Consider the following 46,644-nt stretch of genomic DNA (forward strand, 5'->3'; position numbering starts at 1 on the left):
AGGGCGTCGGCGCGGTGCTCGAGCCCCACCGCATTGGTCGTCATCGACAGGGGAATCCCGGGCACCGCGGCGGCGCAACCCGCGACGATAGTCTCGAGGTCGCGGCGCATCAGCGGCTCTCCACCGGTGAACCGGACCTCCCGTACCCCCAGCCGGTGCACGGCGATGCCGACCAGTCGGACAATCTCGTCGGCGGTGAGCAGCTGCCGCGCCGGGACCGCCGGCAGACCCTCCGCCGGCATGCAGTACGTGCAGCGCAGCGAGCACTTCTCGGTGATGGAGACCCGCAGATCTCGCGCGATCCGCCCGAAACTGTCCACCAACTCGGGAACGTCGGGACGTCCGGTCGTCGCGGGCGCGGTCCGCACAGCAGGAATGCCGACGTCCACCACCGTTCCCGTTCGTACCGCGCTCATGCCCCCCAGTATGCCGCTGTACCGCCGCCCGAGTGCGGGGAAGATGCCTAGGATTGGCACTCATGGCACAGCGTCCTGGGCACGAGCACCGCGGCACTGCGAGATCCGTCGAAGAACACGCCGCGGAGGTGGGCCGACTCCTCGCGCCGCTGCTGACGCGACCGTCCGAGACCGTGCGCCTCGACGACGCGCTGGGCCGGGTCCTGTCGTACGACATCACCTCCCCCGTCGATCTGCCACTGTTCCGCAATTCGCAGATGGACGGATTCGCGGTCGATGCCGTCTCGGTGGCGGCGGTTCCGGTGACGCTCCCGGTGGTCGGCACCGTCGCCGCCGGCCCGGCCGAGCCTGCCCCGCACGTGCCGGGAACCGCGGTGCGGATCATGACCGGGGCGGTGATTCCCGATGGCGCGGATGCCGTTGTGCCGGTGGAGGACACCGAGGTGATCGACGGAAAGGTGACCGTCAGTCGGCCCCGGGACCGCGGCGACTACGTCCGCGAGCGGGGCAGCGACGTGCGCACCGGGATGCTGCTGCTGACGGCCGGAACGCTGCTCGAACCGCGACATCTCGGGGTGCTGGCCGCGGTCGGGCTCGGGTCGGTGGCGGTGCGGACCCGGCCCCGCGTCGCGGTGATCACGACCGGCGCGGAACTGGTGGACGCCGGCACCACACCCGCGCCGGGACAGATCTACGACTCCAACGGCGCCGCGCTGTCCGCGAGCCTGCGGGCCAACGGCGCCGAGGTCGCGGTGGTGGACCGCAGCAGCGACGAGCCCGACGCCTTCCGTGCCGCGCTGCGCCGCGCGGTTGCCCGCACCGAACTGGTGATCACCTCGGGCGGGGTGTCGATGGGCGACTACGAGGTGGTCAAGGACGTCCTCACCGAACTGGGCGCACGGTTCGGTCCGGTCGCGATGCAGCCCGGCGGACCGCAGGGCCTGGCGTTGGTCGACGAGATCCCGGTCCTGACGTTCCCCGGTAACCCGGTGAGCACGATGGTCTCGTTCGAGGTGTTCCTGCGCCCGCTGCTTCGCCGCGCGGTGGGACTGCCCGCCGTGCCGACCGAGGACGCCGTGCTCGGCCACGCGGTCACGTCGATCGCGGGCAAGCGCCAGTTCCTGCGCGGCCGCCGCACCGACACCGGGGTCGAGGTGGTGTCGGGTCCCGGATCGCACCTCGTGGCGGCGTTCGCGTGGGCCGATGTACTGATAGACGTTCCCGCCGCCGTCACGTCCCTGGCGGCGGGCGATCGAGTGAAGGTGTGGCCCCTGTAGTGAGCGAACAGAACATGAGCGAGCTGAGCCATCTGGACGGCGAGGGCCGGGCCCGGATGGTGGACGTGAGCGCGAAGGCGGACACCACCCGGATCGCCGTCGCTGCCGGCGAACTGGTGACCACACCGGAGGTGGTCGCGCTGGTCCGCGCCGACGACATGCCGAAGGCCGACGTCCTCGCGACCGCGCGGATCGCGGGCATCGCCGGCGCCAAGAAGACCTCCGAGCTGATCCCGCTGTGTCACCAGCTGGCACTGTCGTCGGTCAAGGTCGAGTTCGGGTTCACCGACACCTCGATCACGATCGAGGCCACCGCGAAGACGAAGGGCCCCACCGGGGTCGAGATGGAGGCCCTCACCGCGGTCGCCGTCGCCGGCCTGACGCTGCACGACATGGTCAAGGCCGTCGACCCGGCCGCGACGCTCGACGGCGTCCGGTTGCTGACCAAGGAGGGCGGCAAGCGCGGGCAGTGGCGGCGCGACGACGCGACGCCGACCGCCGCCGCCACGGTCACCGACGTGCGGGCCGGTTCCGCGACCGTCCTCGTCGCGTCCACCGGTGGCGCGCGGGGTACCCGACCCGACACCACGGGCCCGGCGATCGTCGGCTGGCTCGAGACCCGCGGCCACACTGTCCGCGGCCCGCTGGTCTACGCCGACGCCGACATCGCGGCGGGCCTGGCCGACGCACTCTCCGACGCCCCCGCGCTGGTGATCACCACCGGCGGCACCGGGGCCTCCCCCACCGACGCGACACCCGAGGCCACGCTCGCCGTCCTCGATCGGCAACTGCCGGGCCTCGCGGAGGCCATGCGCCGGCGCGGCACCGAGGTGACCCCGCACGCGTCGCTCAGCCGCGGCGTCGCCGGGTTGGTCGGGCGCACCGTCGTGGTGAACCTGCCGGGGTCGCCGGGCGGGGTGAAGGACGGCCTGTCGGTGCTGGACCCCGTCCTCGATCACCTGTTGGCGCAGGTCGCGGGGGGCGGTGCACACGATGCGTGAGCTGCTCGCGCGGATCTGCGCCGAACCACTCGATCCCGCGGTCGTCGACGCCGCAGTCGCCGGGCCGGAGCACGGCGCTGTGGTGGTTTTCACAGGTGTCGTCCGCGACCACGACGGCGGCCGGTCGGTGTCGGCGCTCGAGTACCAGGCCCACCCGGACGCCGAACGGTTCCTCCGCCAGTGCTGCGAGCAGGTCTCCGAGCGCACCGGACTGCCCGTCGCGGCGCTACATCGGGTGGGGCAGTTGACCATCGGCGATCTGGCGTTGGTCGCTGCGGTGGCCGCACCGCACCGCGCCGAGGCCTTCGCCGCATGCGCCGAACTGGTGGAGCGGATCAAGGCCGAGGTGCCGATCTGGAAACGTCAGCGGTTCGCGACCGGCACGTCCGAATGGGTGGGTTTGTGACCCGGTCGGAGCGGCCCATCGGCCGACCCGCACAGCCCCGGATACCGGAACCCGGTATGGTGGCGAGTACTGGACGTCCGCTTGCGAGGCGTCCAGCGTCGTAGAACGCTTCACTTCGCGCCGGATCCGAGCGAGTGCTCGAATGCCCAGAGGGCATCCACGCCCGCCAACGAGTGCAGACGAGTGCACCAGCACAAGCATTTCTTGCGGCGATCGATCTTGCCTCCCGGCAATGTCGCCACCTTGTGCAGGCCGTGCACCGGGACCTCCCGGCCGTAGGCGTGCATGACGAATGCCCGAAAGGCACCGACGAACTTGTCCACCAGCGTCACCACCCCGTCCGACGAATCGGCAACTCCCTCCTTCGAGTCCCTGGGCGTCCCCGCCCCGATCGTCACCGCTCTGACCAACGGCGGCATCACCGCGCCGTTCCCCATCCAGGTCGACACCCTCCCCGACACTCTCGCCGGCCGCGACGTCCTCGGCCGCGGCAAGACCGGCAGCGGCAAGACCCTCGCGTTCTCCATCCCGCTCGCGGCCCGCCTCGCCGGCGGCAAGCGCCGCCCGGGCAAGCCCCGCGGCCTCGTCCTCGCCCCCACCCGCGAGCTTGCGACGCAGATCACCGCGACACTCGAACCCCTCGCCGACGCACACGGTCTGCGCGTCACCACCATCTTCGGCGGTGTCTCGCAGCACCGCCAGGTCAAGGCGCTCGAGGCCGGGGTCGACATCGTCGTCGCGTGCCCGGGCCGCCTCGAGGACCTGATGAAGCAGGGCTTCGTCAAGCTCGACGGCATCGAGATCACGATCCTCGACGAGGCCGACCACATGGCGGATCTCGGCTTCCTGCCCGGCGTGACCCGCATCCTCGCGGCGACGCCGGCCGGTGGCCAGCGACTGCTGTTCTCGGCGACGCTCGACAACGGCGTCGACAAGCTGGTCAAGCGGTTCCTGCAGAACGAGGTCCTGCACTCCGTCGACGAGGCGAACTCGCCGGTCGCGGCGATGACCCACCACGTCTACGACGTCTCCGGCGTCGAGGCCAAGAAGGCCCTGATCCACAAGCTGGCGTCCGGTCAGGGTCGGCGCATCCTGTTCATGCGCACCAAGCACCAGGCCCGCAAGCTCGCCCGCCAGCTCACCGAGTCGGGCATCCCGTCGGTGGACCTGCACGGCAACCTCTCCCAGGCCGCGCGCGACCGCAACCTCGCTGCCTTCTCGGAGGGCTCGGCCCGCGTGCTGGTGGCGACCGACGTCGCGGCGCGCGGCGTCCACGTCGACGAGGTCGAACTCGTGGTCCACGTCGATCCGCCGGCCGAGCACAAGGCGTACCTGCACCGCTCGGGTCGCACCGCGCGCGCCGGCAGCGCCGGTGACGTCGTCACCATCGTGCTGCCCGATCAGCGCAAGGATCTGTCCGCACTGATGCGCAAGGCATCGATCAAGGTCACCCCGGTCCAGGTGACCGCCGACTCCGAGCACGTGATCCGTCTCGTCGGCGAGCCGGCCCCGCACGTGCCGCCGGCCCCCAAGACCGACAAGCCGGCCGGTGACGCGCGCCGCCAGCAGGGACAGCGTCCGGGCCGTGGCGGTCAGGGCGGCCAGGGCCGAAACAGCCGGGGTCCGCGAGCGGAGGGCGCCGCCACCACCGGCGGTGGACGCCGCCGCTCGGGCGGACGTCCGGGCGGCGGCAGCGGAACGGGCGCCACCGGTTCCGCCGGCTCGCAGGGCGGCGGAACCCGTCAGGCGTCGCAGGGCGGCGGCTCGCGCCGCCGCCGCGGCTGACACCCCTCAGGAACGAATCAGAAGCGTTCCCAGTGGATCGCGTCGGCCAGTGCCCGACGCGTCCGCCAGCCGAAACGCTCCAGATCGGGCACCTCCTGGAACTGGTCCACCTTGCCGACGCACAGCCACGCGATGGGGCGGACCGGGGCCGGGATGTCCAACAGTTCGGTGAGGTACTCCTCCTCGTAGAACGACACCCACCCGACGCCGATGTTCTCGGCGGCCGCGGCCAGCCAGAGGTTCTGGATGGCCAGCACCGCCGAGAACAGGCCGGTGTCGTCGATGGTGTGCCGGCCGAGGATGTTCTGGCCACCGCGCGACGGATCGTAGGTGACCACGATGCCGGTCCCGCTCTCGCGGATGCCCTCGATCTTGATGGGGTCGAACGTCTTCCGGCGATCCTCGGGCAACGAGTCGGCGAAGGCACGGCGACGGTCGGCGACGTGGTCGGCGAACGTCGCGAGGGTGTCGGGGTTGCGGACGACGATGAAGTCCCACGGCTGCGTGTTGCCGACGCTCGGTGCCGCGTGTGCCGCACCGAGCACCCGCTGCAATGTCTCGTCGGGGATCAGCTCGCCGCTGAACTCGGCGCGGACGTCACGGCGTCGGCGGATGGCTTCGTACACGGAAACAAGAGATTCGGTCACCACCCCACGGTAGCCGTCCCCGGAAAGCCCTCCCTGTAGAGCCGCTCGCGGGTATCCGATCAGGCGTCGACGGTGTAGCGGTGCACGCCCATCATCGTGTCCGCGTCGAGCCCCTCGGCCTCGGATTCGGTGCAGGCGTCCAGCATCGCGTCCACCGAGTCTGGATCCAGGTCGGTGCCGATCACGACCAGTTCGGTCCGACGGTGCTCGCCCGGGTTCCACCGCTGCGGATGGAACGCGATGTGGTCACCCACCACCTGCAGCAGGTACTTCTGTTGATGACCCGGCACGCCGAAGTACACGTACCCCTTGATCCGGTACACGCCCGCGGGCTGCTTCTCCAGGAAGCGGATGAGCCGACGCGGGTGCATCGGCAATTCGGACGCGAACGTGACGCTGTCGTAGAGCGTGTGGATGTGCGTGTCGTGATCGCCGCCGCATTCCCCGCAACCGGCGGCGTCTGCTGCGTCGGCGAGCAGATCGTCGAACGACAACTGTTGGCCCGGCCGGGGTTCGGGCCGCGGGGCACGGTCGAACAGCAGGCCGGGATCCACGCGCCCCTGCACGGTGGAGACCACAGCCGCCCGCGGATTGATCCCGCACACGTCGCCGAGAAGGGTGTCGTGGTCCTCCCCGCCGATGCGGTCCGTCTTGTTCAGCACGATCAGGTCGGCGATCGCGATGTGCTGGTCCAGTTCCGGATGCCGCGCCCGGCTGTTCTGGTACTCGGCACCGTCGACGAGCATGACGAGACCGCCGTACGTGATGTACGGGTTCTCACTGCCGAGTACCAGCCGAATCATGTTGCGCGGCTCCGCGAGTCCACTCGCCTCGACGACGATGACGTCGATCTCCGACGTCCGGTGCGCCAGCCGGTCCAGCATCGCGTCCATGTCGCTGACGTCCACCGCGCAGCACATACAGCCGTTGCTGAGCGCCATCATCGAATCGACTTGCCCCGCAACCATCATCGAGTCGATGTTGACCGAGCCGAAGTCGTTGACGATCACGCCGATCCGGGTGCCGCCGTTGTTGCGGAGCAGATGGTTGAGCAGGGTCGTCTTTCCCGACCCTAGGAAACCGGCCACGACGACGACAGGGATCGACCGCGGACCACGTTTCTTCGCCACTCCTCGATCCTCCGCGCCCCGACGTCACCTACATCACCGACCGGCCATGCTACTCGGTTGGGGCCGGTGTGTTTCCACTCGCGCGAGAGCCCATACAACAATGCCCCGGTCAAATGCCATATCGTTGGCGACATCGACGCACTCTCCCACCTGATCCGCACTCGCCCGGCGACCGAGCTTCTCGTGTCGTCGCCCTCCGAGGTCTCCAAGACCCTGGCCTCGCTGGCCACCGTCAACCCCTACTTCGTCGCCACCACAGGCGATCCCGGCCTGGGCGACTGGCGTCCGGCGAGTCGGCTGTACGACGAAGCGGACGCGCTCGCCGAGGTCGTCGGACATGTCGGAGCGCGCATCAGCTCGACGGAGTATCGCGTCGCGGCGTCGACGCTGTTCCTCGGGTATGCGGCGCGGTTGTGGTCGCTGGTGCTGGGCGGGGCCGTCCGTGATCGACGACTGCTGGACCTGGATCCGGCCGAGTTGCTGTGGCTCGACGACCACGGTCAGATCCGGTTGCACGTGCGCGAGCCTCGCGGCTGGGAGGGCGCAGATCTGGTGGATCTCGTGCGGGCGATGGTCCTCGACCGTCACCTCGAACCGATGGTCGACGCGATCCGGTCCGCCGAGCCGATGTCCGAGCGCCTGCTGTGGGGCAATGCGGCGTCCGCACTGATCGGGGCGGCGCGTGTGCTCGACGGCGACACCCGCACCGACGCCATCACCGTGACCGAGACGATCCTCCGTGATCCCCGCCTGACCGACACCGTCGACCGTGAGGGCGCGGGCTACCGACGTCGGAGCTGCTGCCTGTTCTATCGCACGCCGGTCTCCGGATACTGCGGCGACTGTGCGCTCACCCGTCCGAGCGAATCCGTCCACCACCAGGGGGACGAGTCGGTGTGACCACCGCAGGACCCGGCCACGCCACGATCGAGTTCGGCCGGTCGCACGTCCACCTGCGCACGGCTGACGCCCAGTCCGACGTCTCGAGAAATGGTCATTCGACCCAGCCGACGTGCTTCAGGCCACAAATTGCACTACAGTTCAAAAAGTTGCCCGACCCCCCCTGGGCAGCAACGGGCCCGCCCAGAATTCCCCCCCTGCCTGGGCGGGCCGTCGGGTGGTGGCGCGTGAGACTACTCCGCGTCACCACCCGGCACCGTGTGCGAGGATCCGTCGATGATCCTCGAGCATGCACCACTGCAGGTGAGACCGGGACAGGCCGCCGCATTCGAAGCGGCGTTCAGCCAGGCCAGAACGATCATCTCGGCGATGAAGGGGTTCCGGCGCCTCACGCTCTCACGCTGCCTCGAACGCCCCGGCGCTTATCTCCTCCTGGTGGAGTGGGACACGCTCGAGGACCACACCGAAGGGTTCCGCGGATCGGCGGAGTACCAGGACTGGCGTCGGCTGCTGCACCACTTCTACGACCCGTTCCCCACCGTCGAGCACTACGCGCCCGTCGACGACGCCTGACACGCCCGCCACTGGCGCGGCGTGCAGGGACCGCCGGGGACGGCACCCGACCCTGCAGAATGAGCGCTCATGGAATCACTTGTCATCCTGAGTGACGTCGACGCCGGCGAGCTGCTGACCCTGCAGCGGGCCGCCTACGTCACCGAGGCACAGGCCCACCACGATCCGAACCTTCCGCCGTTGACGCAGACGTCGGAGGAGCTGCAGCGCGAGCTGCGGGACGACGCGGTGCTCGCCCTCGGACTGCGCGGCGACTCGTCGCGACTGGTGGCAGCGGTGCGCGTCGGCATCGGGCAACCCGACCGGCGGACCGCCGAACTCGGCCGGCTGGTGGTCGCACCCGACATGCAGGGGCGGGGCCTGGGCAGCAGGCTACTGTCCCTCACCGAGCAGCATCTCCCGGAGTCGGTCACCGAGATGCGGTTGTTCACCGGCGAGTTCAGCAGCGGGAACCTGCGGCTGTACGCGCGGTTCGGCTATCACGAGACGCACCGCACCCCGACACCGTCCGGCTACGATCTTGTGCACCTCGCCAAGACCGTCGGCTGACCGCCGTCCGCGCCGATCGGCGATACGAGAAACTCCGGGCCACGATCGTGATGATCGTGACCCGGAGTTTCGGAGTGGAGCTAAGGGGACTCGAACCCCTGACCCCCACACTGCCAGTGTGGTGCGCTACCAGCTGCGCCATAGCCCCGTGTTGAGTTGTTCTCTGCGCTTCGGGAGTGACTCCCTCGTGCTGAAAGAAAGTTACACCATCGCCGTCGCGGGCAACAAATCGCCTGGTCAGAGGAAAGCAGGCCGTGGTGGCCGACCCGGTCTGGGTCGGCCACCACCGGGTCCTACTGCGTCACCTGCGACACCCAGTCGGGGTTGCCGAGCGCGTCGATCACTTCACCGTTGTGGACGACGGCCGGGGTGCCGGTCGCGCCGGACGCGGCGAGGGCCTGACGGCCGGTCTCGGCGTCCGCGGCAGCTTGCTGCATCCGCTCACCGCTGGTGATGCAGTTGACGGCGGCCTCGTTGGCGCCGGCGTCCTTCGCGAGCTTCGCGAGGTCCTCGTTGGAGAGGTCCGACTTGCCGTTCTCCGCGGGCTGGTTGGCCGGCGAGAACAGCTCGCCGTGGAACGTGGAGTACGCGATGGCGTCCCCGGTCTGGGCGACGCACTGCGACGCGGCGACCGCGCGCGTGGAGAAGTCACCGCTGGCCGAGAGCCGGTTGAGGAAGTTGAGGATGTGGTAGCGGACCGCGAGCTTGCCGTCGTCGACGGCCTGCGCCACCTCCTGGCCGTGCTTCTGCTCGAGCTGCGCGCAGAACGGGCACATCGGGTCCTCGAACACGTCGATCGTGTTCGTGACGTCGGGCAGGCCGAGGCGCACGACGCCGGCGTCCTCCATCGTCACCTGGACGGCGGAGTTCTGCACCCCCCCGTATCCCTCGTTCCGCGGCTTGTCGTTGTCCTTGGTCAACAGGATGCCGCCGATCACCAGCGCCGCGATCACGACGATCGCGAGACCGCCGACGATGTACGTGGCCTTGCTGGAGGTCGGTTGAGGGTTGTACTTGGCCGACTTCGGCTTCTTCGAACTCACTTCGCGTCCTTCGTCATAGGTGTGAGATCCGTTCGGGGAACTGACTGCGGCGCCTGCTCCATCATGTGGGCAGGCACAGCTCGACGACTACTCTGCCACCGCTGCCTGAGCGGGTACTGAGAGCGGTCCGCGGGAGCGCGGGCCGAGGGACAGCGGGCTCCGCGGGAACACCACCAGCCACACCGCCAGCGCCAGGAAGCCGACGTCGCGGGCGACCTCCCGCGCGTAGTCCCACCCGTCGACGTCGGCGACACCACCGCCGCCGAAGCAGCCGCAGTCGATCGACAGACCGCGCGCCCACACCGAGACGATGACACCGATCAGAACGAGCAGCGCGGCCGCCGACACGATGGCGGTCAGTCGCACACCCAGGCCGATCACCAGGAACAGTCCGAGCGCGATCTCGAACATCGGCATCGTGTACGCGACGGGACGGACGAGATCCTCGGGCAGCAACTGGTACGCGCGCACCGCGACGACGGTCTGGGTGGGGTCGATGAATTTGATCCATCCGGAGATCAGCCACACAGCCGCCAGACCGAAGCGCGCCAACAGGCTCACAATGCGTATCCACACGCCCCACACGCTACCGAACAGGTATGCCTCGGCTTTCTAGATCATGTGCGTTTTCGCAGCTAGATTCGGCTGTGTGAACGACTCTGCCCCCGATCCCGACACGTCGAACACGGCGTCCCCGGCCGCCCGGCCGCACGACTTCGACCACACGCATTCGGACGTCTCCGGCGGCTGGCTGCGCGCGGCGGTGTTCGGCGCGATGGACGGCCTGGTGACCAACACGTCGCTGATCGCGGGCGTCGGCGGCGCGGGCGTGGAAGCACACACGGTGATCCTCAGCGGTGTCGCAGGTCTGGTGGCCGGCGCATTCTCGATGGCGCTCGGCGAGTACACGTCGGTGTCGACGTCCAACGAGCAGATCGACGCCGAGGTGCGGGTCGAACGCCGGGCATTGCACAGGCATCCCGAGGCGGAGGAGGCCGAGCTGGTCGAGACCTTCACCACAATGGGCATGAGCGAGCGGACGGCGACGGCCGCGGCCGCGGAGGTGCACGCCGACACCGAGCGTGCCGTCAACATCCACATCACCCACGAGCTGGGCGTCAACCCGCTGGAGAAGCCGTCACCGCTCGTGGCGGCCGGCTCGTCGTTCGTGATGTTCTCGATCGGCGCGATCATCCCGCTGATCCCCTACCTGCTGGGGTTCGAATCGCTGGTCGCGGGGCTCGCGGTGGGCGGCTTCGGTCTACTGCTCGCGGGCGCGCTCGCGGCGCACTTCACCGCCCAGTCCAAGATCCGTGGCGCACTCCGGCAGCTGGTGTTCGGTGCGATCGCGGTCGGTGCCACCTACGTGGTCGGCGCGCTCATCGGAATCGGTGTGCCCGGCTGACGCTGCATCCGACGCCTCCCCGTCGGTGTCGGTGTCGTCCGGCACCCGCCCCTTGGGCACCAGGAACCACAACACCATCGGCAACAGCATGATGGTCCCACTCACGGCCCAGGCCGCGCCGTAGGACCAGGCCTGCGCCACGATCCCGGCGACGAGCGGGCCGGCGAACGCGCCCACGTCGTTCATCATCTGGAACAGGGCCAGGACCGGGCCACCGCGCCGCTTGGACCCGACGACGTCGGCGACCGCGGCCTGCTGCGCCGGTCCCATCACACCCGACCCGATGCCGCACACCGCGGTCGCGATCAGGAATACGACGATGTTGTCGCTGGCCCCCATCGCGATCGTGGACACTCCGCAGATCGCCAGTCCGACGAGCATGAACGGCTTGCGGCCGATGCGGTCGGTCATCCGCCCCGCCTGCATCAGGACGGCGGCGTTGCCGAGCGCGAACACGGTGAGGGCGATCGCGGCCGTGGTGCCGTCGCCGTCGAGCATCTCGACGACGAACAACGGCACCAGCGAGATCCGGACACCGAAGATCACCCAGCCGGTGACCAGGTTCGCGCCGAGTGACGCCCGGAACATCGACGACTGGAGTCCCTCTCGGATCGTCATGATCGGCATCGCCCCGTGGACCTCCGGCGCGGCCAGGTGCGACTTGCGGAGCGCGAAGAACACGACGGTCGCGGCCACGAGCAGGGCGACCGCGTAGATGACGAACGGGACGCGCAGACCGAACCGCACGAGTGCGCCACCGAACAGCGGTCCCGTGATCGTGCCGATCAGGAACGCCGCCGAGTACACACCGGACACCCGCCCGCGGCCGCCGGGTGGCGACATGCGGATCAGCAGGCCCAGTGCCGACACGGTGAACATCGTGGACCCGATGCCGCCGAGACCCCGGAACACCAGCAGCTGCCAGTAGTCCTGTGCGAACGCGCACGCCCCCGTCGAGACCGCGGTGATGATCAACCCTGCCAGATAGGTGGGCCGCTCCCCCAGCTTCTGCACCAGGGTGCCGCTCATCGGCGCGAAGATCAGCCGCATCAGCGCGAACGCGCTGATCACGGCACTGGCGGCGGTGACGCCGACGTCGAAGCTGCGGGCGAACTGCGGCAACGCGGGCGCTACGATGCCGAACCCGACGGCGACGATGAACGCCGACACGACGAGTACCCAGATCTCCTTGGGAAGTTTCGCCTCAGCGCTCGTCGAGGTAGACGTCAATTTTCTCATTGCCGATCAATCTATCGGCGCACTCGAACGGTGGTTCAGCCCAGTCCCAGTGCCCGGGAGACCACGTCCTGCGCCGCGGCCTGCACCTGCGCGAGATGGTCGGGGCCACGGAACGATTCGGCGTAGATCTTGTAGACGTCCTCGGTGCCGGACGGCCGCGCCGCGAACCAGGCGTTCTCGGTGGTGACCTTGAGCCCGCCGATCGCCGCACCGTTCCCGGGCGCCGACGTGAGCGTGGCCGTGACCGGTTCACCGGCCAGGTCGGTCGCGGTGACCTGTTCCGGCGACAGCTTCGACAGCACCGCCTTCTGGTCGCGGGTCGCGGGCGCGTCGATCCGCGCGTACGCGGGATCGCCGAACTGCCGGGTCAGTTCCCGGTACCGCGCCGACGGGCTCTGCCCGGTGACCGCGGTGATCTCGGCCCCGAGCAGCGCCAGCAGGATGCCGTCCTTGTCGGTGGTCCACACGGTGCCGTCGTGGCGCAGGAACGACGCCCCGGCGCTCTCCTCACCGCCGAAACCGAGCGAACCGTCCAGCAGTCCCGGAACGAACCACTTGAATCCGACCGGCACCTCGACGACAGGTCGGCCCAGCCCGCCGGCCACCCGGTCGATCATCGAGGAACTGACGAGGGTCTTGCCGACCTTCGTGGTCGGCGACCATCCCGCGCGGTACGTGTAGAGGTAGTCGATGGCGACCGCGAGGTAGTGGTTGGGGTTCATCAGCCCGCCGTCGGGGGTGACAATGCCGTGCCGGTCCGCGTCGGCGTCGTTACCGGTGGCGAGGTCGAACCGGTCCCGGGCAGCGATCAGCGACGCCATCGCGTACGGCGACGAGCAGTCCATCCGGATCTTGCCGTCACCGTCGAGGGTCATGAACCGCCACGTCGCGTCCACCAGCGGATTGACCACAGTCAGGTCGAGCCGGTGCCGTTCGGCGATGGCGCCCCAGTAGTCGACCGATGCGCCGCCGAGCGGGTCGGCCCCGATCCGCAGGCCCGACGCCCGGATCGCGTCGAGGTCGAGCACGGTGGGCAGGTCGTCGACGTAGGCGGCGAGAAAGTCGTAGCGTCCGGCCGTCTCTAGCGCCCGCGCGAGCGGGACACGCGCGACAGCGGACAGTCCCGAGCGCAACAGGTCGTTGGCGCGGTCCGCGATCACGGTGGTCGCATCGCTGTCCGCGGGGCCGCCGTGCGGCGGGTTGTACTTGAAGCCGCCGTCGCGCGGCGGGTTGTGCGACGGTGTGACGACGATGCCGTCGGCCCGGGCGGCCGGACCGGACGCGTTGTGCCGCAGGATCGCGTGGCTGACCGCTGGCGTCGGGGTGTAGCCGTCGCGTGAATCGATCACCACCGCAACATCGTTGGCGACCAGAACCTCGAGCGCTGTCACCCAGGCCGGCTCCGACAGCGCGTGCGTGTCGCGACCGAGGAACAGCGGACCGGTGATGCCCTGCGCGGCGCGGTATTCGACGATGGCCTGCGTCGTCGCGAGGATGTGGGCCTCGTTGAACGCCGAGTCGAGGCTCGAGCCTCGGTGTCCGGACGTCCCGAACACCACCTGTTGCAGCGGATCCGCCGGGTCGGGGGTGCGCGTGTAATAGGCGGACACCAGATGCGCCAGATCCTCCAGATCCTCCGGCAACGCCACCTGTCCCGCTCGTTCGTGCACCATCTACCCCTCCGACTTCGACCCGATGAAACGCTGTGGAACGCTTCGGCTCCATCGTGCCAGGACCGGAGGCTACCGGCCGGTTCACGAGGTGATCCGAAACCCCGCCCACGCGAATCCGATACCGACGGCGAGACTGGCCGCGACATACACCGCAGACGTCACGGACCGCCGCACCCGGGTCAGACCGACAGCCTCGTTCGCGAACGTCGAGTATGTGGTGAGGCCCCCACAGAAACCGGTGCCGAGCACTGCGAACACCGCCGCCGGCAGCGTCGCGCCCGCGAGCAGACCGAGGATCAGACAGCCGACGGCGTTCACGACGAACGTGGGCACCGGGAAGCTGCCGTACGAGTGCAGGTGTCGTCCGGCGAGATACCGCACACCCGCTCCGACGCCCCCACCGAGCGCGACCCACAACACCGTCACGACACCGACCCCCGACGCGTGTGCCACACCTCGCCTATCCCCATGCCGAGACGCGCGGCGAACAGCGCCGGCACCAACGTCGCGAGGAGGTACAGCACCGCGACGCCCGGGTTCTGCACGACATCGACCGCGAACGTCGAGAACGTCGTGAATCCGCCCAGCACCCCGACCCCGAGGAACAGCCGCCACAACCGGTCCGGTCCGACCATCGCCGCGAGCACTCCGAGAAGCAGCGAACCGACGACGTTGACCACGACGATGGTCCAGATACCGGGGAACTGCTGGGCCAGCAGATAGCGCACACTCGCACCGATCGCCCCACCTGCCGCGACCACGGCCAGCGTCCGCGCCTCGGTCATCGCCCGCCGTCCTTCCCTTGCGGTCACCGCGCCTGTGAGTCGGTCCGGCCCGCGCGGGACCGACCGCGCGAACCCGGCGTCCGCGCCCTCATGATCATCGCCGCCACGAAGTATCGGCACGGTGATTGTCCGTCATTGACGAACCGGTGCGGGGCGTCCGCCTCGAAGTACAGCGTGTCCCCGGCGGCGAGCACCCATTCGCTGTCGCCGACGCCGACCGTGAGCCGGCCGTCGAGGACGTGCACGAACTCGTGCGAGTTGGGGGCGTACGCCGGGAAGTGCCCCGCGTCGCACCCTGGAAGACGCGGTCGGCGTACCGGTACTGCGTCGAGGAATCGATCTATCTGGCGCCGTGGGCCACCGGTCGACGGCTCGGCGGTGCGCTGCTCGACCGGACGCTCGCCGAATGCGCCCGCCTCGGCATCCGCGAGGTGATCGCGGTGCTGACGTCGGAGACCGGCGCGCCCGACTCCGGCTCGTGCCACCTGCACCGCAGGCGCGAGTTCGAGGTTGCCGGACGGCTGCTCGGCGTGGGGTTCGAACACGAGACGTCCCTCGACACGATCATCATGCAGCGCGCGCTACCCGATCATCCACGCGGCGGCAACGGCACGAAATAGCTGGTGCGCTGCTGGTAGTCACGGTACCCGGGCCGCTCGGCCATGTGCTGCTCGAGCAGGCGCGCACCGGTCGCGAAGACCAGGAAGTACGTCATCGCCAGCGGCGAGAGGATCGTGAGAACGCCGGGCCACGTCTGCGCGGCGACGAGGAAGATCCCCCACCACACGCACGCGTCGCCGAAGTAGTTCGGATGACGAGTCCAGCCCCACAGGCCGCGGTCCATGATCGTGCCGCGATTCGCCGGGTCCGCCTTGAACGCCGACATCTGTGCGTCCCCGACGGATTCGAACACGACCCCGACCGTCCACACGATCACGCCCAGTACGGTCAGCACCCCGCAGGGCCCGTGCGTGACGGCGGCGACCTGAACGGGCAGAGAGACGAACCAGAGCGCGATGCCCTGCGTGATGTAGATCTTGCGGATCGCGGTGAGCGTCCGGTTCCCGCCGGCGTCGTCGAGGAGCTTTTCATAGCGCGGGTCCTCTCCGTGCCCGCGCGAGCGCCGCTCCATGTGTATCGCGAGCCGCAGTCCCCACACCGCAACGAGGCCGGCGAGCAGCCAGCGTCGCCACTCGTCGCCGTCGCCGAATGCCGCCGCAACCAGCGCGACGAGGACGAAGCCGACACCCCAGGACACGTCGACCACATTGTGCCGGGCCCGCCGGAACCCGAAGGCGGCGGTGACCACCATGAGGATGACGATCGCGATCACACTCGTGATGGTGACGAGCGCGAAACCGCCCCAATCGAAACCGTTCATCTCGAGACCATTCATCGCGCCGCCCATTCCGTCCGCACGTTCCCCACCTCGAGGCCCGCGGCCTCGACAAGTCCGACGGTCTCCCCCGGCCCGGTCGTCGTCATCACGCATCCCTCCGGTCGAGGACGATCTGCTGCACGTCGAGGTAGCCCGAGCGGAACCCGGCCTCCGAGTAGCAGAGGTAGAAGTGCCACATCCGGCGGAAGACGTCGTCGAATCCGAGCGCGGCGACGTCGTCCGCGTGCTCGGCGAACCGCTCGTCCCACAGCCGCAGCGTCCGCGCGTAGTGGTCGCCCATCGACAACCGTTGCCGCACGCGCAGGTTCGTCTGATGTTCGGTGATCTCCTCGATCGCCCGGACGGATGGCAGGAATCCGCCGGGGAAGATGTACTTGTGCACCCAGGTGTAGGTGTTGCGGGTGGCGAGCATCCGGTCGTGCGGCATCGTGATCGCCTGGATCGCGACTCGTCCACCGGGCGCCAGCACCCGATCGAGGGTGCGGAAGTAGGTGCCCCAGAACTGGTGCCCCACGGCCTCGATCATCTCCACCGACACCACCGCGTCGTACCGGCCGTCGACCCGCCGGTAGTCCAGCAGATCCACCTGTACCCGGTCGGCGTATCCGGCCTCGGCGATCCGCTTGCACGCCAGGTCCTGCTGCTCGGTGGACAACGTCACCGATCGAACGGTCGCGCCGCGGGCGGCCGCCCGGATCGCGAGTTCGCCCCAGCCCGTGCCGATCTCGAGCACCCGGCTGCCCTCGCGCACACCCGCACCGTCGAGCAGGTGGTCGATCTTGCGGTGCTGGGCCGCGACCAGGTCGTCCCACGACGGGACGGTCTCGTCGCGTCCGAACAGCGCACTGGAATAGGTCAGCGTGTCGTCGAGGAACAACCCGAACAACTCGTTCGACAGGTCGTAGTGGCGCGAGATGTTCGAGCGGGTGTTGCGGGTGGTGTTCTTCTCGCTGCCCGGCGGCTTCGGAATCACCATGCCCCGCAGGCGCTGCAATGGGCCCGGGATCAGCGTCGCGGCGCGGGCCGCGAACACCTCGAGCACCGCGGTGAGGTCGGGTGCCGACCAGTCACCGGCCATGTACGCCTCGCCGAAGCCGATCAGTCCACTCCGACCCACCCGCGCCGTGAAGTCACGCGGCCGGTGCACGAGCATGACCGGCGCATCCGGCGCGGCGGGATCGCCCAGGACGCGGCCGTCGGGGAACTCGACCCGGACAGGCAGTCGCGAGACGGCGTGCCGGAACAACCCGTCGGCGATCCGGCCGGCGGCCTGCGCTCGCGGCCCGCTCGGCACCCGGTGCAGATCTCCCCACATGCAGCGGCCCGTGGTCGAGTCGGGCGAGATCGAACTCCGGGTCGTGGCCCCGATCGTGGTCGCGGTCATCACACTGCCTCCTGTCGCTGATGCACGGGCCGAGGGCGTATCGGCAGCCCCCTCGCCCACAAGCGGATTCCCTGCCAACGGATCTGCGCGGCCACCCGCAACGGGGCCAGCGGCACCGCGAGCGCCGCCCGGAGGACCTCGCGCGTCGTCGCGTCCCGCCGTTCGCCGATCACGGTCGCCACGAACGGCGACTGCCCCTCACGCTCGAGGGAGATGACCAGCCGTAGCGCGGCGCCCGGGACCGGCAGGGTCATCCGGTACTCACCGTCGACGTCGTTGAACGGCGAGACGTAGAACTCCTTGGTGGCACGCGCGGCCCCCGCGCTGTCCGGCCGCAGCAGGTAGCAGTGCCGCTCACCGTAGGTGTTGTGCACCTCGGCGATCACGCAGACCGGTCGGCCGTCCGCGCCGTGGCACCAGAACACGCTGAGCGGATTGAACACGTATCCGAACACTCGAGCGTTGCTGAGCAGCAGCACCTTTCCGCCGTCCAGGTCGATCCCGTGCGCGGCGAGGAAGGCATCGACGTTCTGCCGCAGGGTCCGCGACAGATCGCCGAGGTGGTCGGAGGACGCGAATCCGGCGAGCGGCGCCAGCAGCCTCGGAAGGTGCGGAAGGCGCGGCAGGTTGTCGACGTCGACCAGCCAGCTGTAGCTGCGATAGCGGAAGACGTTGTGCAGCGGGGCGGTTCGTACGTGTCTGATCACGGTCCGGTAGATCGCCGGCGTCTCGGGAATCGACTGTGTGGTCATGTCCAGCGCCCTCCGACACTCTCCGCGGCGCGCAGTCCGGACAGCGCGCCGTCCTCGTGAAAGCCCCAGCCGTGGTAGGCGCCGGCGAACGCCACGACGTGGTCGCTCAGCTCGGGCAGCCGGCGCTGCGCGGCGAGCGAGGCAGGCGTGTACTGCGGGTGCTCGTAGACCATGGTGTCGAGCACCAGGTCCGGATCGACGACGTCCTTGCCGCCCAACGTCACCAGGTAGCGCTCGCCGGTGTCGGGCAGTTGCTGCAGCCGCGTCATGTCGTAGCTCACCAGCACCTGCTCGGGCCGCGCGGCGCAGAAGGGGATCCGGTAGTTCCACGACGCGCGGGCCCGCGACCTGCGCGGCAACACCGATTGGTCGGTGTGCAACTGGGTGTGGTTGACCGAATACGGCATCGCGCCCAGCACCTCGTGCTGCAGCGGAGTGGGCGCCGCGAGCATCTTCAGCGCCTGCAGCGGGTGGGTGGCGACCACCACCGCGTCGAACCGGCGCAGCCGGTCTGCGTCGTCGCGGATCTCGACATGATCCGCGTGCCGGTGTACGGCCCGCACGGGCGTCGAGACCCGCACGTCGTCGATGTGGTCGGCGATGCGGCGCACGTATTCGGCGCTGCCACCGCGCACGGTCCGCCAGGTGGGCGAACCTCCGACACCGAGCATTCCGTGGTGGTCGAGGAACGTGAACAGGTAGCGGGCCGGATACTGCAGCGCGGTCTGCGGGTCGCACGACCACACTGCCGACACGAGCGGCGTCATGAAGTGCGCGACGAAGTAGGGAGCGAAGCCTCCGGTCGCGAGGAAGTCACCGAGCGTGATCTCGTCGGCGTCCCCGTCCTCCAGCAGGGCGGATGCCCGGCGGTGGAAGCGCTTGACCTCGAGCAGCATCCGCACGTACTCCCCGCGCAGCAGAGTCGACACGGTGGGCGCCAGCCCGCGCAGGCCCTGGCCGCCCGAGTACTCGAGCCCGCAGCCGTCGCAGCGCACCGACATGCTCATGTCCGAGTCCTGCGTCGGCACATCGAGTTCGGCGAACAGGCGAAGCAGGGTCGGGTAGGTGCGGTCGTTGTGGACGATGAAACCGGTGTCCACCGCCAGACCGTCACCCACCGGTGTACGCACCCGATGAGTGTCCGCGTGGCCACCGAGGCGTCCGTCCGCCTCGTAGAGCGTGACGTCCGCGTCCTTCGCCATCACCCAGGACGCGGTCAGCCCGGCCACACCTGCACCGACCACCGCAATCCGCCGTCTCTCGCCGCTACCTGTCACGACCACCCGTCCCTCCGCCGCTGTCCTGCTGTCACGAGGCATTCGGAGGCGACAGGCGTCGCGATTGGTCCAGAACGAAATCGACCACGATCCGGTCCACAGCCCAGCGTGTAGCGTTGAGGTATCGCGCAGCACTTCACGTCGAGCGTTCTGCTCACACGGGCCGCGATTGGAAATTAGCGGCCGATTCGCGGCCACACCAGGAGCGTCATGTGACGCACACTTCTACCCGCTCGGACCTGAAACGTACCGCGGCTTCCCCCGAGGACGGACAGCCGTTCCCGACACCGACCCGAACCCCGCGACTGCTTCTGCGGACGGGCGGACCGCGCGACGTCGACGGGGTCTGGTGGCCGCGCACTCGGAACCTCACGGCCGAACTGCACGATCTGATCACCAAACTCACCCCGAGTCTCGGCGCCGTCGCGAGCATCCGATTCGGCTGGAACTCCGTCAGCATGATGCAGCGGCGAATCGACATCGACGACGGCGTCGAGATCACCGGCCCCGAGACGGGCCAGCCGGGCAACGTTCTGCGCGTCTACGGGCGAGGCGGCCGCCACCTCGACCTCGTCGTCGTGCGTCCCGGACTCGACACCCACTACGGGTATCAGCTCATGCGCCGGGTCGTCGATCCGTCCTGGGCCCGGCCGCCGGTACACGCGTCCGCGGCAGTCCCGGAGGAACACGGACGGCCCCCCGCTTGACCCCACCGCCGAGACAGCAAAAGGGCCCGGTCGGAAGGCGATTACCTTCTGACCGGGCCCGTTTGGTGGAGCTGCCGGGAATCGAACCCGGGTCCTCCGCCGCTTTGCCAGGGCTTCTCCGTGTGCAGTTCGCTATGTCTCTACTTGGATCTCCCGGTCTCGCGAACAAGCCGTGATGACGATCCCAGTCGCTGTTGGATGTCCCGCCCCACTCCGCGACCGAGTGGAACGGTAGAGCCCTCTAGCTGATGCCAGGGTCCGGGGCGAGGGCACACCCGGTCTGACAGACACGCAGTCGCTACTTAGGCAGCGAGGGCGTAGTCGCGCTGATTGGAATCGGCGCTTATTGGTTTGCAGCGACGCTTACGGTGGTCTCTTGCCTGCACCGACACGCTTCCCCTGACTCAACGTACGCAGTCGAAACCGTTCAGCCCCGTACGTCCCCGCGTCTCTCGCGGGGCTACTTACTTTAACCCGCGCGGACGCGCGAATCATCCCAATTATCGCCGACCGGTTCGAACCACTCCCCGGCACCCCCACGACAGATCACCCCATCTGCGCATTTCCCCGTTCCGGGTCGCCTCGTTCCGTTAATGTCGTGCCCCGAGACGGCCGGTCGAGTGACGTTCGCCACTCGCTACTCGTACGGGGGAAACAGGGTATGAGTTCGTTCGCACGTCGATTGATGTCCGCTGCCACGCTCGCGATCGCGGCCGTGGTGGTGGGCACCCTCGCGTCACCAGCCTCGGCAGGCGCGGAGCCCGCCTACCCCACCCCGTACAGCGACCCCTTCTACGCCGCCCCACCCGACATTGCGTCGAAGGCGCCGGGCGACGTCCTCGAGAGCCGGCGCGCGGACACGTGGATCCTGCCCGGCACCGAGGTGTGGCAGATCAAGTACCGGTCGACCAACTCGGCCGGTCGACCCATCCCGGCGGTGACCACGGTGATCAAGCCGGTGGGCGCACCCGCCGACATGCCGGTCCTGTCGTATCAGGCGATCGTCAACTCCCTGGGGTTGCGATGCGCGCCGTCTGCGGCCCTGTTCACCGGCGAGATCAAGGACGCGTTCGGCATTCCCCTGGCGCTCGCAATGGGGTGGGCGCTCGCCATTCCCGATCACCTGGGCCCCGACAGTGCGTACGGCGCGGCCAAGCTCGGCGGCATGATCACGCTCGACGGGGTTCGCGCCGTCAAGCGCCTGCCCGAGCTGCGCCTGGGCGGCAGCCCGGTCGCCCTCGCCGGATACTCCGGCGGCGGCATGGCCACGGCCTGGGCCGCAGCCCTCAACCCCACATACGCCCCGGACGTGAAACTTGCGGGTGTCGCACAGGGCGGCGTTCCGGCGAGCATCGAGGAGATGGCCGTGGGGCTGGGCCTGGCCGACCGGCACCCCGGCTTCGGTCTCGGCTTCGCCGCGGCGGTGGGTCTCGAGCGGGAGTACCCGGATCGTCTCCCGCTCGGCTCCCAGCTCAGCCCCGCCGGGATCGCGCTGCGCGACGAACTCAAGGACGAGTGCCGCACCCTGATCATCGCGAAGGGCCTGCTGCACAGCGTCAGCGAGGTCGCGAAGTCCACAAGCCTGATCCAGGACGAGGACGTGCGCGCGGTGATGCGTGAGAACAGTCTCGTCGACTTCCCGGGCGTGCCGACCGCGCCGGTGTTCATGTGGCACGGCGCGTCCGACGAGCTCACGCCGTTCCGGTCCGTGGCCGCGACCGCCGACCGGTACTGCAAGGCCGGTGCGACGCTCGAGTTCCACGCCTACCCCATCGCCGAACACATGACGAACGCCGTCGTCGGCCTGCCCGAAGCCTTCATGTATCTGAAGGATCGCTTCGCCGGCCTGCCCGCTCCGAGCAACTGCTGACCCCGGCAGAACCGTTTACGCCAGGTCGCGAATCGTATATGTCCATCCCTCGAGATTCGTTCGCCGAAACACCTGGACGGTCGTTCAGGTTCCCCTAGCCTGCTCGCCAGATAGCTGACGCCTGCGCTCGTGAGGGGACCTCCGCCGATGAAAACTCGATTCAGATTCGTTCGACGGAGGGCATTACCGCTTCTCGCTGCTGCCGTGGCATTCACCGTCGCCGGCGCCGCGGCAGCGGTGTCGGTCCCGTTGTCGCCGAACCCGACCGAACCCGGACCGCCCACCGATCCCGTCTACGGACTCGCGGGCGGTTGCTACACGCTCACCTCCGACGTGTCCCCCGGATTCGTCACGCGGGACGGCGACGGCTTCCGCACCGGCGCCGACGTCGACTCCGCGTCCCGCTTCCGGATGCAGGCCGCGCAGCTGGGCCGGTTCCTGTTCTTCGGCGCCGACACCGCGATGCTCGCCGGCGAGTCCGGCCGGGTCTTCGCGTCGCCGCAGGCCACTCCGGCCGCCGACTGGGCACTGACGTTCACCGACGGCGCCTACACCGCCACGGCCGTCACCACCGGCAAGCAGTTGAGCGTGGGCCGGTCCGACGGTCGCCTGACCATCACCGATCCCGGCGCCGACCCCGAGGCGGGACGCTTCCGTCTCGCGGCCGCCGACGGCTGCGCCGACTTCCCCGAGGCGGAGGTGAACGCCACCGGGATGCCCGTCGGAGCGACAGCGGACGGCGAGGTACGGGGGTTCATCGACGCGCACGTCCACATGAACGCCAACGAATTCATCGGCGGCAGCATCCGCTGCGGCGAGCCGTACTCCCCGCTGGGCGTCGCCGTCGCGCTGCAGGATTGCGAGGACCACAAGCCGGACGGGCTGCCCGCGCTGCTCGAGAACGTGCTCTCCCACGGCAACCCGTTCGAGTCGCACGACACGACGATGTGGCCGAGCTTCGCCGACGTCCCGTCGTACGACTCGATGACCCACGAGCAGACGTACTACCGCTGGGTGGAGCGCGCGTGGCGCGGCGGGCTGCGGATCTTCACGAACCTGCTCGTCTCGAATCGCGTGCTGTGTGAGCTGTATCCGCTGCGCAGCAACCCGTGCGACGAAATGGAGACGGTCCGGATCGAGGCCCGGCAGGCCCACGAGATCCAGGACTACGTCGACGCGCAGTACGGCGGACCGGGCCGTGGTTGGTTCCGGATCGTCAGCTCCCCGCAGCAGGCCCGCGAGGTGGCGGCGTCGGGCAAGCTCGCCGTCACACTCGGGATGGAGATCTCCGAGCCGTTCGGCTGCGGGCTGTCGGGCGGCGTCCCGCAGTGCACCGAGCAGGACATCGACGCCGGCCTCGACGAGCTGTACGCGATGGGCGTGCGGCAGGTGATCCTGACCCACAAGTTCGACAACGCGTTCGGCGGAGTGCGCTTCGACGAGGGACTGACCGGCACCGCGGTCAACATCGGCAACTTCCTGGGCACCGGCGAGTTCTGGAAGGCCGAGCAGTGCACCGGAGTCGCGACCGACAACCCGATCGGCAACGTCGGCGACAACGTCGTGGAGTTGGCGAAGTCACTGCCGCCGGGGGTCACGCTGCCCGTGTACCCAGAGGGTGACGTCTGCAACGCGCGGGATCTGAGTCCGCTCGGCGAGCACGCGATCCGCGCGATGATGCAGCGCGGCATGATCGTCGACATCGACCACATGGGCGTCAAGACCGCCGACTCGGCGCTGCGGATCCTCGAAGAGGCGAAGTATTCCGGCGTGGTGTCGAGCCACGGGTGGACCGACGCGTCGAACTACCCGCGGATCTACAAGCTCGGCGGGTTCGTGGCGTCGTACGCGGGGCCGTCGGAGAACTTCGTCAAGGAGTGGCGAGATGCGCGGCAGGGACGCGACGACGACTACTACTTCGGCTACGGCTACGGTGCCGACACCAACGGCTTCGGTTCGCAGCCGGCGCCGCACAAGGACGGCACGCGCGGGGTCGAGTACCCCTACACTACGTTCGACGGCGGCACGGTGATGAATCAGCAGCGAGCCGGCACCCGCGTGTTCGACTTCAACACCGACGGTCTGGCGCAGTACGGCATGATCCCCGACTGGATCGAGGACATGCGCGTGTATGCCGGCGACGACGGTGCGCAGTTCATGGACGACATGTCCCGCGGCGCCGAGGCGTACCTGCAGATGTGGGAGCGCGTCGCGAAGTAGGGCAGACATAGAAGCAACGGTGGCCGCCTCCCGTTCGGGAGGCGGCCACCGTCGTCAGTTCACCGGGAACTCGGTCAGCGCATGCCCTTGACGCGGCGCCCGAGCTCGCGCGTCACCTCGCGTTCGGCGGTGCGGCGCGCCAGATCCTGACGCTTGTCGTAGTCCTGTTTGCCCTTCGCGAGCGCCAGCTCGACCTTGACCTTGCCGTCGGAGAAGTACATCGACAGCGGCACCAGCGTCTGGTTGCCCTCGCGGGTCTTGCCCACCAGATGCTCGATCTCGCGCTTGTGCAGCAGCAGCTTGCGGGTGCGCCGGGGCGAGTGGTTGGTCCACGTGCCCTGCGTGTACTCCGGGATGTGCAGTGCGCGCAGCCACACCTCGCCGTCGTCGACGGTGGCGAAGGCGTCCACCAGGGAGGCCTTGCCCTCGCGCAAGCTCTTCACCTCGGTACCCAGCAGTGCGACGCCGGCCTCGTAGGTGTCGATGATGGTGTAGTTGTGTCGCGCCTTGCGGTTGGTCGCGATGACCTTGCGGCCCTTCTCTTTCACGTGCGGGCCCTCACAGTCCTCGTTCCGCCGTCACTCTTCGTACCGCTCCAGCATAGGAGCTTGCGCAAGCCGATAACGCCGCACTACTCCCGGACGTACAGGCGCAGTGCGATGTACGCGGTGATCGCGGCCATGCCGGCACCGACGATCACCACGAACGGCGACACCAGCAGCACGTCACTGTTGGAGATCCGGGCCACGATATTGGCGTCGTAGATGTCGCCGAGGACGTCGTCGATGAACATGTTCTTCGCGGTGAACAGCCCGGCGATCGCCAGGACCGAACCGATCAGCGAGGCGACCACGGCCTCGAGCAGGAACGGCAGCTGCGTGTACCAGCGGGTGGCGCCGACCAGACGCATGATGCCGACCTCTGTGCGGCGGGTCAGCGCGGCGACCTGAACCATGTTGGCGATCAGGAAGATCGCGGCGATGGCCTGCACGACGGCGATCGCGAACGCCGCGTTGCGGACACCGCCGAGGACGCTGAACAGGCGGTCGACCAGCTCCCGCTGATTGAGGATGCTCTCGATGCCGGGACGCGCCGCGAACTCGTCGTTGATGACACCGAAGCGCTCCGCATCGCTGAGCTTGACCTTGAACGAGGCCGGGAAGCTCTCCGGGCTCACCAGGGACGCCAGTTCCGGGTTGTCCTTGAACACCCGGTCGGTGGCGTCGGCGACGGCGTCGTCGCGGTTGAGGTACTGCACCGAGACCACCGAATCGGTGTTCTCGAGATCGCTGCGGATGCCGCGGCAGATGTCCGCCGCACAATCCGGGTCGGACGCGGAGATGTCGTCGGTGAGGAACAGCTGCACCTCGACGCGGTCCAGGAAGATCTGCTGGGTCTTGTCGGCCATCTGCACGACCAGCAGACCGCCGCCGAACAGTCCGAGCGAGATCGCGGTGGTCAGGATCATCGCGACGGTCATCGTGAGGTTGCGGCGCAGGCCGGTCAGGACCTCGCTGAAAATGAAACTGGCACGCATCGGGGAATCGCAGTCCTTGAGTCGTCTGTTCGAGAGGATCGGTGGGCGGGTGCCGTCGCGGGCCTAGCGGCCGACGGCGTACACGCCTCTCGCTTCGTCGCGCACCACCTTGCCGAGATCGAGCTCGACGACGCGGCGGCGCATCGAGTCGACGATGTGGTGGTCGTGCGTGGCCATGAGCACGGTGGTGCCGGTGCGATTGATCCGCTCGAGTAGCAGCATGATGTCGGCGCTGGTGTCGGGGTCGAGGTTGCCGGTGGGCTCGTCGGCGAGCAGGACCAGTGGACGGTTCACGAACGCGCGGGCGATCGCGACGCGCTGCTGCTCACCGCCGGACAGCTCGTTCGGCAGGCGATCGGCCTTGCCGGACAGTCCGACCAGGTCGAGGACCTCGGGGACGGTGCGCTCGATCATCGAGCGCGACTTGCCGATCACCTCGAGCGCGAACGCGACGTTCTGCGACACCGTCTTGTTCTGCAGCAGCCGGAAGTCCTGGAAGACGTAGCCGACGCTCTGCCGCAGCTTCGGCACCCGTCGACCCGACAGCTTGTTGACGTGGAAGTCGGCGACGTAGATGTCCCCCGAGCTGGGGGTCTCCTCCTTGAGGAGGAGCTGCATGAACGTGCTCTTGCCCGAGCCCGACGGCCCGATCAGGAACACGAACTCGCCCTTGTCGATCTCGACGTTCACCTTGTCCAGGGCGGGCCTGGTGGAGGCCTTGTAGAACTTGGAGACATCCTTGACGCTGATCACGGGAAGTCAGTCTAGCCGTTATCGAACAGTGACCTTGGGTAACGACGCGCACCGATCCGCGCGTGTCAGCCCTGCGGCGTCGGCGCCGTAGTCGTCACCTCGTCGGACGGGCCCGACTCGGGTTCCTGCGACAGCTGCGGAGCAGGTGGAGGCGTGGTCGTCGTCTGCTGCGACGTCCCCGACGTGGTCGTGCCACTGCCGGCGCCCGGCGTCGTGGTCGGCGTGCTCGACTGCTGCCCACTGCGGCTCGTCTCCGACGCGGGCGACGACGACGGCGTGGCGCTCTCCGACGACGACGGCTGAGTGGAGCTTTGCGGCGGCGTCGACGGACTCTCGCTCTGCCGCTCATCCGCCGGCAAGGCCGGATCCCCGGTACTGACGGCCGGCTGCGTGCCGTGCGTCGAGGCGTCGGTCTCCTGATTGACCTGGGCGTTGAGCATCGCCAGACCCAGCCAGAGCACGCACATGGCCACGGTCGTGGTGCGCATGCGGCCGCCGAACAGCTTGCGCGGAATCCGCTTCCACAGCAGCGACACCTTCTCCTGCGGGCTCATTCGTCGCCACCTCCCACCGCGTCGTTCTCGAGTTCGGCCGCGACGGTGATACCGGCGCGTCGCAGCGCCGTCACGACGCGCACACGCAGCGCCCGGCCGACCTGGAACTGCTTGCCGGGCAGTGTGCGGGCCACCATCCGGATGCTCACCTGATCCACCGCGAGGCTCTCGACTCCCATCACCGACGGGGTGTCGAGCAGCAGCGGGCGCAGGCCCTTGTCCTCGTACGCGTCGACACCGACGCGGTGCAGGATGTCGTTGACGTGGTTGATGTCGGCGGTCGCGGGGATCGGCACGTCCACCACCGCGCGCGCCCAGTCCTTCGAGAGGTTGACCGCCTTGACGATCTGCCCGTTGGGAACGGTGATGACTTCGCCGTCGGCGTTGCGCATCCGGGTCACCCGCAGGGTGACGTCCTCGATCACACCCTCTGCGTCCGTGGACGACCCGGTGATGGCGATCTGCACTGTGTCACCGAAACCGTACTGACGCTCGGTGATGATGAAGAACCCGGCGAGGATGTCCTGGACCACACGCTGCGCGCCGAAGCCGAGTGCGGCACCGAGCACCGTCGCCGGAGCCACGAGGCTGCCGATGGGCAGGCCGAGCAGACCGAGCACCTTCACCGTCGCGATCACGTAGATCATCGTGATGACCACCCACGTGATGACCTGCGCCACCGAGTGCCGGTGCTTGGTGGCCTCGGAACGGACCAGGGCGTCGCCCTGCTGGTAGTTGTCGTCGATCTGCTGAGTGATCCGACCGCCGGCCCAGTTCACGAAACGGGCGACGATCAGCGCACCCAGAACCGTCAGCGCAATGGGAAGTCCGGTGACTTCGAGCCATGCACGCAGTTGGACGTATGGGGTGAAGGTCAGTGCGAGGGTTGTGGTCTGCATACGTCCTAGGCTTGGGTTTCGCTCATCCGCCAGCGGATGCCGGCCTCGATGAATCCGTCGATTTCACCGTCGAGCACTGCCGACGGGTTGTTGACCTCGTACTCGGTGCGCAGGTCCTTGACCATCTGGTACGGGTGCAGCACGTACGAGCGCATCTGGTTGCCCCACGAGCTGCCGCCGTCGCCCTTGAGCGCGTCCATCTCGGCGCGCTCCTCCTGCCGCTTGCGCTCGAGCAGCTTGGCCTGCAGCACCCGCATCGCGGACACCTTGTTCTGCAGCTGCGACTTCTCGTTCTGACACGTGACGACGATGCCGGTGGGGACGTGTGTCAGGCGCACCGCCGAGTCCGTGGTGTTGACCGACTGGCCACCCGGGCCGGACGAGCGGTACACGTCGACGCGGACGTCGTTCTCGTCGATGTCGATGTGGTCGGTGGTCTCGACGACGGGCAGCACCTCGACCTCGGCGAACGAGGTCTGGCGGCGGCCCTGGTTGTCGAACGGGCTGATACGGACGAGACGGTGCGTGCCCATCTCGATCGACAGGGTGCCGTAGCTGTAGGGCGCCTTCACCGCGAAGGTGGCGCTCTTGATGCCGGCCTCTTCGGCGTAGGAGGTGTCGTAGACCTCGACGCCGTAGCCACGCTTCTCGGCCCAGCGGATGTACATGCGCATGAGCATCTCGGCCCAGTCCGCGGCGTCGACGCCGCCGGCGCCGGCGCGGATGTTGACGAGCGCGTCACGCTGGTCGTACTCGCCCGAGAGCATGGTCTTGACTTCCATCGCCTCGATGTCGGCGCGCAGGGTCGCCCGCTCGACGTGGACGTCGGCGACCGCGTCGGGGCCCTCCTCCTCGGCGAGCTCGTAGAGCACGGCCATGTCGTCGAGGCGCGAGCGCAGTTCCTCCACGCGGCGCAGCTCCGCCTGGGCGTGCGACAGCTGGCTCGTCACCTTCTGCGCGTGTTCCTGGTCGTTCCACAGCTCCGGATCGGACGCCTGGTGTTCGAGTTCGTCGATGCGGCGGCGCAGCTCCTCGACGTCGAGAACCTTCTCGACCGTGGTCAGAGTGGTGTCGAGCTCGTTGAGGTCAGCGGAAACGTCAGGATGCACAGTTATCCAGGCTACCGGGTCCATCACGGTGACATCGCTGCGACCGCAGTCACACCGGCCGCGATGCCGACCCTCGCGCCGCGGATCCGCCGAGCAGCGGTCCCCCAAACCCGTCCCGGGTTCACCTCTAGCTCACCCCAGGGCCGCCTGTAGGCGAATTCGAGTGACAATCCTTAAGACAATTGTCTACTTCGCCCACTCTATTGCTTCAATCTGGCGAATATGCAACACTCATCCGACTCGTGGCCTGGGTCACAGCCCACGAAGAACCTCGCCGTCGGCCGCGTCGACTTGTTCGGACGCCTCAACCCACATCCAGGAAGTCAGATGAAACGTCGCCTCGCACTCACCGCAATCGCCCTCGCAGTGGGCGCCGCCGCCTCCTTGACCGCATGCACGCCCGGGACGTCATCGGCGTCCGAACTCGTCGTCACGACGTTCGGTGGCGAGTGGCAGAAGAACTTCACCGATGCCGTGGTGAAGCCGTTCGAGAAGGAGAACAACGTCACGGTCAAGCAGGTGACGCTGTACAGCTCGGACGCGCTCGCGCAACTCCAGGCCCAGAAGTCGAGCCCGCAGATGGATGTCGTCTTCTTCTCCGGGGGCCAGGAGGCGGTGGCAGCCAAGGACGGACTCCTCGCGCCGATCGACCCGTCCGCGCTCACCAACGGTCCCGACCTGATCGCCCAGGCGAGCAACGATCTCGCCGGCGGGCAGGGACCGGTGGTTCAGATCACCCCGATGGGGCTGCTGTACCGCACAGACAAGATCGACGAGCCCACGTCGTGGAACGACGCCTTCAACCCCGAGTACCGGCAGCACGTCGCCTTCACGGACCTGTCGAACAGCTACGGCACCCTCGGGATGCTGATGATCAACGGCACCCGGGGCGGGACGATCGACGACGTCACCCCCGGTATCGACGCGATCGGCCAGTCGGCCCGCGCCGGCGACTCCATCATCACCAAGACGTCGTCCGACCTCCAGCAGGCCTTCGCGGCCCGCGACATCTGGCTGGCTCCCTACTCGCAGGACTACGCGGAGACGCTGCGCAAGGCCGGCCAGCCTGTCGGCTTCACCATGCCTCGTGAGGGCACGACCGGGTCGTTCATCACCGCCAACGTCGTTGCCGGCCGCCCCAACACCGACCTCGCCACCAAGTTCATCGACTACGCACTGAGCGCGGGCGCCCAGGAGAAGTTCGTCACCGGCATGGCCTACTCGCCGGTGAACACGAAGGCAGTCGTCCCCGCTGACCTGCAGTCCAAGATCCTGTCGGGCCCGACGCTGGAGAAGCTGGTCAGGTTCGATCCGGCGCAGATCACCGGGAAGTCCGCGGCTTGGCAGAACCAGTGGCAGGAGCAGATCGCGCGATGAGGAAGCGCTCCGCCGAACCCTGGCTGTTGGTGCTGCCGCTCATTGCGCTGCTTCTGATCGCATTCGTGATCCCCGTCGCCAGAACACTTCTGGCCAGCTTCACCACAGATTCCTCCGGGTTCACCCTCAGCAACTTCACCAGGTTCTTCGGGTCGTCGGTCTCTCTCGGCGCATCGGAGCGGTCACTGCGGATGGCATTCATCCAGACGATCGTCTCGGTCGTCATTGCCGTACCGCTGGCGTACATCATGGCCGGGCTCTCCGCGAAAGCGCGGGCCTTCATGATGATCGCGACAATCCTTCCGCTGATGACCAGCGTCGTCATCCGGACGTTCGGCTGGGTCATCCTCATGGGCCCGTCCGGCCCGCTGGCGAAGATTCCGGGTTTCCTGGATCTGAGCCAGGCTCGACAGGGTCTGCTGGGGACCGAACTCGGCGTGAACATCGCCATGATCCAGGTGCTGGTGCCGTTCGCGGTCCTGTCGGTTCTCGGTGTCATCAACGGGATCGACGTGCGGCTCCGGGAAGCATCCCGAACCATGGGCGCGGGATTCGTCGGAACCTTTCGGCACGTGATACTTCCGCTGTCCCTACCGGGCATCGTCTCCGGAGCCACGCTGTGCTTCGCACTGTCGATCAGTTCGTTCATCACACCGAACCTCATTGGTGGAGCGCAGCTTCCGGTGATTGCCGGATTCATCTACCACGATGCGACGGTCAGCAACGACATCCCCTTCGCCGCGACGCAGGCGGTGCTGATCCTGGCGGTCGTCGTCATCACGATCGCGGCGACCAACCGAATTGCGAACGCGAGGATGAAATAGTGGTTCGATCAACTCCGCTTCCGTTGAGGATCGCCGGCAAGGTCTTCCTCGTTCTCATCGCACTGTTCATGCTGGCCCCGCTCGCGGTGGTGGTGGGAGCCGCGTTCAACTCGGATCAGTTCCTGGCCTTCCCACCCGAAGGTCTCAGCCTGGAGTGGTTCGCGGATGCGCTGGCCGACACCACGTACACGTATCCGTTCCTGTTCAGCCTGCAGGTCGCCCTCATCGCCGCGGTGGGTGCGGCCGCGATCGGGACGGCCTTCGCCATCGGGATCGCACGTCACAAGGTTCCCGGTTCGGGTGCACTGCAGTCGTTTGCCCTGTCGCCGCTGACCATGCCGAGCATCATCTTCGCGATCGGCATCCTCCAGACGGTGTCCCAGTTGATGGGCGGATCCTCGCCCTGGATCCTGATGCTCGCGCACGTCGTCATCACCGTCCCCTACGTCGTCCGAACGGTCCTCGGGGTGATCGCGAGGTCCGACGGGTTCACCGAAGAGGCCGTCCGGGTGATGGGTGCCAGCTGGTGGCAGCGCTACTGGCACGTGCTGCTACCGATGTGCCGCCCCGGAATCATCGCCGGCGCCTTCCTGGCCTTCATCGTCTCCTTCGACGACGCGGTCATCGCGCTCTTCCTGCGGACACCCCAGCTCCAAACACTCCCCCTCGCCATCTACGGACAGCTCGAGTTCAGCGCATCGCCGACGGTGGCGGCCGTCTCGACTCTCTCGATGGCCCTCACCGCGATTTCAATCCTGGCGATCGAGAAGATCGTCGGTCTCGGAAAGGTCTTCAGCTAATGGCCGATCTCACCATCGCCGACGTTCACAAGACATTCGGGGACGTGAAGGTACTCAAGGGCGTCGACATCCACGCGAAATCGGGCAGCTTCGTGTCGCTGCTCGGTTCCAGTGGCTGTGGCAAGTCGACGCTGCTGCGGTGCATCGCGGGCCTCGAGACCGTCGACTCCGGGACCATCTCGGTGGGCGGAGAGGACGTCACCGACCTCGCGCCGGAGAACCGGCGGCTGAGCATGATGTTCCAGAGTTATGCACTCCTACCGCACATGAGCGTGCTCGAGAACGTCCGCTTTCCCCTGCGGATGCGCGGAAAGGCGCACGGAACCCGCGCCGAACAGCGGGACCTCGCCGTGCGGGCGCTGGAACAGGTCCAGATGGATCACCTGGCGTCGCGCATGCCACGACAGCTGTCCGGCGGCCAACAGCAGCGCGTGGCATTGGCCCGCGCGATCGTCGGTGGCCCCCGGCTGATCCTGCTCGACGAACCTCTGTCGAATCTCGATGCACGCCTCCGCGAGGACATGCAGGTGGAACTGGTGTCGCTGCAACGGAGTCTGGGCGTGACCACCGTTTTCGTCACGCACGATCAGGACGAAGCACTGAGCATGTCCGACCAGGTCATTCTGATGCAGGGTGGCGTCGTCGAGCAGTCCGGTACGCCCGAGGATCTCTACGCGAACCCGGGCACGCGCTTCGCTGCCGATTTCCTGGGGGCCGCGAACCTCCTCGACGTCACGGGGGGCGCGGATCGGCGCGCGTCGGTGGGCGATGTGACCGTGCCGGCCCCGGAGACCTTCGGTGGCGAGTCGCTGCTGATGGTCCGGCAGGAGGACATCCGGGTCAACGCACCGGACGGCTGCGACGCGCACCTGACCGCGGTGGTCAAGTCCCGAGTGTTCCGGGGAAGCGAGCTGCTGATCGTGGTGGAGGCGGCGGGACAAGAGCTTCGGGCCGTCGCCCCGACCTCGACGATCGCGTACCCGGGCAGCGAGGTGACGGTTTCCTGGCGCAGCGAGCAGAGTCGGATCCTGACGAAATAGCGTCGGAGACATGGTTACACTGTGTAATTCTCTTCCCGCACATAAATTCTCATACGAAGGCTGCAGACCATGAGTCAGAAGGGCAATGACACGGGCGACACCGATCGGCTCATTGCGAGCGCACTGCAGGTAAACGGACGCGCCTCCTGGGAGGCCATCAGTCGCGTCATCGATCTTCCGTCGCGGACCGTCATGCGACGTGGACAGCATCTGCTCGACACGGGATGCGTGCGGGTGTCCACCTATGTCGATGCGAACAAGTTGCTGCACGCACGGGGTGTACTCATTCGCCTCGGCACCGAGATCGACCAGGTGGCCCAGGTGGCCAGCAGGGTGGCAGCGCTGCCGGGTGCGTCCTCGGTGTCGATCCTCGAGGGTTCGGGCGACATCGTCGCTCTCGTTCTCGTGGAGAGCGCCGAGGCGCATCAAGTGTTGCTGTTGCAGACGCTTCCGGCCATCCCCGGCCTGCGGGCGTTCGAGGTCAGTACCGTTCTGCGGTCCTACCTGATGGGCCTGGACTGGCACGCCGGGATACTGCCGGCGGAGCAGGTCGAGGCCCTTCGTAAGTCCGCACCCTGGCACGCGCCGTCGACCAGCTCCACGCCGGTGGTTCTCGATGCCGTCGACCAGAACCTGATCGACCAGCTGAGCAACGATGGGCGGGCGACGATCTCGATGCTCGCGCAGGACGCCGGCATCAACGCGCAGACCGTTCGTCGTCGGCTCGACACCCTGTTCGGTGTCGGCGTCCTGCGGGTTCGCACCGAGGTGGCGCCCACATTCTTCGGCTTCAAGGTCGAGGCCATGCTGTGGCTGCACATCCGCGGAGGAGACATCGAGAGCATCGGCGGTTCACTCGCCACTCATCCGTCCGTTCGATACTGCGCGGCTCTCACCGGGCACGCCGGACTGTTGGTCGACGGACTGTTCACGGACGAGGAGGCGCTGTTCGACTTCCAGAACAGCGTGATCGGATCCCTGACAACCGTGGAGATCGCCGAATCCCGGGTGGTACTCAAAGCCGTTCGTCGCGGCCCGTTGTTCGTCGACGACGTCGTGGCCTGACCTCGGTCTCGATACACCCAGCGCCGCACCACACGCGATGTGGTGCGGCGTTTCGGCGTGCGGTCCGTACCGAACACCTTTGAGCCGAACAGTTTCCGCCCGAACCTGCGCAGACGAATGGGGCCGTGCCCGCCGGCTACGTCGGCGGCGGGCACGGCCCCACTGGCTTCGGAGCTATTCGACGCGACCGATCGTGAGCTTCTTCAGCCCGGTGATCCGGATGTCGGCCGAGGCCTTCGCGAAGTCCGCGAGTCCTTCGGTGACGGTGGCGAACACGTTGACGGGGGTCCATCCGAGCGGACCGAACGTGCGCACGCCGGGGGCGTAGCAGACGCCGACCTCGTACCACTCGAACGGCAGGCCGCCCATCTGCATCGGACGCTGGTAGTACCAGAGCACGTCACCGACGCCCGGAATGACCTGCTGGTTCTCGAACGGGACTGCCTCCGGATCGAAATTCTGAGCCTCCTCGGGAAGGCCGGTCATCACCTCCGGTCCGGCGTACATCGCGTGCATCGCATCGACGGTCACGGGCTTCACCAGCGCACCCCATAACGCGTCGCACGTCTTCGGTGCCAGGTCGAGGTGCATGGTGGCGATGGCACGGGGGCCGTTCTCGTATTCGAAGAAGAGCTTCTGCTCGGTCACGGGGTTCCTCTTTCTGTTCGGTGCATTCTTCGGTCTCGGTGGTCAGGCGGTTTGTCGGTAGCTCTTGACGGCTGCGACGAACGGAGCGATGAACTCTTCCTGTCCGGCGAACTCGTCGGCGCCGCACATCTTCTCGGGATGCCACTGCACGCCCGCGGCGTACCAGTCGGTGGTCGACTCGATCGCTTCGATCGTCCCGTCCGCGGCCGTCGCGGTCACGGCGAAACCATCCGGGCAATGCGAGATCGCTTGCTGGTGAATCGAATTGACACGCATACCTCGAACGGCGGACGGCGCCGGGCCGGACGCGATGTCGATCTCGTGACGGTGGTCGAGTTGGGCCTCGGGCGCGAGCCCGTACGGGTGCAGGTCCCGGACGGCGGGCAGGTCGACGACCCGGCTGCCGTGGAGGGCCGCGAGCAGTTGCATTCCGCGGCAGATGCCGAAGACCGGCAGACCGAGTTCCCGTGCGGCCACGACGAGCGCATGCTCGGTCACGTCACGGGTGGTGGCGTCGGGCGGGGCACCGACGTCCTCGCCGCGGGCGATCCACTCGCCCACGTCCTCTCCCCCGGAGAGCACGAGCCCGCTCACGTGCGAGAGCAGGGTCGCGGCGTCGTCGCCGGTGCATTCCGGAACGAGGATCACGGACAGGCCCTGCGCGGCGAAGAACCGGACGTACTCGGTGCCCACGGTGAACAGGTCGGTCCGCTCGCCGAGGTAGGTGGGGAGATCGCGCCGCCACGTGGTGATCGCGATCAGGGGGCGATCAGCCATCGAGCTTCATCCAGACCGCGGTGGTGTCGGTGTACTTGTGCAGTGCATCGGCGCCCTTGTCCCGCCCGAATCCGCTCTCCTTCACACCGCCGAAGGGAAGGCGCATGTCGCCCTCCTCGTAGCAGTTCACCCAGATCACGCCGGCCTTCACGGCACGCGTGACGCGGTGGATCGCGGCGACGTCACTGCCCCACACCGAGGCCGCGAGTCCGTACCGGGTGTCGTTGGCGACGCGGATCGCCTCCGCCTCGCTGCTGACGCGGATGACCGAGAGGACCGGCCCGAAAACCTCCTCCTGCGCGATCCGGGAATCGGGATCGACGTGATCGAGGACGACAGGAGCGAAGTACGAGCCCCCTTCGAGGCCCTGCACCACAGCGCGCCGCGGGCTGCCGGCGGCCAGGACCGCCCCCTGCTCGAGCGCGTCCGCGACCTTGGCCTCGATCCCGGCCACCGCGCCGGCGCTGACGATGGCGCCGAAGGCGGTACCGGCGTCGAGCGGGTCCCGCGGCTGCAGCGCGGCAGCAATCTCGCACGCCGCGGCGACAGCCTCGTCGGCGTTGTCCTCGAACACGATCAGCCGAGACGAGGCACTGCACATCTGGCCCTGGTTGAAGAATGCGTTCTCGGCGGCGCTGGCGGCGGCGGCCCGGATGTCGGCGTCGGGCAGGACGATGGTGGCGGATTTCCCGCCGAGCTCCGGCCACACCCGCTTGCCGTTCGATTCGGCGCTGTACTTCATGAAGGCGCGCCCGGTGACCGGCGATCCCGTGAAGGTCAGGACGTCGACGTCGGGGTGCCGGCCGAGCGCCTGACCGGCGTCCCGACCCAGGCCGTTCACGACGTTCAGCACACCCGCCGGCAGTCCGGCCTCGCCGGCCAGTTCCGCCAGTCGCAGTGCCGAGAACGGCGTCTGCTCCGACGGTTTCACGACCACCGAGTTGCCGGCGAGGAGTGCGGGCGCGAGCTTCCATGCGGTCATCGTGAGCGGGAAGTTCCACGGCACCACGGCGGCCACCACGCCGGCCGGGGCCTCGACCGAGTACGCCAGCACGGACGCCTCGTGCGCGATCAGCTTGTCCGACAGCTTGTCGGCGAGTTCGCCGTACCACCGGATGCACTTCTCGACTGCTGCCAACTCCACGTTGAGCGCTTGGGACACCGGCTTGCCCATCTCGAGCGAGATGATGGTGGCCAGTTCCTGGGCGTTCTCCCCGACGAGGAGGGCCCACTTCTTCAGGACCTCGCCCCGCTCGCGCGCCGGCGCCGTGGCCCAGCCGGACGTCCGGAAGGCCGATCGGGCGACGTAGACGGCGAGGTCGACGTGCATCTCGTCGCTTGCGTGCAGTACCCCGAGCGACCGGCCGTCGCGTGGCGAGATGACCGGCACGCATTCGGCGCCGTCGAGCGACACGAGTTGCCCGCCGATATAGGCGCCTTCGAGCCGCATCACATCCTGCATCGCGTCGCGCGCAGTTGAACTGAGCGACATGTAACCGTCCCTTCGACGACCGAGGATTGTGGCTTCCGCCACGATTCGCGCTCAAGAGTGTCACATCCGCCAATGTTCAGCAATCAGTAGTCCATATTCGTCACTGATTGCCGGTTATCCATCCGAATCCGCCTGAGGCCTTAGCTGGAAGCAACCGCGGGAGGGCGCCGGTAGGCTTTGCTGTCGTGACCGCACGCGCCGCCGACCTGACTCTCGCCCGCCGCATCGCCGACGAGGCCGACGCCATCACCCGCGCTCGATTCGGCGCGCTGGATCTGAAGGTGGATTCCAAGCCCGACCTCACCCCGGTGTCGGATGCCGACCTGGCGGTGGAGCGGGCAGTGCGCGCGACGTTGGCGGTGGAACGGCCCGGCGACGACGTCCTCGGCGAGGAGTTCGGCGGCGACGCGAAGTTCGAGGGTCGGCAGTGGGTGATCGACCCGATCGACGGCACCAAGAACTTCGTGCGCGGTGTCCCGGTGTGGGCCAGCCTGATCGCACTGCTCGAGGACGGCGTCCCCGTCGTCGGCGTGGTGAGCGCCCCGGCACTGAACCGTCGCTGGTGGGCGTCGGCCGGTGAGGGCGCGTGGGCGTCGTACGACGGCGGCGACGCCCGACGGCTGTCGGTGTCGGCGGTGGGCGACCTGGCGTCGTCGAGCCTGGCGTTCTCGTCGCTGTCCGGGTGGAAGGAACGCGGCATCCGCGACCGCTTCGTCGACCTCACCGACGAGGTGTGGCGCATCCGCGGCTACGGCGACTTCTTCTCCTACTGCCTGTTGGCCGAGGGCACGCTCGAGATCGCGGCCGAGCCCGAGGTGTCGCTGTGGGACCTCGCGCCGCTGGACCTGCTGGTCCGCGAGGCGGGTGGCCGCTTCACCAGCCTCGAGGGCGCCGACGGCCCCCACGGCGGCAGCGCGGTGGCCACCAACGGCCTGCTGCACGACGAGGTCCTGGCCCGCCTTCGCTGATTCCCCCGCGATTTGCGCACTTATCGGTGTGATTCGGGCTCCGCCGACACCGATAAGTGCGCGAATCAAGGGAAGGCAGGTCCAGCACAGACACGAGTAGCGACGGGAGTGACCGGGATGGACGCGGACGAGGTCGACTTCGCCCACACTGATCAGGCGAGCCGCAAGCGTCGGGAGAAGGCGCTGGAACTGGCGCGGTTCGTGTGGGACCGCTCGATCACCGGCGCCGAACTGCTCGACCTGCCCGACGATCGGCTCCGCAAGCTGGCACGGGCGGCCGGCGCGAACCCGCCGAGTACCCGCGAGACGTGGACGGTGGCCGCGGAGTTGGTCGACGAGAAGACCCGGTGGGCCCAGGCCCATCCCGACGATCCGCGCGCCGCACCCGCGCACGCCGACGAGAAGATCATGTGGGTCAAGCCGCCCATCGTTCCCTGGCACTGACGTCCGCCCTCACCAGGACCCGTGGGTACACGCCGTCACCGGCCGGCCCCGCAGGATCTCCCGTGCCCGCGATCGGGCCGCGTTGTACTCGAACCACGCCGTACCGCCGCCGACGTCGATGCCGGACAGCGCGCACGAGCGCACAGGTTCGGCGAGCCGGTCGAGCGCGGGCACGGCGTCGACGGACAACCCGCCCAGGTACGCGACGTCGATGTCGCCGGTCGCGGCGTACCGCTGCACGTTCCGTTCGGCGATGTAGCCGTCCGGGTTCAGCGCCGCGAACCCGAGCAAGCCGATCGCGGCCGACGCCAGCACCGCCCGGGGCAGCCATCGCGCCGACATCCGGATTCCCGCCAGGAGCAGCAGCACGAACACGACTCCGAGCCACAGCTCGGTCGCCATCACGCTCAGCCGCAGCCGGGTGAATCCGAACTCGTTCTCGTACAGCGACATCCGGTGCACCGCCGACGCCACGACGACGAGCCCGAGACCACAGAGCAGGCCCAGCAGCACCCGAGCGAGCGCCCGGTCCCCCGCGCTGCGGCGGTCCACTTTGCGCACCGCGACGGCGACGAGAGCCAACGTGAGAACGGTGACCGCCGCGAGCTGCCAGAAGCCCTGCCGCGCGTAGTTCGCGTAGGTCAGTCCGACGGTGTCCCGGACGTGCCGGTCCCCGCCGAACAGCACCCGCACCTGCACCGCGACGAAGCCCGCGAACAGTGCGTCGAGCAGCGCGAGCGGCACCGCCCACTCCCACCGCGCGAGCGGGTGGCCGGGTCCGGGTGCGAGGGCATCGAATCGCGGCGTCCGCCTCCGCAGGTACGCCGACGCCAACGCCATGCCCGCGACGAAGAGACCGAGGAGCACGCGCCCGGCGGGATTGCCGACCCGGACGTCGGGCAACGCGGCGTCGAACAGTCTGCCGAACTCCGGGTCCGCGCTGACGAACAGCGATCCGAACACCGCCAACAGTGCCACGCTGATCGCGGCCACAACGAAGACCCGAACCGGCTCGACCCTGCGCCCGGGCCGCAGCCGAGCACGACCGCGGCGCACCCAACCGGTCACCCGGACCGGGGTGAGCCACAACGCGACGGACGCGAGCGCAAGCCCGGTCCACGTCCAGCCCCCCACCAGCGCAACCGATCCCACCACCCAACTCGCCACCACACACAGCGCCACCAGCCAGTCGGCGCCGCGGAGCGCCGCCACCGCGAGCAGGGCGAGCGCACCGACGACCACCACGAGCTGTAGCGGCGTCGGGCGCGGGCGCACGGTGACGAAGGCCGTCGCCGCCACCGCCGCTCCGGTGAGGAGGTACGCGATGCTCACCACCGTCACCTGCAGCGTCAGGGTCGCGATGGTGCCGGCGGTCAGCGCGGCCACCAGGGCCCCGCGGGGCGCCATCGATGTCCGGTCGCTCCGCCACACGTCGCGGCGCCAGTGCCACAGACCGTCGGTCGGGACGAACTCCGGCGGGATCGTCGTCGGTGCGGTCATGATGTCCTCCTCGTCTGTGCCCGGCCGTGGGCGGGCAGGCGTCATCGCGGGACCGGAAAGGTCCGGTCCCGAGCGGATGTCGATCGTGAGTTGGGGTCTAGCCCTGGGGCAGTGTCACCCGGATACAGCAGCCGGACGCGGTGTCGAGGACTTCGATCCGGCCCGCGTGCAGATCCACCGCCCAGCGGGCGATCGCGAGGCCCAGCCCTGTTCCGCCGTCCTGGGCACCGCCGCGCGCGAAGCGTTCGAACACCCGGGAACGGTCCGCCGCGGGGATTCCGGGGCCGTCGTCGTGGACGTCGAGGATCAGCTCGCCGGCGTGCGGGTCGGCGCGGACCCGGATCCGGATCCGCACGGGCACGTCCTGCGAACCGTGCCGGGCCGCGTTGTCGACGAGGTTCGCGATCACCTGGTGCAGCCGGGCGGTGTCGGCCACGGCCCGCAGTCCGGTCGGCGAGACGTCCACGTCCACCAGCAGCGGTCGCGCCGGGCTCGACGCCTGCCGGATCACCTCGCCCAGGAACGGCTCGACCTCGAAGGCGCTCTGCTGCAGCGGAACCGCACCTCCCTCGATCCTCGACAGATCCAGGAGGTCGGCCACCAGGCTGCCGAGCCGCTCGGTCTGCGCGAGCGCCGACCGCATCGTCGACTCGTCGGGCGACTCGACCCCGTCGACGACGTTCTCGAGCACCGCCTGCAGCGCCGCTATCGGCGTGCGCAGTTCGTGCGAGACGTTGCCGATCAGTTCACGGCGGTACCGGTCCTCGGCCTCGAGGTCCTCGGCCATCTGGTTGAACGCCGTGGCCAGTTGCCCGATCTCGTCCCGCGACGTGGACCGCACCCTGCGCGAATAGTCGCCGGTCGCCATCGCTTTCGCCGCGGCGGTCATCTCCCGCAGCGGCGAGGTCATGCCGTGCGCGAGGACCTGCGTCACCACCAGCGCCGCGACGAGCGCCGACAGGAGCGCGAACCGGAACTGCCACTGCGACGTGGCCCAGAACGTCAGCGAGGCGAGCAGCAGCGAGGCGACCACGAGCAGGCCGGTCTTGGCCTTGAACGAGCGCAGCGGGTCGAGGGGACGGGGCCAGTTCATCTCGGGACCTCGAGCGCGTAGCCCACCCCGTGCACGGTGCGGATCACGTCGCCACCGAGCTTGCGGCGCAATGCCTTCACATGACTGTCGACGGTGCGACTGCTCGCGGCGTCGCCCCAGCCCCACACCTGCTCGAGCAGGGTCTCGCGGGCGATCGCGGCGCGCGGCCGCGACGCCAGGTGCGCCAACAGGTCGAATTCGGTGCGGGTGAGGTGCACCTCGACGCCCGCCGCGCGGACCGAGCGGGCACTGAGGTCGATCGCCACGTCGCCGAGCACCAGCAGGTCCGACTCCGCCGCGCGGTCGGCCCGGCGCAGCAGCGCGGCGACCCGGGCGACCAGCACCCGCATGCTGAACGGCTTGCTCAGGTAGTCGTCGGCGCCCACCCCGAGCCCGATCACCATGTCCGTCTCGTCGGCCCGCGCGGTCAGCATCAGCACCGGAACCGCCCGAGACGCCTGGATGCGGCGGCACACCTCGAGCCCGTCGAAACCGGGCAGCATGACGTCCAGCACGACGACGTCGGGACCGAATGCCTCGCACTCCGACACAGCGGTCGGTCCGTCGTAGGCGGCCCGCACCTCGTAACCCTCGGCGCGCAGCCGCGCAGCGATCGATTCGGAGATCGTGCGTTCGTCGTCGACGACGAGCACTCTCCGCCGGTTCGCCCCATCTCGGTTCGTCACGATCTCGACTGTATTGGGCGGTTGTGGGGATGCCCGGCAGGAGTTGTGAAGGTTGTGTGCAGGTTTTCGGCCGCAGCGCGAAATGCCCGACTCATGACACTCATCACTTTCGGGATTCGCTCGACTTCATATCTTACTCCGGAGTAAGGTGGTGAATCGTCCAAGACCGAACACCGAGAAATGGTGACCATGAGCAAGCAAGACGTTGTGAAGACGAACGGCGCCAAGCGTGAGCCCCGCGACACCTCGGCGGTCGGCTTGAACCCGGTCAAGCGCGATGCCATGGGCGCCGCGATGCGCGTGCTGACCCGGATCACGGGTTCCGACCTGGCCGAGAAGTACAACCTGCGCCAGACCATCGATCGCGTCACCTACGAGGGCACCAAGACCGGCTTCAAGACCCTCGGGGCCGCGACCCGCACGTTCAACCGGGTCTCCGGCGGCGGCGCGCCCAAGCGCCTGCCCGACGGTGCCACCAAGAACGCCGGCTACTTCGACCTGACGCCCGACGACGAGCAGAAGATGATCGTCGAGACGGTGCGCGAGTTCTCGGCCGAGATCTTGCGCCCGGCCGCGCACGACGCCGACGAGGCCGCCGCCGCACCCGCGGATCTGCTCAAGCGCTCCGCCGAACTCGGCATCACCCTCATCAACATCCCCGAGGAGTTCGAGGGTGTCGCCTCCGAGCGCGGCGCGGTCACCAACTCGCTCGTCGCCGAGGCCCTCGCGCACGGCGACATGGGCCTGGCGCTGCCGATCCTCGCCCCCAGCGGCGTAGCCGTCGCCCTCACCCAGTGGGGCACCGACGAGCAGCAGAAGACGTATCTGCCCGCGTTCGCCGGCGAGAACGTGCCCGCCGCCGCGGTCGTGGTGAGCGAACCGCGCGCGCTGTTCGACCCGTTCGCGCTGCAGACCAAGGCCGTCCGCTCCCCCAGCGGCTACCGGCTCAACGGTGTCAAGTCGCTGGTGCCCGCGGCCGGGTCGGCGGAACTGTTCGTCGTGGCCGCCGAACTCGACGGCCGCCCGGCGTTCTTCCTCATCGAGTCCGACACCGAGGGCCTGGTGGTGGAGGCGGATCCGAGCATGGGCCTGCGCGCCGCGGGCCTGGGCCGGCTGATCCTCACCGATGTCGCGGTGCCCGAGTCCGCGATCCTCGGCGACGGCGACGCCGACCAGCGTGCGCGCGAGTACGCCGACGCGATCCGTCTCGCCCGCCTGGGCTGGGCGTCGCTCGCGGTGGGCACCAGCCAGGCCGTGCTCGACTACGTGATCCCCTACGCCAACGAGCGGGAGGCGTTCGGCGAGCCGATCAGCCACCGCCAGGCCGTCGCGTTCATGATCTCGAACATCGCGATCGAGCTCGACAGCATGCGCCTGGTGACCCTGCGCGGCGCGTCCCGCGCGGAGCAAGGCCTCTCGTTCGCCCGCGAGGCGGCGCTGGCCCGCAAGCTCGCATCCGACAAGGGCATGCAGATCGGCCTGGACGGCGTCCAGCTGCTCGGCGGACACGGCTACACCAAGGAACACCCGGTGGAGCGCTGGTACCGCGACCTGCGAGCCATCGGCGTTGCCGAAGGCATCGTCCTCATCTGACGCCGACCCGATCTGTCGAATCTTTCGACTAGGAGACCTTTTCGATGATCAATCTCGAACTTCCCAAGAAGCTGAAGGCCTCTGCGAACCAGGCGCATCAGGTCGCAGCGGAAATCTTCCGGCCCATCTCCCGCAAGTACGACCTGTCCGAGCACGAGTACCCCAAGGAACTCGACACCATGGCCGCCATGGTCGAGGGCCTGAACGACTCGGGCCAGGGCGCGTCCGGTGCGGCACTGGGTCGTACCAGCGACCAGAACGGTGACGAGCCCAAGGTCATCGGCAACGCCAACGGCGGCAACATGGCGTCGCTGATGAACGTGATCGAGACCTGTTGGGGCGACGTCGGTCTGACGCTGTCGATCCCCTACCAGGGCCTCGGCAACTCGGCGATCGCCGCGGTCGCGACCGACGAGCAGCTCGAGCGCTTCGGCAAGGTGTGGGCCTCGATGGCCATCACCGAGCCCAGCTTCGGCTCCGACTCCGCCGCCGTCACCGCCACCGCGGTGCTCGACGGCGACGAGTGGGTCCTCAACGGCGAGAAGATCTTCGTCACCGCCGGTGAGCGCTCCTCGCACATCGTGGTGTGGGCGAGCGTCGACAAGAGCAAGGGCCGCGCGGCGATCAAGTCGTTCGTCGTGCCGCGCGAGGCGCCGGGTCTGAGCGTGGCCCGCCTCGAGCACAAACTCGGCATCAAGGCGTCCGACACCGCGGTGCTGCTCCTGCAGGACTGCCGGATCCCGAAGGACAACCTGCTCGGCAGCCCGGAAGTGAACGTGGAGAAGGGTTTCGCGGGCGTCATGCAGACGTTCGACAACACCCGTCCCATCGTCGCCGGTATGGCCGTGGGCCTGGGCCGGGCGGTGCTCGAGGAGTTGCGCAGCGTCCTGGAGGAGGCCGGCGTCGAGATCTCGTACGACACCCCCGCCTACAACCAGCACGCCGCCGCCGCCGAGTTCCTGGCGCTCGAGGCCGACTGGGAGGCGTCGTACCTGCTGGCGCTGCGGGCGGCGTGGATGGCCGACAACAAGAAGCCCAACTCGCTCGAGGCGTCGATGTCGAAGGCGAAGGCCGGGCGCACCGGAACCGCGGTGTCGCTCAAGGCCGTCGAGCTCGCCGGCAGCTACGGGTACTCGCAGCGCCCGCTGCTCGAGAAGTGGGCCCGCGACAGCAAGATCCTCGACATCTTCGAGGGCACCCAGCAGATCCAGCAGCTCATCATCGCCCGACGACTGCTCGGCAAGAGCTCGGCCGAGCTCAAGTAGTCTGCGCGAGAACAACTCTCAACCGCAACGGTGCCCCCGCCGATCCCAGATCGGCGGGGGCACGGTTGCATTCACCGTGGACGGAAGAGGAACGCCGCCGCGCTGATGCTCAGCGCCGTCAGGATTGTCACCACGGCAGCGTCGAGAATCGTTCCGTAGACACGGAACGAGACGAGTCCGGGCAGCACCGACAGTGAGACGAAAAGCAGCGGAACCTTCAGTCGCCGTAGTCGGCGGCGCAGATTCGGACGGCGGCTGTCGCGGGCTGAGCTGTACAACGAATCAGGCATATCTCCCCTTGGCCTCCCCGCCGCAGGCTAACACGACGGTTCACCGCACAGGCTGATCCCCGCTGCCGAGTCGAGGAATCGGCGACGGCCCCCGCCGGCCCGTCAACGGCCGCGGAACACCTCGGCCAACTGCGCCACCGTCGGCACACCCGCGAGCCCGGACTCGGTCCGGTACACCCGGCACGCCAGGTCCGCGACCCGCTCCGCCGGGAACGGATCCACCCCGTCGACCAGGATCGTCGGAGAACCCGCGAACTGCGATGCCGCGGCCTCCGCGCTCGTGGCCAGCACTCGGTACTCGATCTCCACGTCCGCCCGGCCCACGCTGGCCAGCGCCGCCAGGACGCGCTCGCCCGCCTCCCGCGAGTTCGGGCACGCATCGACATACAGGATCTCGACCTTCACATACTCATTGTGACCCGTGTGCGCCGGATGTCCACGACCGAATCCGCGTACCGGCTCCGGAGCTGCACTCGGCATGTCATGATCCACCCGTTCCGATCCGGCGCTGGGGGCGCGTTACGGAATCGGTGGGGTACACGGCTGGGTAGACGCAAGACCCCGTCCGGGGTGTGGGCGTCACGAGGAGGGGGAATCCGCATGACTGAAGGACAGATCACGAACATCGGCGCACGGGTCGCGCTGGCCGACGGGCGGTACGCGTGGGAGGTACCGGTGTCGGCGTTCTCCGACTTCGACGCACTCGTCACGGATGTGGCCAGCGAACTGTTCCCGGCAGCGACTCTCGCTGCCGCACATACGCACGGCGACCTGCCGACCGCAGGGACTGTCACCGCGACCCTGTCACCACACCTGGGCGGGGCCTCGGTACAGGTGCACTGCCGGCCGGGCACGAGCGCCGAATTCCGTACCAACGCAGCAGGGTTTGCCCTGCTGTTCGAGGCCGTCATCGCGTCGGGCGAGGTGGTACCGGCACCGATCGTCACCGAACCGGCTACGCCGCAATCCAGTCCGCCGACGGAGGAGCTTCCCGAGGTTGTCGAGACGTTCGGTGACCGGTGGGATCCCAGCAGCTCGCAGTCCCTCGAGGATCGGTTGACGATCATCGTCGCGGAGTCGATGGGTTACGCGCCGGAGGATCTGCCTGCGGAGATTCCGCTGGTCGAGCTGGGTCTGGACTCGCTGATGGCGGTGCGGATCAAGAACCGGGTCGAGTACGAGTTCGACATTCCGCAGTTACAGCTCGCGGCCGTCAAGGACGCGAGCATGCAGGACGTCGCGAAGTACCTGCACTACGCGGTCGAGAACCGCGAGGAGGTCGCGGCCCTGGCCGCGCAGCAGCAGGCCGAGCGCGAGGCTGCCGCAACCGAGGGCGACACGACCGAAGCTGAAGCGCCGGAGGTTCCCGAGGCCGCGGTAATCGAGGCGCCTGCCGGGTCCGGCGATGTCGATGTGCCGCCGCGTGATGCGGCCGAGCGTCTGACGTTCGCGTCGTGGGCGGTGGTGACGGGCAAGTCGGCGAAGAGCATCT

General features: G+C 68.4%; 49 protein-coding genes, 1 tRNA gene, 1 other RNA gene and 2 pseudogenes (1 of these 53 cut by a window edge). 22 read left to right on the forward strand and 31 right to left on the reverse strand.

Features of this window, described 5'->3' with window-relative positions; genetic code table 11:
* Positions 1–416, reverse strand: partial view of a GTP 3',8-cyclase MoaA gene (gene moaA / locus DEU38_RS16925; RefSeq protein ID WP_114722563.1) — the 5' end (the start) only. 658 nt of this gene lie to the left of the window's left edge; only the first 416 of its 1,074 coding nucleotides appear in the window; it begins with the start codon at positions 414–416; its stop codon lies off the left edge, out of view.
* Between the two features lie 62 nt (positions 417–478).
* Here moaA and glp point away from each other — a divergent pair, with 62 nt between their 5' ends.
* From glp to DEU38_RS16940, 3 genes are read left to right on the forward strand one after another with little or no spacing between them, the layout of a single operon-like run.
* Complete coding sequence (gene glp, locus DEU38_RS16930; RefSeq protein WP_114722564.1) at positions 479–1,693, forward strand: gephyrin-like molybdotransferase Glp; 1,215 nt, start codon at positions 479–481, stop codon at positions 1,691–1,693.
* A 14-nt stretch (positions 1,694–1,707) separates the two neighbouring features.
* A complete protein-coding gene (moaCB, locus tag DEU38_RS16935; protein WP_114722610.1) occupies positions 1,708–2,694 on the forward strand; it encodes a bifunctional molybdenum cofactor biosynthesis protein MoaC/MoaB in 987 nt (328 codons plus the stop codon).
* Complete coding sequence (locus DEU38_RS16940; RefSeq protein WP_114722611.1) at positions 2,687–3,100, forward strand: molybdenum cofactor biosynthesis protein MoaE; 414 nt, start codon at positions 2,687–2,689, stop codon at positions 3,098–3,100. Before moaCB ends, DEU38_RS16940 begins: the two co-directional genes overlap by 8 nt.
* A gap of 110 nt (positions 3,101–3,210) precedes the next feature.
* On the opposite strand, the gene DEU38_RS28105 is transcribed toward DEU38_RS16940, so the two are convergent.
* Entirely contained in the window at positions 3,211–3,423 is a 213-nt protein-coding gene (locus DEU38_RS28105) for a hypothetical protein (protein ID WP_147283537.1), read from the reverse strand.
* Here DEU38_RS28105 and DEU38_RS16945 point away from each other — a divergent pair.
* Positions 3,386–4,885 carry a DEAD/DEAH box helicase gene (locus tag DEU38_RS16945; protein WP_258557958.1) on the forward strand — a complete coding sequence of 500 codons (1,500 nt, stop codon included), beginning with the start codon at positions 3,386–3,388 and terminating at the stop codon, positions 4,883–4,885. The genes DEU38_RS28105 and DEU38_RS16945 overlap by 38 nt on opposite strands.
* 17 nt (positions 4,886–4,902) lie before the next feature.
* Here the strand turns inward: DEU38_RS16945 and bluB are convergent, their stop codons facing one another.
* Together bluB and DEU38_RS16955 are read right to left on the reverse strand one after the other, a co-directional pair.
* On the reverse strand, positions 4,903–5,532 hold the full coding sequence (gene bluB / locus DEU38_RS16950) for a 5,6-dimethylbenzimidazole synthase (RefSeq protein WP_114722614.1): 630 nt from the start codon (positions 5,530–5,532) through the stop codon (positions 4,903–4,905).
* Between the two features lie 59 nt (positions 5,533–5,591).
* Positions 5,592–6,662, reverse strand: a complete 1,071-nt coding sequence (locus tag DEU38_RS16955) for a GTP-binding protein (RefSeq protein ID WP_114722565.1) — start codon at positions 6,660–6,662, stop codon at positions 5,592–5,594.
* A 183-nt stretch (positions 6,663–6,845) separates the two neighbouring features.
* On the opposite strand from DEU38_RS16955, the gene DEU38_RS16960 reads away from it, so the two are divergent.
* The 3 genes from DEU38_RS16960 (at position 6,846) to DEU38_RS16970 (ending at position 8,684) form a co-directional block, all read left to right on the forward strand.
* Positions 6,846–7,562: a (2Fe-2S)-binding protein gene (locus DEU38_RS16960; RefSeq protein WP_114722615.1), complete on the forward strand. Its 717-nt coding sequence runs from the start codon at positions 6,846–6,848 to the stop codon at positions 7,560–7,562.
* 276 nt (positions 7,563–7,838) lie between these two features.
* Positions 7,839–8,135 (forward strand): antibiotic biosynthesis monooxygenase, encoded by a 297-nt coding sequence (locus DEU38_RS16965; RefSeq protein ID WP_114722616.1) that lies wholly within the window; start codon positions 7,839–7,841, stop codon positions 8,133–8,135.
* A gap of 69 nt (positions 8,136–8,204) precedes the next feature.
* A complete protein-coding gene (locus tag DEU38_RS16970; protein WP_114722566.1) occupies positions 8,205–8,684 on the forward strand; it encodes a GNAT family N-acetyltransferase in 480 nt (159 codons plus the stop codon).
* Positions 8,685–8,759: 75 nt separating this feature from the next.
* Here the strand turns inward: DEU38_RS16970 and DEU38_RS16975 are convergent.
* The 3 genes from DEU38_RS16975 to DEU38_RS16985 all read right to left on the reverse strand — a co-directional run bounded on the left by DEU38_RS16975 (position 8,760) and on the right by DEU38_RS16985 (position 10,303).
* Positions 8,760–8,832, reverse strand: a tRNA-Ala gene (locus DEU38_RS16975).
* 145 nt (positions 8,833–8,977) lie between these two features.
* Complete coding sequence (locus DEU38_RS16980; protein WP_114722567.1) at positions 8,978–9,727, reverse strand: DsbA family protein; 750 nt, start codon at positions 9,725–9,727, stop codon at positions 8,978–8,980.
* A gap of 87 nt (positions 9,728–9,814) precedes the next feature.
* Positions 9,815–10,303: a MauE/DoxX family redox-associated membrane protein gene (locus DEU38_RS16985; RefSeq protein WP_114722617.1), complete on the reverse strand. Its 489-nt coding sequence runs from the start codon at positions 10,301–10,303 to the stop codon at positions 9,815–9,817.
* Positions 10,304–10,376: 73 nt separating this feature from the next.
* Here DEU38_RS16985 and DEU38_RS29265 point away from each other — a divergent pair, with 73 nt between their 5' ends.
* Positions 10,377–11,132: a VIT1/CCC1 transporter family protein gene (locus tag DEU38_RS29265; protein WP_258557959.1), complete on the forward strand. Its 756-nt coding sequence runs from the start codon at positions 10,377–10,379 to the stop codon at positions 11,130–11,132.
* Positions 11,133–11,171: 39 nt separating this feature from the next.
* On the opposite strand, the pseudogene DEU38_RS16995 reads toward DEU38_RS29265, so the two are convergent.
* The 5 genes and pseudogenes from DEU38_RS16995 to DEU38_RS29835 all read right to left on the reverse strand — a co-directional run.
* Positions 11,172–12,371 (reverse strand): annotated as a pseudogene (locus DEU38_RS16995) (MFS transporter); the annotation flags it as partial.
* A gap of 35 nt (positions 12,372–12,406) precedes the next feature.
* A complete protein-coding gene (gene pgm, locus DEU38_RS17000; protein ID WP_114722570.1) occupies positions 12,407–14,044 on the reverse strand; it encodes a phosphoglucomutase (alpha-D-glucose-1,6-bisphosphate-dependent) in 1,638 nt (545 codons plus the stop codon).
* Between the two features lie 81 nt (positions 14,045–14,125).
* Positions 14,126–14,470, reverse strand: a complete 345-nt coding sequence (gene crcB, locus DEU38_RS17005; RefSeq protein ID WP_114722618.1) for a fluoride efflux transporter CrcB — start codon at positions 14,468–14,470, stop codon at positions 14,126–14,128.
* A complete protein-coding gene (locus tag DEU38_RS17010) occupies positions 14,467–14,829 on the reverse strand; it encodes a CrcB family protein (protein ID WP_114722571.1) in 363 nt (120 codons plus the stop codon). Before DEU38_RS17010 ends, crcB begins: the two co-directional genes overlap by 4 nt.
* Before the next feature lie 23 nt (positions 14,830–14,852).
* Positions 14,853–15,074 (reverse strand): cupin domain-containing protein, encoded by a 222-nt coding sequence (locus tag DEU38_RS29835; RefSeq protein WP_220181929.1) that lies wholly within the window; start codon positions 15,072–15,074, stop codon positions 14,853–14,855.
* Positions 15,075–15,107: 33 nt separating this feature from the next.
* Between DEU38_RS29835 and DEU38_RS28860 the strand changes: the two genes are divergently transcribed.
* Positions 15,108–15,449, forward strand: coding sequence for a GNAT family N-acetyltransferase (locus tag DEU38_RS28860; protein WP_220181930.1), 342 nt, complete (start codon positions 15,108–15,110; stop codon positions 15,447–15,449).
* Here DEU38_RS28860 and DEU38_RS17020 read toward each other — a convergent pair.
* The 4 genes from DEU38_RS17020 to DEU38_RS17035 all read right to left on the reverse strand — a co-directional run bounded on the left by DEU38_RS17020 (position 15,419) and on the right by DEU38_RS17035 (position 19,683).
* A complete protein-coding gene (locus DEU38_RS17020; protein ID WP_114722619.1) occupies positions 15,419–16,210 on the reverse strand; it encodes a DUF1295 domain-containing protein in 792 nt (263 codons plus the stop codon). The two genes, DEU38_RS28860 and DEU38_RS17020, sit on opposite strands and share 31 nt — an antisense overlap.
* A 103-nt stretch (positions 16,211–16,313) precedes the next feature.
* Positions 16,314–17,543 carry a cyclopropane-fatty-acyl-phospholipid synthase family protein gene (locus DEU38_RS17025; protein ID WP_258557965.1) on the reverse strand — a complete coding sequence of 410 codons (1,230 nt, stop codon included), beginning with the start codon at positions 17,541–17,543 and terminating at the stop codon, positions 16,314–16,316.
* Between the two features lie 68 nt (positions 17,544–17,611).
* Positions 17,612–18,364: a DUF1365 domain-containing protein gene (locus DEU38_RS17030; RefSeq protein WP_114722574.1), complete on the reverse strand. Its 753-nt coding sequence runs from the start codon at positions 18,362–18,364 to the stop codon at positions 17,612–17,614.
* The gene (locus tag DEU38_RS17035; RefSeq protein WP_174911793.1) at positions 18,361–19,683 is read right to left on the reverse strand and encodes an NAD(P)/FAD-dependent oxidoreductase; all 1,323 of its coding nucleotides are present in this window, start codon (positions 19,681–19,683) and stop codon (positions 18,361–18,363) included. Before DEU38_RS17035 ends, DEU38_RS17030 begins: the two co-directional genes overlap by 4 nt.
* 170 nt (positions 19,684–19,853) lie before the next feature.
* On the opposite strand from DEU38_RS17035, the gene DEU38_RS17040 reads away from it, so the two are divergent.
* Positions 19,854–20,348, forward strand: coding sequence for a DUF5994 family protein (locus DEU38_RS17040; RefSeq protein ID WP_181818821.1), 495 nt, complete (start codon positions 19,854–19,856; stop codon positions 20,346–20,348).
* 63 nt (positions 20,349–20,411) lie between these two features.
* On the opposite strand, the gene ssrA is transcribed toward DEU38_RS17040, so the two are convergent.
* Positions 20,412–20,783: a transfer-messenger RNA gene (gene ssrA / locus DEU38_RS17045) on the reverse strand.
* Between the two features lie 226 nt (positions 20,784–21,009).
* Between ssrA and DEU38_RS17050 the strand changes: the two genes are divergently transcribed.
* Positions 21,010–22,218 carry a lipase family protein gene (locus DEU38_RS17050; protein WP_114722575.1) on the forward strand — a complete coding sequence of 403 codons (1,209 nt, stop codon included), beginning with the start codon at positions 21,010–21,012 and terminating at the stop codon, positions 22,216–22,218.
* 204 nt (positions 22,219–22,422) lie between these two features.
* Complete coding sequence (locus tag DEU38_RS17055) at positions 22,423–24,438, forward strand: peptidase (RefSeq protein ID WP_258557962.1); 2,016 nt, start codon at positions 22,423–22,425, stop codon at positions 24,436–24,438.
* A 74-nt stretch (positions 24,439–24,512) separates the two neighbouring features.
* Here DEU38_RS17055 and smpB read toward each other — a convergent pair whose 3' ends face one another.
* From smpB to prfB, 6 genes are all read right to left on the reverse strand, one after another.
* The gene (smpB, locus tag DEU38_RS17060) at positions 24,513–24,986 is read right to left on the reverse strand and encodes an SsrA-binding protein SmpB (RefSeq protein ID WP_114722577.1); all 474 of its coding nucleotides are present in this window, start codon (positions 24,984–24,986) and stop codon (positions 24,513–24,515) included.
* An 83-nt stretch (positions 24,987–25,069) separates the two neighbouring features.
* Positions 25,070–25,975 carry a permease-like cell division protein FtsX gene (ftsX, locus tag DEU38_RS17065; protein ID WP_114722578.1) on the reverse strand — a complete coding sequence of 302 codons (906 nt, stop codon included), beginning with the start codon at positions 25,973–25,975 and terminating at the stop codon, positions 25,070–25,072.
* Positions 25,976–26,038: 63 nt separating this feature from the next.
* The gene (gene ftsE, locus DEU38_RS17070; RefSeq protein WP_114722579.1) at positions 26,039–26,728 is read right to left on the reverse strand and encodes a cell division ATP-binding protein FtsE; all 690 of its coding nucleotides are present in this window, start codon (positions 26,726–26,728) and stop codon (positions 26,039–26,041) included.
* A 65-nt stretch (positions 26,729–26,793) separates the two neighbouring features.
* Positions 26,794–27,282, reverse strand: coding sequence for a hypothetical protein (locus tag DEU38_RS17075; protein ID WP_114722580.1), 489 nt, complete (start codon positions 27,280–27,282; stop codon positions 26,794–26,796).
* The gene (locus tag DEU38_RS17080; protein WP_114722581.1) at positions 27,279–28,181 is read right to left on the reverse strand and encodes a mechanosensitive ion channel family protein; all 903 of its coding nucleotides are present in this window, start codon (positions 28,179–28,181) and stop codon (positions 27,279–27,281) included. The genes DEU38_RS17075 and DEU38_RS17080 overlap by 4 nt, the downstream gene beginning before the upstream one ends.
* A 5-nt stretch (positions 28,182–28,186) precedes the next feature.
* Entirely contained in the window at positions 28,187–29,290 is a 1,104-nt protein-coding gene (gene prfB, locus DEU38_RS17085; RefSeq protein WP_114722582.1) for a peptide chain release factor 2, read from the reverse strand.
* Between the two features lie 327 nt (positions 29,291–29,617).
* Here prfB and DEU38_RS17090 point away from each other — a divergent pair, with 327 nt between their 5' ends.
* The 5 genes from DEU38_RS17090 (at position 29,618) to DEU38_RS17110 (ending at position 34,396) form a co-directional block, all read left to right on the forward strand.
* A complete protein-coding gene (locus DEU38_RS17090; protein WP_181818822.1) occupies positions 29,618–30,667 on the forward strand; it encodes an ABC transporter substrate-binding protein in 1,050 nt (349 codons plus the stop codon).
* On the forward strand, positions 30,664–31,491 hold the full coding sequence (locus DEU38_RS17095) for an ABC transporter permease (RefSeq protein WP_114722584.1): 828 nt from the start codon (positions 30,664–30,666) through the stop codon (positions 31,489–31,491). The genes DEU38_RS17090 and DEU38_RS17095 overlap by 4 nt, the downstream gene beginning before the upstream one ends.
* Positions 31,491–32,291, forward strand: coding sequence for an ABC transporter permease (locus tag DEU38_RS17100; protein ID WP_114722585.1), 801 nt, complete (start codon positions 31,491–31,493; stop codon positions 32,289–32,291). The genes DEU38_RS17095 and DEU38_RS17100 overlap by 1 nt, the downstream gene beginning before the upstream one ends.
* Positions 32,291–33,331 (forward strand): ABC transporter ATP-binding protein, encoded by a 1,041-nt coding sequence (locus tag DEU38_RS17105; RefSeq protein WP_114722586.1) that lies wholly within the window; start codon positions 32,291–32,293, stop codon positions 33,329–33,331. The genes DEU38_RS17100 and DEU38_RS17105 overlap by 1 nt, the downstream gene beginning before the upstream one ends.
* 69 nt (positions 33,332–33,400) lie before the next feature.
* Positions 33,401–34,396 (forward strand): Lrp/AsnC family transcriptional regulator, encoded by a 996-nt coding sequence (locus tag DEU38_RS17110; protein ID WP_114722587.1) that lies wholly within the window; start codon positions 33,401–33,403, stop codon positions 34,394–34,396.
* Positions 34,397–34,570: 174 nt separating this feature from the next.
* Here the strand turns inward: DEU38_RS17110 and DEU38_RS17115 are convergent, their stop codons facing one another.
* Genes DEU38_RS17115 through DEU38_RS17125 form a run of 3 tightly spaced genes read right to left on the reverse strand, consistent with a single transcriptional unit; the run spans position 34,571 to position 37,313 of the window.
* Entirely contained in the window at positions 34,571–35,044 is a 474-nt protein-coding gene (locus DEU38_RS17115) for a DUF3830 family protein (RefSeq protein ID WP_114722588.1), read from the reverse strand.
* Positions 35,045–35,086: 42 nt separating this feature from the next.
* A complete protein-coding gene (locus DEU38_RS17120) occupies positions 35,087–35,821 on the reverse strand; it encodes a gamma-glutamyl-gamma-aminobutyrate hydrolase family protein (protein ID WP_114722589.1) in 735 nt (244 codons plus the stop codon).
* On the reverse strand, positions 35,814–37,313 hold the full coding sequence (locus tag DEU38_RS17125) for an aldehyde dehydrogenase family protein (protein WP_114722590.1): 1,500 nt from the start codon (positions 37,311–37,313) through the stop codon (positions 35,814–35,816). The genes DEU38_RS17120 and DEU38_RS17125 overlap by 8 nt, the downstream gene beginning before the upstream one ends.
* A gap of 185 nt (positions 37,314–37,498) precedes the next feature.
* On the opposite strand from DEU38_RS17125, the gene hisN reads away from it, so the two are divergent.
* Together hisN and DEU38_RS17135 are read left to right on the forward strand one after the other, a co-directional pair.
* Positions 37,499–38,281: a histidinol-phosphatase gene (gene hisN / locus DEU38_RS17130; RefSeq protein WP_114722591.1), complete on the forward strand. Its 783-nt coding sequence runs from the start codon at positions 37,499–37,501 to the stop codon at positions 38,279–38,281.
* A 117-nt stretch (positions 38,282–38,398) separates the two neighbouring features.
* Positions 38,399–38,725 (forward strand): hypothetical protein, encoded by a 327-nt coding sequence (locus tag DEU38_RS17135; protein ID WP_114722592.1) that lies wholly within the window; start codon positions 38,399–38,401, stop codon positions 38,723–38,725.
* Between the two features lie 9 nt (positions 38,726–38,734).
* On the opposite strand, the gene DEU38_RS17140 is transcribed toward DEU38_RS17135, so the two are convergent.
* The 3 genes from DEU38_RS17140 to DEU38_RS17150 form a co-directional block, all read right to left on the reverse strand.
* Positions 38,735–40,225 carry a DUF4153 domain-containing protein gene (locus tag DEU38_RS17140; RefSeq protein WP_114722621.1) on the reverse strand — a complete coding sequence of 497 codons (1,491 nt, stop codon included), beginning with the start codon at positions 40,223–40,225 and terminating at the stop codon, positions 38,735–38,737.
* Positions 40,226–40,322: 97 nt separating this feature from the next.
* Positions 40,323–41,318, reverse strand: coding sequence for a HAMP domain-containing sensor histidine kinase (locus DEU38_RS17145; protein WP_114722593.1), 996 nt, complete (start codon positions 41,316–41,318; stop codon positions 40,323–40,325).
* Positions 41,315–41,971 carry a response regulator transcription factor gene (locus DEU38_RS17150; RefSeq protein WP_114722594.1) on the reverse strand — a complete coding sequence of 219 codons (657 nt, stop codon included), beginning with the start codon at positions 41,969–41,971 and terminating at the stop codon, positions 41,315–41,317. The genes DEU38_RS17145 and DEU38_RS17150 overlap by 4 nt, the downstream gene beginning before the upstream one ends.
* Positions 41,972–42,187: 216 nt before the next feature.
* On the opposite strand from DEU38_RS17150, the gene DEU38_RS17155 reads away from it, so the two are divergent.
* A complete protein-coding gene (locus DEU38_RS17155) occupies positions 42,188–43,597 on the forward strand; it encodes an acyl-CoA dehydrogenase family protein (RefSeq protein WP_397484726.1) in 1,410 nt (469 codons plus the stop codon).
* Positions 43,598–43,641: 44 nt separating this feature from the next.
* Positions 43,642–44,862: an acyl-CoA dehydrogenase family protein gene (locus DEU38_RS17160; protein WP_114722596.1), complete on the forward strand. Its 1,221-nt coding sequence runs from the start codon at positions 43,642–43,644 to the stop codon at positions 44,860–44,862.
* Positions 44,863–44,933: 71 nt separating this feature from the next.
* On the opposite strand, the gene DEU38_RS17165 is transcribed toward DEU38_RS17160, so the two are convergent.
* The gene (locus DEU38_RS17165) at positions 44,934–45,152 is read right to left on the reverse strand and encodes a hypothetical protein (protein WP_114722597.1); all 219 of its coding nucleotides are present in this window, start codon (positions 45,150–45,152) and stop codon (positions 44,934–44,936) included.
* A 102-nt stretch (positions 45,153–45,254) separates the two neighbouring features.
* A complete protein-coding gene (locus tag DEU38_RS17170) occupies positions 45,255–45,557 on the reverse strand; it encodes an alkylmercury lyase (RefSeq protein WP_114722622.1) in 303 nt (100 codons plus the stop codon).
* 198 nt (positions 45,558–45,755) lie between these two features.
* On the opposite strand from DEU38_RS17170, the pseudogene DEU38_RS17175 reads away from it, so the two are divergent.
* A pseudogene (locus tag DEU38_RS17175) lies at positions 45,756–46,644 on the forward strand (phosphopantetheine-binding protein); the annotation flags it as partial.

It is taken from the genome of Rhodococcus sp. AG1013 (genome assembly GCF_003350365.1).
Classification (GTDB): Bacteria; Actinomycetota; Actinomycetes; order Mycobacteriales; family Mycobacteriaceae; genus Prescottella.

Coding starts and splice junctions, on each gene's coding strand:
- DEU38_RS17020 (WP_114722619.1), bottom strand. CDS start 16,210: ATGAACGGTTTCGATTGGGGCGGTTTCGCGCTCGTCACCATCACGAGT.
- DEU38_RS17160 (WP_114722596.1), top strand. CDS start 43,642: ATGATCAATCTCGAACTTCCCAAGAAGCTGAAGGCCTCTGCGAACCAG.
- DEU38_RS17025 (WP_258557965.1), bottom strand. CDS start 17,543: ATGTGGGGAGATCTGCACCGGGTGCCGAGCGGGCCGCGAGCGCAGGCC.
- DEU38_RS17095 (WP_114722584.1), top strand. CDS start 30,664: ATGAGGAAGCGCTCCGCCGAACCCTGGCTGTTGGTGCTGCCGCTCATT.
- DEU38_RS17030 (WP_114722574.1), bottom strand. CDS start 18,364: ATGACCACACAGTCGATTCCCGAGACGCCGGCGATCTACCGGACCGTG.
- DEU38_RS16970 (WP_114722566.1), top strand. CDS start 8,205: ATGGAATCACTTGTCATCCTGAGTGACGTCGACGCCGGCGAGCTGCTG.
- DEU38_RS17090 (WP_181818822.1), top strand. CDS start 29,618: ATGAAACGTCGCCTCGCACTCACCGCAATCGCCCTCGCAGTGGGCGCC.
- glp (WP_114722564.1), top strand. CDS start 479: ATGGCACAGCGTCCTGGGCACGAGCACCGCGGCACTGCGAGATCCGTC.
- DEU38_RS17105 (WP_114722586.1), top strand. CDS start 32,291: ATGGCCGATCTCACCATCGCCGACGTTCACAAGACATTCGGGGACGTG.
- DEU38_RS17125 (WP_114722590.1), bottom strand. CDS start 37,313: ATGTCGCTCAGTTCAACTGCGCGCGACGCGATGCAGGATGTGATGCGG.
- DEU38_RS17080 (WP_114722581.1), bottom strand. CDS start 28,181: ATGCAGACCACAACCCTCGCACTGACCTTCACCCCATACGTCCAACTG.
- DEU38_RS17140 (WP_114722621.1), bottom strand. CDS start 40,225: ATGACCGCACCGACGACGATCCCGCCGGAGTTCGTCCCGACCGACGGT.
- DEU38_RS17135 (WP_114722592.1), top strand. CDS start 38,399: ATGGACGCGGACGAGGTCGACTTCGCCCACACTGATCAGGCGAGCCGC.
- DEU38_RS16965 (WP_114722616.1), top strand. CDS start 7,839: ATGATCCTCGAGCATGCACCACTGCAGGTGAGACCGGGACAGGCCGCC.
- DEU38_RS17145 (WP_114722593.1), bottom strand. CDS start 41,318: ATGAACTGGCCCCGTCCCCTCGACCCGCTGCGCTCGTTCAAGGCCAAG.
- ftsX (WP_114722578.1), bottom strand. CDS start 25,975: ATGCGTGCCAGTTTCATTTTCAGCGAGGTCCTGACCGGCCTGCGCCGC.
- DEU38_RS16940 (WP_114722611.1), top strand. CDS start 2,687: ATGCGTGAGCTGCTCGCGCGGATCTGCGCCGAACCACTCGATCCCGCG.
- DEU38_RS17165 (WP_114722597.1), bottom strand. CDS start 45,152: ATGCCTGATTCGTTGTACAGCTCAGCCCGCGACAGCCGCCGTCCGAAT.
- DEU38_RS17010 (WP_114722571.1), bottom strand. CDS start 14,829: ATGACCGAGGCGCGGACGCTGGCCGTGGTCGCGGCAGGTGGGGCGATC.
- DEU38_RS17075 (WP_114722580.1), bottom strand. CDS start 27,282: ATGAGCCCGCAGGAGAAGGTGTCGCTGCTGTGGAAGCGGATTCCGCGC.
- DEU38_RS16945 (WP_258557958.1), top strand. CDS start 3,386: ATGACGAATGCCCGAAAGGCACCGACGAACTTGTCCACCAGCGTCACC.
- pgm (WP_114722570.1), bottom strand. CDS start 14,044: ATGGTGCACGAACGAGCGGGACAGGTGGCGTTGCCGGAGGATCTGGAG.
- DEU38_RS17035 (WP_174911793.1), bottom strand. CDS start 19,683: ATGCCTCGTGACAGCAGGACAGCGGCGGAGGGACGGGTGGTCGTGACA.
- DEU38_RS17120 (WP_114722589.1), bottom strand. CDS start 35,821: ATGGCTGATCGCCCCCTGATCGCGATCACCACGTGGCGGCGCGATCTC.
- DEU38_RS17110 (WP_114722587.1), top strand. CDS start 33,401: ATGAGTCAGAAGGGCAATGACACGGGCGACACCGATCGGCTCATTGCG.
- DEU38_RS17050 (WP_114722575.1), top strand. CDS start 21,010: ATGAGTTCGTTCGCACGTCGATTGATGTCCGCTGCCACGCTCGCGATC.
- moaCB (WP_114722610.1), top strand. CDS start 1,708: ATGAGCGAGCTGAGCCATCTGGACGGCGAGGGCCGGGCCCGGATGGTG.